At 64.0% G+C, this 55,461-nt stretch carries 51 protein-coding genes, 2 tRNA genes and 1 riboswitch (1 of these 54 only partly in view); of the genes, 19 read left to right on the plus strand and 34 right to left on the minus strand.

The genetic code is table 11. The features are described 5' to 3' along the window. Positions 1 to 205: 205 nt before the first annotated feature. The 4 genes from ACFO3E_RS13310 to ACFO3E_RS13325 all read right to left on the minus strand — a co-directional run bounded on the left by ACFO3E_RS13310 (position 206) and on the right by ACFO3E_RS13325 (position 3,983). Positions 206 to 1,390: a BaiN/RdsA family NAD(P)/FAD-dependent oxidoreductase gene (locus ACFO3E_RS13310; protein WP_066526277.1), complete on the minus strand. Its 1,185-nt coding sequence runs from the start codon at positions 1,388 to 1,390 to the stop codon at positions 206 to 208. Beyond that, positions 1,390 to 1,818 (minus strand): protein tyrosine phosphatase family protein, encoded by a 429-nt coding sequence (locus ACFO3E_RS13315; RefSeq protein WP_066526275.1) that lies wholly within the window; start codon positions 1,816 to 1,818, stop codon positions 1,390 to 1,392. Before ACFO3E_RS13315 ends, ACFO3E_RS13310 begins: the two co-directional genes overlap by 1 nt. A gap of 70 nt (positions 1,819 to 1,888) precedes the next feature. Then, positions 1,889 to 3,661: a DNA helicase RecQ gene (recQ, locus tag ACFO3E_RS13320; RefSeq protein ID WP_066526273.1), complete on the minus strand. Its 1,773-nt coding sequence runs from the start codon at positions 3,659 to 3,661 to the stop codon at positions 1,889 to 1,891. A 1-nt stretch (position 3,662) separates the two neighbouring features. Next, positions 3,663 to 3,983 carry a hypothetical protein gene (locus ACFO3E_RS13325; RefSeq protein WP_066526272.1) on the minus strand — a complete coding sequence of 107 codons (321 nt, stop codon included), beginning with the start codon at positions 3,981 to 3,983 and terminating at the stop codon, positions 3,663 to 3,665. Positions 3,984 to 4,021: 38 nt separating this feature from the next. Between ACFO3E_RS13325 and ACFO3E_RS13330 the strand changes: the two genes are divergently transcribed. After that, positions 4,022 to 5,146 (plus strand): serine hydrolase domain-containing protein, encoded by a 1,125-nt coding sequence (locus ACFO3E_RS13330; RefSeq protein ID WP_066526268.1) that lies wholly within the window; start codon positions 4,022 to 4,024, stop codon positions 5,144 to 5,146. On the opposite strand, the gene ACFO3E_RS13335 is transcribed toward ACFO3E_RS13330, so the two are convergent. The 7 genes from ACFO3E_RS13335 to ACFO3E_RS13365 all read right to left on the minus strand — a co-directional run bounded on the left by ACFO3E_RS13335 (position 5,143) and on the right by ACFO3E_RS13365 (position 10,792). Continuing rightward, positions 5,143 to 5,931, minus strand: coding sequence for a PhzF family phenazine biosynthesis protein (locus tag ACFO3E_RS13335; RefSeq protein ID WP_066526265.1), 789 nt, complete (start codon positions 5,929 to 5,931; stop codon positions 5,143 to 5,145). The genes ACFO3E_RS13330 and ACFO3E_RS13335 overlap by 4 nt on opposite strands. A gap of 393 nt (positions 5,932 to 6,324) precedes the next feature. After that, entirely contained in the window at positions 6,325 to 7,401 is a 1,077-nt protein-coding gene (gene aroC / locus ACFO3E_RS13340; RefSeq protein ID WP_066526264.1) for a chorismate synthase, read from the minus strand. Further along, on the minus strand, positions 7,398 to 7,805 hold the full coding sequence (locus ACFO3E_RS13345) for a DUF2442 domain-containing protein (protein WP_066526263.1): 408 nt from the start codon (positions 7,803 to 7,805) through the stop codon (positions 7,398 to 7,400). Before ACFO3E_RS13345 ends, aroC begins: the two co-directional genes overlap by 4 nt. Then, a complete protein-coding gene (locus ACFO3E_RS13350) occupies positions 7,798 to 8,031 on the minus strand; it encodes a DUF4160 domain-containing protein (RefSeq protein ID WP_066526260.1) in 234 nt (77 codons plus the stop codon). Before ACFO3E_RS13350 ends, ACFO3E_RS13345 begins: the two co-directional genes overlap by 8 nt. A gap of 27 nt (positions 8,032 to 8,058) precedes the next feature. Continuing rightward, positions 8,059 to 8,868 (minus strand): enoyl-ACP reductase FabI, encoded by an 810-nt coding sequence (fabI, locus tag ACFO3E_RS13355; RefSeq protein WP_066526254.1) that lies wholly within the window; start codon positions 8,866 to 8,868, stop codon positions 8,059 to 8,061. Continuing rightward, positions 8,865 to 9,836, minus strand: a complete 972-nt coding sequence (locus ACFO3E_RS13360; RefSeq protein WP_066526251.1) for a YihY/virulence factor BrkB family protein — start codon at positions 9,834 to 9,836, stop codon at positions 8,865 to 8,867. Before ACFO3E_RS13360 ends, fabI begins: the two co-directional genes overlap by 4 nt. 26 nt (positions 9,837 to 9,862) lie before the next feature. Then, a complete protein-coding gene (locus tag ACFO3E_RS13365) occupies positions 9,863 to 10,792 on the minus strand; it encodes a DnaJ C-terminal domain-containing protein (protein ID WP_066528984.1) in 930 nt (309 codons plus the stop codon). A gap of 119 nt (positions 10,793 to 10,911) precedes the next feature. Between ACFO3E_RS13365 and pdxH the strand changes: the two genes are divergently transcribed. The 3 genes from pdxH (at position 10,912) to ACFO3E_RS13380 (ending at position 14,361) form a co-directional block, all read left to right on the plus strand. Beyond that, entirely contained in the window at positions 10,912 to 11,487 is a 576-nt protein-coding gene (gene pdxH, locus ACFO3E_RS13370) for a pyridoxamine 5'-phosphate oxidase (RefSeq protein WP_066526247.1), read from the plus strand. 102 nt (positions 11,488 to 11,589) lie between these two features. Beyond that, entirely contained in the window at positions 11,590 to 12,921 is a 1,332-nt protein-coding gene (locus tag ACFO3E_RS13375; RefSeq protein WP_066526244.1) for a dicarboxylate/amino acid:cation symporter, read from the plus strand. A 144-nt stretch (positions 12,922 to 13,065) separates the two neighbouring features. Beyond that, complete coding sequence (locus ACFO3E_RS13380; protein ID WP_066526242.1) at positions 13,066 to 14,361, plus strand: dicarboxylate/amino acid:cation symporter; 1,296 nt, start codon at positions 13,066 to 13,068, stop codon at positions 14,359 to 14,361. 100 nt (positions 14,362 to 14,461) lie between these two features. Here ACFO3E_RS13380 and ACFO3E_RS13385 read toward each other — a convergent pair whose 3' ends face one another. From ACFO3E_RS13385 to ACFO3E_RS13410, 6 genes are all read right to left on the minus strand, one after another. Continuing rightward, a complete protein-coding gene (locus ACFO3E_RS13385; RefSeq protein ID WP_066526240.1) occupies positions 14,462 to 15,031 on the minus strand; it encodes an NADPH-dependent FMN reductase in 570 nt (189 codons plus the stop codon). A 195-nt stretch (positions 15,032 to 15,226) separates the two neighbouring features. Then, the gene (locus ACFO3E_RS13390) at positions 15,227 to 15,409 is read right to left on the minus strand and encodes a hypothetical protein (RefSeq protein WP_066526237.1); all 183 of its coding nucleotides are present in this window, start codon (positions 15,407 to 15,409) and stop codon (positions 15,227 to 15,229) included. A 5-nt stretch (positions 15,410 to 15,414) separates the two neighbouring features. Continuing rightward, positions 15,415 to 16,704: an adenylosuccinate synthase gene (locus tag ACFO3E_RS13395; RefSeq protein WP_066526233.1), complete on the minus strand. Its 1,290-nt coding sequence runs from the start codon at positions 16,702 to 16,704 to the stop codon at positions 15,415 to 15,417. A gap of 133 nt (positions 16,705 to 16,837) precedes the next feature. Beyond that, positions 16,838 to 17,968, minus strand: a complete 1,131-nt coding sequence (locus ACFO3E_RS13400) for an ATP phosphoribosyltransferase regulatory subunit (RefSeq protein ID WP_066528982.1) — start codon at positions 17,966 to 17,968, stop codon at positions 16,838 to 16,840. Positions 17,969 to 18,117: 149 nt separating this feature from the next. After that, positions 18,118 to 19,698: a phosphoglycerate dehydrogenase gene (serA, locus tag ACFO3E_RS13405; protein WP_066526225.1), complete on the minus strand. Its 1,581-nt coding sequence runs from the start codon at positions 19,696 to 19,698 to the stop codon at positions 18,118 to 18,120. A 119-nt stretch (positions 19,699 to 19,817) separates the two neighbouring features. Beyond that, on the minus strand, positions 19,818 to 20,981 hold the full coding sequence (locus tag ACFO3E_RS13410; RefSeq protein WP_066526224.1) for a phosphoserine transaminase: 1,164 nt from the start codon (positions 20,979 to 20,981) through the stop codon (positions 19,818 to 19,820). Positions 20,982 to 21,157: 176 nt separating this feature from the next. Here ACFO3E_RS13410 and ACFO3E_RS13415 point away from each other — a divergent pair, with 176 nt between their 5' ends. From ACFO3E_RS13415 to ACFO3E_RS13440, 6 genes are all read left to right on the plus strand, one after another. Further along, entirely contained in the window at positions 21,158 to 21,853 is a 696-nt protein-coding gene (locus ACFO3E_RS13415) for an extensin family protein (protein WP_066526222.1), read from the plus strand. A gap of 85 nt (positions 21,854 to 21,938) precedes the next feature. Beyond that, positions 21,939 to 22,814 carry an LOG family protein gene (locus ACFO3E_RS13420; RefSeq protein ID WP_066526217.1) on the plus strand — a complete coding sequence of 292 codons (876 nt, stop codon included), beginning with the start codon at positions 21,939 to 21,941 and terminating at the stop codon, positions 22,812 to 22,814. A 67-nt stretch (positions 22,815 to 22,881) separates the two neighbouring features. After that, positions 22,882 to 23,553 (plus strand): pyrimidine 5'-nucleotidase, encoded by a 672-nt coding sequence (locus tag ACFO3E_RS13425; protein ID WP_066526215.1) that lies wholly within the window; start codon positions 22,882 to 22,884, stop codon positions 23,551 to 23,553. Then, positions 23,550 to 24,389: a 2,3,4,5-tetrahydropyridine-2,6-dicarboxylate N-succinyltransferase gene (dapD, locus tag ACFO3E_RS13430; RefSeq protein ID WP_066526213.1), complete on the plus strand. Its 840-nt coding sequence runs from the start codon at positions 23,550 to 23,552 to the stop codon at positions 24,387 to 24,389. Before ACFO3E_RS13425 ends, dapD begins: the two co-directional genes overlap by 4 nt. A 193-nt stretch (positions 24,390 to 24,582) precedes the next feature. Beyond that, the gene (locus ACFO3E_RS13435; RefSeq protein WP_066526207.1) at positions 24,583 to 26,433 is read left to right on the plus strand and encodes an ABCB family ABC transporter ATP-binding protein/permease; all 1,851 of its coding nucleotides are present in this window, start codon (positions 24,583 to 24,585) and stop codon (positions 26,431 to 26,433) included. A 32-nt stretch (positions 26,434 to 26,465) separates the two neighbouring features. Continuing rightward, the gene (locus ACFO3E_RS13440; RefSeq protein WP_380805395.1) at positions 26,466 to 26,723 is read left to right on the plus strand and encodes a hypothetical protein; all 258 of its coding nucleotides are present in this window, start codon (positions 26,466 to 26,468) and stop codon (positions 26,721 to 26,723) included. A 51-nt stretch (positions 26,724 to 26,774) separates the two neighbouring features. Here ACFO3E_RS13440 and ACFO3E_RS13445 read toward each other — a convergent pair whose 3' ends face one another. The 3 genes from ACFO3E_RS13445 to ACFO3E_RS13455 form a co-directional block, all read right to left on the minus strand. Continuing rightward, the gene (locus ACFO3E_RS13445; RefSeq protein ID WP_380805396.1) at positions 26,775 to 27,398 is read right to left on the minus strand and encodes a hypothetical protein; all 624 of its coding nucleotides are present in this window, start codon (positions 27,396 to 27,398) and stop codon (positions 26,775 to 26,777) included. Positions 27,399 to 27,479: 81 nt separating this feature from the next. After that, positions 27,480 to 27,878 (minus strand): acyl-CoA thioesterase, encoded by a 399-nt coding sequence (locus ACFO3E_RS13450; protein ID WP_066526197.1) that lies wholly within the window; start codon positions 27,876 to 27,878, stop codon positions 27,480 to 27,482. Positions 27,879 to 27,987: 109 nt separating this feature from the next. Then, positions 27,988 to 30,048, minus strand: coding sequence for a S9 family peptidase (locus ACFO3E_RS13455; protein WP_066526194.1), 2,061 nt, complete (start codon positions 30,046 to 30,048; stop codon positions 27,988 to 27,990). 106 nt (positions 30,049 to 30,154) lie between these two features. Here ACFO3E_RS13455 and ACFO3E_RS13460 point away from each other — a divergent pair, with 106 nt between their 5' ends. Beyond that, on the plus strand, positions 30,155 to 31,936 hold the full coding sequence (locus tag ACFO3E_RS13460) for an aminopeptidase P family protein (RefSeq protein WP_066528977.1): 1,782 nt from the start codon (positions 30,155 to 30,157) through the stop codon (positions 31,934 to 31,936). A 16-nt stretch (positions 31,937 to 31,952) separates the two neighbouring features. Here ACFO3E_RS13460 and ACFO3E_RS13465 read toward each other — a convergent pair whose 3' ends face one another. After that, positions 31,953 to 32,102 (minus strand): hypothetical protein, encoded by a 150-nt coding sequence (locus tag ACFO3E_RS13465; RefSeq protein WP_197486250.1) that lies wholly within the window; start codon positions 32,100 to 32,102, stop codon positions 31,953 to 31,955. 112 nt (positions 32,103 to 32,214) lie between these two features. Here ACFO3E_RS13465 and ACFO3E_RS13470 point away from each other — a divergent pair. After that, positions 32,215 to 32,289, plus strand: a tRNA-Thr gene (locus ACFO3E_RS13470). Between the two features lie 43 nt (positions 32,290 to 32,332). On the opposite strand, the gene ACFO3E_RS13475 is transcribed toward ACFO3E_RS13470, so the two are convergent. The 5 genes from ACFO3E_RS13475 to paoA all read right to left on the minus strand — a co-directional run bounded on the left by ACFO3E_RS13475 (position 32,333) and on the right by paoA (position 39,090). Then, on the minus strand, positions 32,333 to 33,043 hold the full coding sequence (locus ACFO3E_RS13475) for a Crp/Fnr family transcriptional regulator (protein ID WP_197486249.1): 711 nt from the start codon (positions 33,041 to 33,043) through the stop codon (positions 32,333 to 32,335). A 132-nt stretch (positions 33,044 to 33,175) separates the two neighbouring features. Then, positions 33,176 to 35,185 (minus strand): TonB-dependent receptor, encoded by a 2,010-nt coding sequence (locus tag ACFO3E_RS13480; RefSeq protein ID WP_225870516.1) that lies wholly within the window; start codon positions 35,183 to 35,185, stop codon positions 33,176 to 33,178. A 100-nt stretch (positions 35,186 to 35,285) separates the two neighbouring features. Beyond that, entirely contained in the window at positions 35,286 to 37,502 is a 2,217-nt protein-coding gene (gene paoC / locus ACFO3E_RS13485; RefSeq protein ID WP_066526189.1) for an aldehyde oxidoreductase molybdenum-binding subunit PaoC, read from the minus strand. After that, the gene (locus tag ACFO3E_RS13490) at positions 37,499 to 38,455 is read right to left on the minus strand and encodes an FAD binding domain-containing protein (protein WP_066526187.1); all 957 of its coding nucleotides are present in this window, start codon (positions 38,453 to 38,455) and stop codon (positions 37,499 to 37,501) included. Before ACFO3E_RS13490 ends, paoC begins: the two co-directional genes overlap by 4 nt. After that, the gene (gene paoA / locus ACFO3E_RS13495) at positions 38,452 to 39,090 is read right to left on the minus strand and encodes an aldehyde dehydrogenase iron-sulfur subunit PaoA (protein ID WP_066526185.1); all 639 of its coding nucleotides are present in this window, start codon (positions 39,088 to 39,090) and stop codon (positions 38,452 to 38,454) included. Before paoA ends, ACFO3E_RS13490 begins: the two co-directional genes overlap by 4 nt. 253 nt (positions 39,091 to 39,343) lie before the next feature. Here paoA and ACFO3E_RS13500 point away from each other — a divergent pair. Continuing rightward, a tRNA-Gly gene (locus ACFO3E_RS13500) sits at positions 39,344 to 39,418 on the plus strand. A gap of 166 nt (positions 39,419 to 39,584) precedes the next feature. On the opposite strand, the gene thiC is transcribed toward ACFO3E_RS13500, so the two are convergent. Together thiC and ACFO3E_RS13510 are read right to left on the minus strand one after the other, a co-directional pair. Beyond that, complete coding sequence (gene thiC / locus ACFO3E_RS13505; protein ID WP_066526183.1) at positions 39,585 to 41,444, minus strand: phosphomethylpyrimidine synthase ThiC; 1,860 nt, start codon at positions 41,442 to 41,444, stop codon at positions 39,585 to 39,587. 11 nt (positions 41,445 to 41,455) lie between these two features. Then, the gene (locus ACFO3E_RS13510) at positions 41,456 to 41,863 is read right to left on the minus strand and encodes a DUF2065 family protein (protein WP_066528972.1); all 408 of its coding nucleotides are present in this window, start codon (positions 41,861 to 41,863) and stop codon (positions 41,456 to 41,458) included. A gap of 50 nt (positions 41,864 to 41,913) precedes the next feature. Further along, a riboswitch (TPP riboswitch) is annotated at positions 41,914 to 42,024 on the minus strand. An 84-nt stretch (positions 42,025 to 42,108) separates the two neighbouring features. On the opposite strand from ACFO3E_RS13510, the gene ACFO3E_RS13515 reads away from it, so the two are divergent. Next, a complete protein-coding gene (locus ACFO3E_RS13515; RefSeq protein ID WP_066526178.1) occupies positions 42,109 to 42,405 on the plus strand; it encodes a hypothetical protein in 297 nt (98 codons plus the stop codon). 18 nt (positions 42,406 to 42,423) lie between these two features. Here ACFO3E_RS13515 and ACFO3E_RS13520 read toward each other — a convergent pair whose 3' ends face one another. Both ACFO3E_RS13520 and ACFO3E_RS13525 read right to left on the minus strand, forming a co-directional pair. Then, on the minus strand, positions 42,424 to 43,797 hold the full coding sequence (locus tag ACFO3E_RS13520; protein ID WP_156518430.1) for a cytochrome P450: 1,374 nt from the start codon (positions 43,795 to 43,797) through the stop codon (positions 42,424 to 42,426). Continuing rightward, positions 43,794 to 44,921 (minus strand): hypothetical protein, encoded by a 1,128-nt coding sequence (locus ACFO3E_RS13525; RefSeq protein WP_380805402.1) that lies wholly within the window; start codon positions 44,919 to 44,921, stop codon positions 43,794 to 43,796. Before ACFO3E_RS13525 ends, ACFO3E_RS13520 begins: the two co-directional genes overlap by 4 nt. A 22-nt stretch (positions 44,922 to 44,943) precedes the next feature. Here ACFO3E_RS13525 and ACFO3E_RS13530 point away from each other — a divergent pair, with 22 nt between their 5' ends. Together ACFO3E_RS13530 and kdsA are read left to right on the plus strand one after the other, a co-directional pair. Continuing rightward, positions 44,944 to 45,237, plus strand: coding sequence for a hypothetical protein (locus tag ACFO3E_RS13530; RefSeq protein ID WP_066526174.1), 294 nt, complete (start codon positions 44,944 to 44,946; stop codon positions 45,235 to 45,237). Positions 45,238 to 45,242: 5 nt separating this feature from the next. Then, a complete protein-coding gene (kdsA, locus tag ACFO3E_RS13535) occupies positions 45,243 to 46,064 on the plus strand; it encodes a 3-deoxy-8-phosphooctulonate synthase (protein WP_066526171.1) in 822 nt (273 codons plus the stop codon). Between the two features lie 59 nt (positions 46,065 to 46,123). On the opposite strand, the gene ACFO3E_RS13540 is transcribed toward kdsA, so the two are convergent. From ACFO3E_RS13540 to ACFO3E_RS13550, 3 genes are all read right to left on the minus strand, one after another. Further along, positions 46,124 to 47,389, minus strand: coding sequence for a glutamate-5-semialdehyde dehydrogenase (locus ACFO3E_RS13540; RefSeq protein WP_066528965.1), 1,266 nt, complete (start codon positions 47,387 to 47,389; stop codon positions 46,124 to 46,126). Positions 47,390 to 47,518: 129 nt separating this feature from the next. Next, complete coding sequence (locus ACFO3E_RS13545; RefSeq protein ID WP_066526169.1) at positions 47,519 to 48,145, minus strand: class I SAM-dependent methyltransferase; 627 nt, start codon at positions 48,143 to 48,145, stop codon at positions 47,519 to 47,521. A 149-nt stretch (positions 48,146 to 48,294) separates the two neighbouring features. Further along, the gene (locus ACFO3E_RS13550; protein WP_197486248.1) at positions 48,295 to 50,589 is read right to left on the minus strand and encodes a CDC48 family AAA ATPase; all 2,295 of its coding nucleotides are present in this window, start codon (positions 50,587 to 50,589) and stop codon (positions 48,295 to 48,297) included. 337 nt (positions 50,590 to 50,926) lie between these two features. Here ACFO3E_RS13550 and ACFO3E_RS13555 point away from each other — a divergent pair, with 337 nt between their 5' ends. After that, a complete protein-coding gene (locus ACFO3E_RS13555; RefSeq protein WP_066526166.1) occupies positions 50,927 to 51,808 on the plus strand; it encodes a LysR substrate-binding domain-containing protein in 882 nt (293 codons plus the stop codon). A 92-nt stretch (positions 51,809 to 51,900) separates the two neighbouring features. Next, positions 51,901 to 53,064, plus strand: coding sequence for a GGDEF domain-containing protein (locus ACFO3E_RS13560; protein ID WP_066526159.1), 1,164 nt, complete (start codon positions 51,901 to 51,903; stop codon positions 53,062 to 53,064). A 37-nt stretch (positions 53,065 to 53,101) separates the two neighbouring features. Here the strand turns inward: ACFO3E_RS13560 and ACFO3E_RS13565 are convergent, their stop codons facing one another. Beyond that, positions 53,102 to 53,773, minus strand: coding sequence for a glutathione S-transferase family protein (locus ACFO3E_RS13565; RefSeq protein ID WP_066526157.1), 672 nt, complete (start codon positions 53,771 to 53,773; stop codon positions 53,102 to 53,104). Positions 53,774 to 53,945: 172 nt separating this feature from the next. Here ACFO3E_RS13565 and acs point away from each other — a divergent pair, with 172 nt between their 5' ends. After that, positions 53,946 to 55,461, plus strand: the 5' portion of a protein-coding gene (gene acs, locus ACFO3E_RS13570) for an acetate--CoA ligase (protein WP_066526156.1). Its footprint extends 428 nt past the window's final position; only the first 1,516 of its 1,944 coding nucleotides appear in the window; it begins with the start codon at positions 53,946 to 53,948; its stop codon lies off the right edge, out of view.

Raw genomic sequence — 55,461 nt, forward strand, 5'->3', positions numbered from 1 at the left:
GTGCCATCGCCGGCTAAGACAACGCCGTCCAAACTCGGCTCGGACCATCTATCAACCAGAGCAACGAAGACGTTTCCACACAGCCTGGGTCGTTAGCCGACAACTAAACCGTCATGCCGGCCTTGAGCCGGCATCCCGCTTCTTCTGATTGCAATGTTAAGCGGGACCCCGGGTCGAGCCCGGGGTGACGATAGAGATGATGAGGTTAGAGCGCCTGCGCCGCCGCCCAGCCGCTGGCCCAGGCCCATTGGAAATTATAGCCGCCTAGCCAGCCGGTGACATCCGCGGCTTCGCCGATGGCGTAGAGGCCGGGGACGCGGCGGGCTTCCATCGTCTGGGAGGAGAGTTCGGTGGTGGATATGCCGCCGATGGTGACTTCGGCCTTGGCGAAACCTTCGGTGCCGTTGGGGGTGAATGACCAGGCGGCGAGGCGGCGCTGGGCGTCTTCGAGCTTTCGGTCAGGGAGATTGCCGAGGTCGCCGGATAGGGCCAGCCGTTCGGCCAAGGCGTCCGCCAGCCGGTCGGGAAGATGGGCGCGCAGGGTCGCCGATATCGAGGCGCGGGGCTTGGCGCGCTTCGCTTCCGTCAGCCAACCGCTGGGGGCGTCCGGCAGGAAGTCGATGTTGATGCTGTCGCCATGACGCCAATAGGACGAGATTTGCAGAATCGCCGGGCCGGAAAGGCCGCGATGGGTGAGGAGCGCGGCTTCGCGGAAGCTGGTCTTGCCATGGCGCGCTATGACGGGCGTCGAGACGCCGGAGAGGGAGCGGAAGAGAAGGTCTTCGCCGCCGAGGGTCAGCGGGACAAGCGCGGGGCGCGGCTCGACGACCTTGAGGCCGAACTGGCGGGCGAGGTCGTAGGCGAAGCCCGTCGCACCGATCTTTGGAATGGCGGGGCCGCCAGTGGCGATTATCAACGCGGGCGCGGCGGCGGTTTTGTCGCCATGGGCCACGGTGAATTGGCCGTCCGAATGGGTGACGGCGGTGATGCCGTGGTTGAGGCGAATGGTGACGCCGCCAGCGTCGCACTCGGCGAGCAGCATGGCGACGATCTGGCGCGCGGATTGATCGCAGAAGAGCTGACCCAATGTCTTTTCATGCCAGGCGATGCCGTGCCGTTCGACGAGGGTCAGGAAATCCAGCGGCGTGTAGCGGCCGAGGGCGGACTTGGCGAAATGAGGATTGGCCGACAGGTAACGGTCTGGCGCGGTGTGGATGTTGGTGAAGTTGCAACGGCCACCGCCGGAGATGAGGATCTTCTTCCCCGCCGCTTCGGCATGATCGATGACGAGGACGCGCTTGCCGCGCTGGCCAGCGGTTGCGGCACACATGAGGCCAGCGCCGCCAGCGCCCAGGACGATGGCGTCATAAGGATCGGACGCGGCGGGCATCAGCCTGCGGAGAGCGCGTCCATGATCTGCCGAACGGGGGTAAGGTCATAGCCCGCTGCCTCCGCCTTTTCAGACAGGGCGGCGGGATGATCGCCTGCGCGGGCGCGGGTGAGCGCCCATAGCAGGGTGCTGCGCGTGCCGGAGCGGCAATAGGCGAGGACCTTCCCCTCCCCCGCCTGCGCCAATGCGGCGGCCATGCCGTCGAGCTGCCAAGGGGCAAAGCCGCCATGGGCGACCGGCACGGCGGCGTAGGCGATGCCTGCCGCCTCAGCAGCGGCCTCGATCTGGGCGCCGTTAGTCTGGCCGGGCTCTTCGTCATCAGGTCGGTTGTTGATGATGACGGTCACGCCCAGCGCCTTGGCTTCCTGCACCTGATCGACGCTGATCTGGGGGGAGACATAAAGGGTGGGGGTGAGCTGGCGGAACATGGGTAGGACTCCTTTGCCGGTGCCATGCGCCTAGAGACGGGGCGATTCAACCCCCTCCTCCTCTCCCCGATCAGAGATAAGGGCGAATGGCGGCGAGGAAGGCGTCGCCATAAGCGTCGAGCTTACGCTGGCCGATACCGCTGATGTGACCGAGTTCAGCGAGGCTTGCCGGGCGCTGCTCGGCCATTTCGCGCAAGGTGGAATCGTGGAAAATCACATAGGGCGGCACGCCCTGCTCCTGCGCCAGTTCGCGGCGGCAGGCGCGCAGGGCGTCAAACAGGGGATCGCCGACGGGGTTTTCCGCGCTGCCATTGCGGGCGTTGCGGCGGCGCCGTTGCTTGCGCGGGGGCAAGACCAGGCTGACATCTTCCTCACCGCGCAGGATCGGACGGGCGTTGAGGCCGAGTTCCAGGCCGCCATGTTCGTTAGTTTGCAAAGCATCTTTTACGATGAGCGCCCTGGAGACGGGGCGGAGCAGACTGATCTCCTCTCCGCGAACGATGCCGTACACGGAGATTTTGTCATGGCCCCGCTCGCGGATGCGGTCGGTGACCGCGCCGGTCAACACCTGCTCGATATGACCGACGCCGAAGCTTTGGCCGGTGCGATATACGGCGGAGAGGAATTTTCGCGCGGTTTCGGTCGCGTCGATGCTGGCGGGCGGATTGAGGCAATTGTCGCAATTGCCGCAGCTGGCTGGCGGATCTTCGCCGAAATGGCGGAGCAGGATGGCGCGGCGGCAGCTACCCGTTTCGACGAGGCCGCCAAGCGCGGTGATGCGGGTGCGCTCGCCCTGCTGGCGGCTGGGGTCGAGTTCGCCGATGCGCTGGCGGGCGCGGGCGAAATCGTCGGCGCCCCAGAAGAGATGGGCTTCGGCGGGTTCGCCGTCGCGGCCTGCGCGGCCGGATTCCTGATAATAGCCCTCGATCGATTTGGGGAGTGCGGCGTGGGCGACAAAGCGGACGTCGGGCTTGTCGATGCCCATGCCGAAGGCGATGGTGGCGACCATCACCATATCCTCGCTGGAGATGAAGGCGGCCTGGTTTGCGGCGCGGACGGCAGGGTCGAGCCCGGCATGATAGGCGCGCGTGGGGCGGCCGGTGCGCGTGAGGGTTTCGGCCAGCCTCTCGGTGGCGGCGCGGGTGGGCGCATAGACGATGCCCGGGCCTTCGCGCGCGGCGATCAGGTCGGAGAGCTGGCGCGGCAGGCCGTCGCGGGGGTGGACGGCGTAGCGGATATTGGGTCGGTCGAAGCCCGCGATGATCATGCCATCATGCGGGATCCCGAGCTGGACGAGAATGTCCTCGCGCGTGTGATGATCCGCGGTGGCGGTAAGCGCGAGGCGGGGGACGTCGGGAAACTCGTCCAGCAGAGGTCGAAGCAGGCGGTAGTCGGGGCGGAAATCATGGCCCCATTCGGACACGCAATGGGCTTCGTCTATCGCGAAAAGGGCAAGTTTGGTGGCGCGCAGCAGGCTGCGGAAGCCTTCGCCGCTGGCGCGTTCGGGGGCGACATAGAGGAGGTCGAGATCGCCGTTGCGCAGCCGATCCTGCGTCTCGCGCCAGTCGCTATCCACGCTGGTGAGGCTGGCGGCGCGGATGCCGACAGCTTGTGCCGCGCGGAGCTGGTCGTGCATCAGGGCGATGAGCGGCGAAATGACGACGCAGCAGCCTTCCAGCGCAACGGCAGGGAGTTGGTAGCAGAGCGATTTGCCCGCGCCTGTCGGCATGATGGCGAGGGTCGGCTGCCCCGCCATGATGCGGCTGACGACCTGCTGCTGGACGCCCCGGAATGCCGGGAAGCCGAAGACGTCATGGAGGAGGGCCGGGACGTCGGAGCGCATCTCAGTCCATCGGATCAAGCAGGCAGCCCCAGCCCTTGCGGTAGCGGGCGGTGCGGGAGGCGAGGAGGGGGACGGCGGCCTCAACGGCACGTGATTCGGGATCGTCGGAGAGCGTCACCAGCGCCATGCCCGGTTCCTTGTCTCGCCTGCAGCTGTCGATGGAGCGGCCCTCCACATAGCGGCAGGAACAAGTGACGCGCGCGCCGAATCCCGCGCCCACGGCGGCGCGGGCACGCAGCGCGGTCCAGTTCCAGGCGAGCAGCAGGACCAGCAAGGCCGCGATGGCTGCGAGCGCATAAATCCATTTCGGGCGGCTGGACATGCTCCCCTTTCCGATGAGCCGTGCTAAGGGCGCGGCTTATGAAGCTCGAGCGGAAAAGGGTAAAGCAGATTGGCGCGGCGGCCGCCATTTTGTCATTGATGGGAGCCGGAGCGCTTGCCGTGCGCGCGGCCGATCCGGAACCGCGCTATCATGTGGCGGCGGACGCGGGCGTCAATGAGGAAGATTTGCGCGCGGCGATCGATCCGCTGTTCGATGGCGACGAGGATGTGGGCGAAACGCGGGCGCTGGTCGTCATGCACCGGGGCGAGATCGTGGCGGAGCGGTACGCGCCGGGATTTGGGCCGGAGACGAAGCTGCTCGGCTGGTCGATGGGCAAGAGCGTGACGGCGGTGCTAGTGGGGCTGATGGTCGCGGACGGTCGGCTGGCGCTCGATTCGCCGGTGCCGGTTGCGGCCTGGAGCCAGCAAGGCGATCCGCGCGGGCGGATCACGCTGCGGCAGTTACTCGCCATGACGTCAGGGCTCGACCATGTCGAGGATGAGGAGCCGTTGGCGCAGGCCGATACGGTGCGGATGCTGTTCACTGACGGCGCGCAGGATATGAGCGCCTTTGCCGAAGCCAAGCCGCTGGCCCATGCGCCGGGGTCGCATTTTTCCTATTCGACCGGCAGCACGCTCATCCTGACCGACCTGATGGCGCGGATGCTGACCAACAACGCCGATCCCGATGCGCGGCGGCAGGCGATGCAGACCTTCATTGACGGACGGCTGAAGATTCCGGCGGGGCTGAAGAGCCTGACGGCTGAATATGACGCGGCAGGCACGATGATCGGCGGCAGCTTCCTGCATATGACGGCGCGGGATTATGCGCAGTTCGGCGAATTGCTACGCAATCATGGGCGCGGGCCCAACGGGCATCAGATCGTGCCGGAAAAATGGGTCGATTTCATGCGCACGCCTTCCCGGCGCAATCCTGCCTATGGCGCGCATCTCTGGCTCAACCGGGAGAGCGAAGAGAGCGTGCTGATGCCGGGCGACGCCCCGCAGAGCCTGTTCGGCTGCGCGGGGCATGGCGGGCAATATATACTTATCTCGCCCGGGCAGGCGCTGACGGTAGTGCGGATCGGTATGTCGCCGGACAAGGAACAGCGCGCGGCGCTGAAACGCAGGCTGGCAAAGCTGATGCGGCTTTTTGCCGCCTAGAGCAGGAACTGCCCCTCTATCACCGTGCGGCAGGCGCCGGTGAGGATCACCCGGTCGCCTTCGAGACGGCAACCCAAGCGGCCGCCGCGCCGGGACGCCTGAACCGCGCTGAGCTTTGTCTTATCAAGGCGGCTCGCCCAGAAGGGCGTGAGCAGGCAATGGGCCGAGCCGGTGACGGGATCTTCATCCACTCCGCCGCCCGGAACGAAGACGCGGCTGATGATGTCGCTGTCCTCCCCCGGCGCGGTGGCGATCAGCATGATGTCACCGAGCGCCTTGAGTGCGGCGAAGTCGGGCGTGAGCGCGCGCACGGCCGCGGCGTTGGGGAAGAGGAAAAGACTGTAGCCGCCCTCGCGCCAATGCGATTCAAGGGGTGTGCCGCCTAGCCCTGCCGCAAGGTCGGGCAACGGGCGCGGCTCCACGTCCCAGGCGGGCAGCGAGAGGGCATAGCCGTCGCGGTCGCGTGTGACAGTAAGGACGCCCGCATGACGGGTCCGGAAGCGGATGGCGGTGCGTCCTCCCATCAGCACGTGGCCGCTCGCCAGTGTGGCGTGGCCGCAGAGCTTCACCTCCACAGCCGGGGTGAACCAACGCAGCGCATAGTCCGCGTCCGGATCATCAGGCGTGGGTACGGTGAAGGCTGTTTCCGACAGGTTGTTTTCCTGTGCGATCGCCTGGAGCGTGGCGTCATCGAGCCAGCGGCCGAGCGGCATCACGGCAGCGGGATTGCCGGTGAAGGGTGTGTCGGTGAAGGCGTCAACCTGGGTGAAGGGGAGACTGGTCATGAGCGTTCCTTAGGAATGACGTCATGATGGCGTTTCATTGTGCAACTGAATAGGGCCGGTTGAACGGGATTGGTCTTGAGCAGCAGCCAAGCTCCGTTGGCGGAGGCGTGACATGGCTCAAGGTCCGAGCGTCCGCTGGGACGACGAGTAAGCGAACTGCAAACGAAATGGGCCAGCCACATTATATGGCTGGCCCGTGTTCGCGGCTCAAGGGGACGTTTTGACCGTCAATCCATTCTTGGCCCAAAGGCCGTTCAGGAATGACGCTCCCCAGGCTTACGCACTGCCGCTCGCCCTCCCGCGGGCGATCGATGGGGAGGATGTTAACGTAGATTGGGTGAGTCGTCTCGCTAGAATCGCGCGCTTACCCGGTAATCGGCTCGTTTCAGCCCGTTAGTCGCCACCGCATTGGGCACGGTGGAGCAATTTCTGGTCTGCCAGGACAAGCGCCATCATCGCTTCAACAACTGGGACGCCGCGAATGCCGACGCAGGGGTCGTGCCGGCCCTTGGTGATGATGTCGGAGGCATCGCCCTCCCGCGTGATGGTTTCGACCGGGATCAGGATCGAGCTGGTCGGTTTGAAGGCGACGCGCAGCTTGACGGGCTGGCCGGTGGAAATGCCCCCTGCAATGCCGCCTGCATGATTGGCGAGGAAGACGGGATTGCCGTCATTGCCGGGGCGCATCGGGTCGGCATTATCCTCACCCCGCAGCCGTGCTGCGGCAAAGCCGTCGCCGATTTCCACGCCCTTGACCGCATTGATGCTCATCATCGCGGCGGCGAGTTCGCTGTCGAGCTTGGCATAGAGGGGGGCGCCCCAGCCTGCGGGCACGCCACTGGCGACGCATTCGACGACCGCACCGAGCGAGGAGCCATCCTTGCGCGCGCTGTCCACCAACTGTTCCCAGCGCTTTGCGGCTTCCGGATCGGGGCAAAAGAAAGGATTATTGTCGATCTCGCCCGCGTCGAAACGGGCATAGTCGATCGCGTCGCCGCCAATCTCGCTGACATAGGCGAAGATATCGACATCCGGGATGACGAGCCGGGCGACCGCGCCCGCGGCAACCCGGCTGGCGGTCTCCCGCGCGGAGGAGCGGCCGCCGCCGCGATAGTCACGAAAGCCGTATTTCGCGTCATAGGCATAGTCGGCATGGCCGGGGCGATAGGCTTTGGCGACGTCCGAATAATCCTTTGAGCGCTGATCGGTATTCTCGATCATCAGGCTGATCGGCGTGCCGGTGGTGCGGCCTTCGAACAGGCCCGAAAGGATGCGGACCTCATCGGGCTCACGGCGCTGGGTGGTGAATTTGGAGGTGCCGGGCTTGCGCTTGTCGAGGAAGGGCTGAATGTCCGCCTCGCTCAGGGGCAGTCCGGGAGGGCAGCCATCGACGACAGCGCCAATGGCGGGACCATGGCTTTCGCCCCAGGTGGAGAAGCGGAGTACGCGGCCGAATGTGTTGAAGCTCATATGCCTGCCTGCTTGCGGGGTCTGCCGCCTTTCGCACCATTTGCTCGCGCAGCCGCAGCCTTTGCCGGGGAACGTCCGCGCCCGGCAAGGCGGGCCATATGCGCACGCGTGCCGAACAGGCCAGCCATCAGACCCGGGATGGAAAGATCGGTATCCAGTTCCGCCCAATGCAGCCCGTAACCGGACGGGCTGACTTCCACTGCAGCAATCTGATCGGCGGTGGCATTTTCCAGCCCCTGCCCCAGCCGCGGTGGAAAAGCGAAGGTGCAGCCGTTGGTAAGGTCCACGACCACGCGTTCGGAGGTGGCGTCATAATGCGCCGCAGCTGCGCGCGGCTCCAACTCACGGGCGAGCATACCGCGCTCCAAGGCCGCATCGATGGCAGCGTCGCTGATTTCAGCCATGAATGTTCCTCCACCGCGACAAGAGCATTGCCTGCTGTTCCACGACGATCGTCATCGCGCGGCGAACCTCTGCCCTTGTCAGGCCATGGGTCCATACAAGCCGAGGCTTATCGCCAGAGATGTCGATCTTCGCTTCACCCGAACCTACCGCGTGGATGTGGGCGGGCGCATGATCATCGACATAGATGACGAAGCGGAACCCAGCCGCGCGGTGTACCGTGACCATATAACCTAACCGGCTGGGTTTTTCAACTCAGCCCTTGTCGAGCGCGATATCGGGCGCGTCTTCGGCTTTCATGCCGATGACATTATAGCCCGCATCGACATGATGGATCTCGCCGGTCACACCTGCCGCAAGGTCGGACAGAAGATAGAGGCCAGCGCCGCCGACATCCTCGATCGTCACGTTGCGGCGGAGCGGGCTGTTCAGTTCGTTCCACTTCATGATGTAGCGGAAATCGCCGATGCCGCTGGCGGCCAGCGTCTTGATGGGGCCGGCCGAAATCGCGTTGACGCGGATATTTTCGGGGCCAAGATCCATCGCCAGATATTTGACGCTGGTTTCCAGCGCAGCCTTGGCGACGCCCATCACGTTATAGTGCGGGATGACCTTTTCCGCGCCATAATAGCTCAGCGTCAGCAGGCTGCCGCCTTCCGCCATGAGTTCGCGCGCGCGCCGGGCGACGGCGACGAAGCTGTAGGCCGAGATGTTCATGGTCATCAGGAAATTGTCGAGGCTGGTATCGACATATTTGCCGCGCAGCTCATTCTTGTCGGAAAAGCCGATGGCATGGACGACGAAGTCGAGCTTGCCCCAGCGCGCCTTTACCTCAGCAAAGGCGGCGTCGAGCTTTTCCATGTCCGACACATCGCAATCGATCAGGAAATCCGAGCCAAGCTCCTCCGCCAGCGGCCGCACGCGCCGCGCCAGCGCATCGCCCTGATAGGAAAAGGCAAGCTCCGCCCCCTGCGCCCGCAGCGCCTTGGAAATGCCCCATGCCAAAGACTTGTCATTCGCAAGGCCCATGATGAGCCCCCGCTTCCCCGCCATCAAGCCCGTCATTCTACTGTCCCGTTCCCTTTGCTATCCGCCGCGACCCGCTCCAGTTCCTCTTCGGGAAATTCAGCAAGGGCTGCATTGAGTTCCGCGCCAATTACCACGCCAAGCCCGACGAGAAAGAAAAAAATAAGCGTAATCATCACGCCCGCCAGACTGCCATAGGTCAGGTTATAGTCGCCGAGCAGCGATAAGGTCGGTGGCAGCAGCATGGTGGCGCCGTACCACCAGAGCGCCGTGGCGACCGCGCCGGGCAATTTGGGGAAGCGCTTGTCCTTGTAGGCGCTGGGGGTGAGCGAGAGATAGAGATAATAAAGCGCGAAACACAGGATCAGCATGGGCACAGCGCGCGTCAGCGTGACGATCTGCATCGCTTCGTCGGCGAAGGGCAGAATCTGATGCAGGAACTGGTCGATGCCGGTGATGGCGACTTGGAGCGAGAAGGCGAACATGACGGCGAAGACGCTGACCAGCGTGATGCCGATCGCGGTCAGGCGATAGTGCCAGAACGACCGGGTGCTTTTCGTCCCATAGGCGCGTCGAAGAATGTCGCGGATGGTTTCGATAAGGCTTCCGACTGTCCACAGGCCGACGAGACCGCCAAGCCAGAGCAGCGGTCCCGTACGGGCGGTCAGTACGTCGATGATCGGCTGCTTCACGACGGAGGCGACGCTGGGCGGGACGGTCTCCAGAAAAGCGCCGACCGCCGCCAGGCCGTCCTGCGACCGGCCAAAGATGCTCGCCACTGCCGCTGCGACGATGAAGAAGGGGAAGAGCGTCATCAGCGACAGATAGGCAAGATTGCCCGCATGGATGAAGCCGTCATTATAGGTGCCGACTGCCACCCGCTTCATGATTTCAAAGGTCTGGCTGCCGGGGCGCACCTTGGCGATGTGGCGGTTGATATGGGCTCGGGCGTCTTGCGCGATCCGCTTGCGGCGGGATTCGGGCGAATAGGGTGAAGGGCTCGGCATGCAGTCTCCTCGCCCCCGTTAACGCCCTAGACGCCCAGATGGGCGCGGACGGCGCGGCTGTCCTGCCAGCCTTCGACCAGTGACTTGATCGCCGGATCGTCGCCCGGCACGTCGATCATCAGCCGGACGAGCTGATCGCCGCGCTCCCCGCCCTTGTGGGTGAAGCCCTTGCCGCGCAGCCGGAGCGTCTTGCCTGAGGTCGCGCCTGCGGGCACGCCGAGCATGACCGGGCCATCGACCGTGGGCACTTTGACCTTGCCGCCCTTCACCGCCTCATCGAGGGTGATGGGCAGGTCCAGCAGCACATTGTCGCCGTCGCGGATGAAGAAGGGGTGCGGCTTTACCTCTATGGTGACGATCGCGTCCCCTGCCCCGGCCTGTCCGGCCTGCCCCTTGCCGGTCAGGCGCATCTGCGTGCCCGTTTCGACGCCTGCGGGGAGTTTCAGGTCGATGGTCTTGCCGTCCTGCAAGGTGATGCGCTGCGGGGCCAGCGTGGCGGCATCGACGAAGGAGACGGCCAGGCGGTAAGAGACGTTCGCGCCCTTCTGCGGCGGGGCGCCACGCCCGAAGCCGCCGCCAAAGCCGCCGCCCCCCCGCCGGGCGCCACCGCCGCCGAACAGTCCTTCGAAAATATCGCCGAAATCCGCGCCTTCGTTGAATTCGAAGCCGCCGCCCGCGCCGGGACGGCCGCGAAAGCCGCCGCCATTGCCGCCATAGCCGAAGGGCGCGGTGGGATTGCCGTCGCCGTCAATCTCGCCACGGTCGAAGCGGGCGCGCTTGTCCTTGTCCGACAGCAGGTCATAGGCGCTGGAAACGGCGGAAAACCGCTCCGCCGCCTTGGGATTGTCCTGGTTCCGGTCGGGATGCAGCTCCTTGGCGAGCTTGCGGTAGGCCGACTTGATCTCTGCCTCGCTCGCGCCGCGCGCGACGCCCAGAGTGGAGTAGGGATCCGCCATTGCCGAATGTCTATCCTTGTTCGTGAGAAGCGTGTTTGCGCCATATGTGGCGAAAGCGTCACGATCCTTCAAGCGGCGTGACCATCGACACAGGCGAATGAGCGGCTTAGATCAAGGGCATGACCGACCCCTTCACCCTGTTCGACCAATGGTATGGCGAAGCGCGCGACAGCGAGATCAACGACAGCAACGCCATGGCGGTGGCGACCGCCGATGCGCGCGGGCGGCCGTCTGTGCGTATGGTGCTGCTGAAGGGGCATGGACCCGAAGGCTTTGTCTTCTACACCAATTTCGAAGGGCGCAAGGCCGAGGAGCTGCTGGCCAATCCGCATGCGGCGCTGCTGTTTCACTGGAAATCGCTGCGGCGGCAGATCCGCATCGAAGGGCCGGTGGAGACCGTGGACGAGGCCACCGCCGATGCCTATTTCGCGACGCGCAGCCGGGATAGCCAGCTGGGCGCCTGGGCTTCCGACCAGTCACGCCCCCTGCCCTCCCGCGCTGCGTTCATGACGCGCTATGCCGATGCGGTAAGCCGGTTTGAGGGAGGAGCCGTCCCGCGTCCGCCGCACTGGTCGGGATTTCGCGTGGTGCCGGACCGGATCGAATTTTGGCAGGACCGCGAGCATCGGCTGCATGAGCGACGGCTGTTCCTGCGCGAAGGGGATGGATGGCACGAGGGGCTGCTTTATCCCTGAGCTTTCCAAAGCGCGGAATCCGGACGCTCGTTCGTTCAAGAGGATAGGCGGGCGGCCGGGCGCCTGTTAGATGTGCGGGCCAGCACGGCTTAGAGGGGTTGCATGCGGAATCGACTGACGGCCTTCATCCTGACGGGCATGGTGCTGGGGGTAATCACAGGTTTTGCAGCCAATCTGTGGGTCGGCGGCGACAAGGTCCTGGCCAAGGATGTGGCGGGTTATTTCCACCTGCTCGCCGACATATTCCTCCACCTCATCAAGATGATCATCGCGCCGCTGGTCTTTTCCACGCTGGTCGCGGGCATCGCCCATATGGGCGACAGCGCGGCGCTGGGGCGGATCGGCGGAAGGGCGCTCGCCTGGTTCATCATCGCCAGCCTGATTTCGCTGACGCTGGGCCTCATCTTCGTCAATTTCTTCGCGCCCGGCGAAGGGTTGAACCTGGTGCGGAGCGGCGCGGAGTCGGGGGTCAATACCGAGGCGCTGAACTTCAAGGATTTCGTCCTCCATGTCTTCCCCACCTCGATGGTCGGGGCGATGGCGGAAAATTCGATCCTGCAGATCGTGGTGTTCTCGCTCTTCGTGGGCGTGGCGCTGACGGCGATCGGCGAGAGGGGCAAGCCCATCGTCACCGTGATCGAGGCGATGGTCGAGCTGATGCTGCAGGTGACGAGCTATGTCATGCGCGTCGCCCCCTTCGCCGTGTTCGGGGCGCTGGCGTCGGCGATCACGACTGAAGGCTTGGGCGTACTCAAGACCTTCGGCGAACTGGTGGGTGAATTCTACCTGTCGCTCTTTGCTCTCTGGATCCTGCTGTGCTGCGCGGGCGCGCTGTTCCTGGGGCGGCGGATGGGCAAGCTGCTCAAATATGTGCGCGAACCGCTGCTGATCGCCTTTTCCACCGCCTCGTCGGAAGCGGCCTATCCCAAGATGCTGGAGCAGCTGGACCGGTTCGGCGTGCCACGGCGCATCTACAGCTTCGTGCTGCCGCTGGGCTATTCGTTCAATCTCGACGGGTCGATGATGTATTCGACCTTCGCGACCATCTTCATCGCGCAGGCTTATGGCATCGACCTGCCCATCGCGACGCAGATCACCATACTTCTCGTCCTGATGGTGACGAGCAAGGGCATCGCCGCCGTCCCGCGCGCGAGCCTGGTGGTGGTTGCGGCGACGCTGGGGCAGTTCGACCTGCCGGTGGAGGGCGTCGCCTTCATCCTGGCGGTCGATCATTTCATGGATATGGGCCGCACCGCCACCAACGTGCTGGGCAATGCCATCGCCACCTCCGTCATCACCAAATGGGAAGGAATGCTGGAGGTCGAGGAGTCCGACTATGTGCCCCATCCCAAAGCGCCCACACATACGGCCGCCCATGGCCGCGCCGGGCTGGAACTGGCGACGGACATGGTGGAGGAAGAGCGTCGGGGCTGAGGACGCGCTGCCTGTGTGTTGCTGGGCGCGCTCCCCGAAAAGAGTGCCGTGCCTCGATTGACCTGAAGCGGAAAGGCTAACCCGCCCAACCGAAACATTACGCGCGCTTAACGGTTTCCTCCGCGGAGGGAGCGAAGCTAGCCGATGAAGACGCCGGACAAAGCCGCCTTTTCGTTGCAATGGCAAATGCTGGCCGGGTTCCTCACCGGCATGACCCTCGGCCTTATCGTCCACGCTACCGCGCGGGACGCGCGCTGGGTCGATCTTGCCACCAACTATGTCACGGGGCCGATCGGGCAGATATTCCTGCGGCTGCTGTTCATGCTGGTCATCCCCCTGTTGGTATCGGCGCTGATCGTGGGCATCGCGGAGATGGGCGAAATGCGCTCGCTGCGGCGGGTGGGGTTCAAGACCTTGCTCTACACGCTGGTGGTGTCAGGGATAGCGGTGGCGATCAGCCTGGCGGCGGTCAACCTGCTGCGGCCGGGCGACGGGATCGATCCGGCACAGGCACACGCCATGCTGGACAATGCCGGGGAAGGCGCGCGCGCTATCCTGGCGCGTGGCGGGGAGGCTCCCAAGGGCGTGGACGCGCTGCTTGCCATGGTGCCGGACAATATCGTCAAGGCCATGGCGAATAACGACATATTGGCCGTCATGGTATTCGCCCTGTTCTTCGGCATCGGATTGATGCTGGTGCGCACGGAACAGACGAAGCTGCTGCTGTCGGCGATGGAGGGGCTGTTCGAAGTGACGATGCGGCTGATGAGCCTGGTCATCCGCATCGCGCCAATCGCCATCGCCTGTTTCATGTTCAACCTCGCCGCGCAGTTCGGATGGGAACTGTTGGAACGGCTGTCGGCCTATGTCGGCGTGGTGCTGCTTGCGCTCGGCCTGCAGATGTTCGGCGTCTATTCATTGCTGCTCGCCCTAGGCGCGCGGCGGTCGCCGTTACGCTTCTTCACGGATGTGCAGGATGCGATGTTGATGGCCTTCGCGACGGCCTCATCCAACGCCACGCTGCCGACGGCGATCCGGGTGGCCGAAGAGCGGCTGCACCTGCCGCGGCGGATCGCCCGGTTCGTGTTGACGATCGGAGCGACCGCCAACCAGAATGGAACGGCGATGTTCGAGGGGATCACCGTCCTCTTCCTCGCGCAGTTTTTCGGCATCGAACTGGATTGGGCGCAGCAGCTGACAGTGATGCTGGTGTGCATATTGGGCGGCGTCGGCACGGCCGGGGTCCCGGCGGGATCGCTGCCCGTGGTGGCCATGATCCTGGGCATGGTTGGCGTGCCGCCGGAGGGGATCGGGCTGGTGCTGGGCGTCGATCGCTTCCTAGACATGTGTCGGACGACGCTGAATGTCACCGGCGATCTGGTGGCGGCCACGGTGATTGCGGCGGGAGAGGAGAAGGAGCAGGCGAAGGGGCCGGCGTGATCCTGTTTCCCTGCTGGTAGCGTCGAGCAAAGCCTTGAGCTTGGCGAAGGGGCGAAAAGCCTCGCATTCTCGGTTTCGCGCGAGACGAACGGGGTTCAGGTCAGCCTGCAGCCTTCGCCGCTTCCGCCCACCAAATGAGGCTACGGGCGAAGCTGGCGAAGCTGCGTTCGAGCGCCGCGCCGCCGTCGCCCTGCGGCTGTCCCTGCTCGTCGAGTGTCTGGCCGATCTGGCCGACGCTGAGGCGCTCGGGGATGACGGTCATGCCCATGGCGGAGAGGGTCACCGTCCAGGCCGCGTGGCTGTTGACCCCGGCATAGCGGCCCGCCGAATAGCTGGCGATCCCGGCAGGGCGGCGATCGAATTCCTTGAGAAAATGGTCGGTGAGATTCTTGAGGCCGGGCTGCACGCCCCGATTATATTCGCCCGCGACGAAGACGAAGGCGTCGGCGGCAGTCAGGCGCTCGGCGAGCGCGGTCATGGCTTCGGGGGCTTGGCCAGGGGGATAGTCGCTATAGCGTTGGTCGAGCATGGGAAGACTGACCTGCATCGCGTCTATGAGTTCGGCCTGATGGCCGAGTTGCTGGAAGCCGTTGATGAGATAGTCGGCAAGGCGGATGCCCATGCGGCCGGTGCGGTAGGAGCCGTAGAGGATGAGGATGTCGAGTGCCATGCGGCTGTTCTCGCATTGCTGGACGGTGGCGTCCAGTGCGACGCGCTGGCCTTAGGTGGAACCGGCTCCTCGACGGCGGCTTTCGGCCTGAACGGACATATTAATGCCATTCGTTTCGAGCGAAGGTTCGAGCCTACTCAAACGGAACGGCTCTAGGAGGAATGGCAACAACCACCCGAACAGCCCCTCGGCGCCCTAACGTAATTTTGCAATCGAAAGCCCGTCCTGCTTGGCGCGGGCTTTCACCGATTCCTCGCTGCGGGTCAGCGCCTTGGCGATCGCCTTGAGCGCCATGCCCTTCTTCGCCAGCGTGTGGAGCTTTTGCAGCTCATCCGCCGTCCATGGCTGCTTGTGGCGCTCGAAGCGTTCGCCGGCCATCGCGCTTAATCCGCGAAGGGATCGCGCACGAGGATGGTGTCCTCGCGCTCGGGACTGGTGGAGACGAGCGTGACCGGGCAGCCGATCAGTTCTTCGATGCGGCGGATATATTTGATCGCCTGCGCGGGCAGCTCGGCCCAGCTGCGGGCACCGGCGGTGGTGTCCTGCCAGCCTTCGATATCCTCGTAGATCGGCTCGGCCTTCGCTTGGTCCTGCGCATGGGCGGGGAGATAGTCGAAGGTCTGATCGCCGATCTTGTAGCCGACGCAGATTTTGAGCGTATCGAAGCCGTCCAGCACGTCGAGCTTGGTGAGCGCGATGCCGGTGACGCCCGAGACGGCGACCGACTGGCGCACCAGCACGGCGTCGAACCAGCCGCAGCGGCGCTTGCGCCCCGTCACCGTGCCGAATTCATGGCCGCGTTCGCCCAGGCGCTGGCCAGTTTCGTCCTCCAGTTCGGTCGGGAACGGGCCCGAGCCGACGCGGGTCGTGTACGCCTTGACGATGCCCAGCACGAAGCCCGCGCCCGATGGGCCAAGGCCGGTGCCGCTTGCCGCGGTGCCCGCCACCGTGTTGGACGAGGTGACGAAGGGATAGGTGCCGTGGTCGATGTCGAGCAGGGTCCCCTGGGCGCCTTCGAACAGGATGCGCTTGCCTTCGGCCTTCGCCTTGTTGAGCGTCAGCCAGACGGGCTTGACGAAGGGCAGGATGAAGTCGGCGATGTCACGCAATTCGGCCATCAATGCGTCGCGGTCGATCGGGGCTTCGTTGAAGCCGACGCGCAGCGCGTCGTGATGGGCGGTCAGGCGGTCGAGTTGCGGGCCGAGATCGTCGAGATGCGCTAGGTCGCAGACGCGGATGGCGCGGCGGCCGACCTTGTCCTCATAGGCCGGGCCAATGCCGCGACGGGTGGTGCCGATCTTGCCGGCACCCGACGCATCCTCGCGCAGGCCGTCGAGGTCACGGTGGAAAGGCAGGATCAGCGGGCAGGTTTCCGCGATCTGCAAGTTGTCGGGGGTGATGGCGACGCCCTGCCCCTTGAGCTTGGCGACCTCGTCGCGGAAGTGCCAGGGGTCCAGCACCACGCCATTGCCGATCACCGACAGCGTGCCGCGCACAATGCCTGAGGGGAGCAGTGAGAGCTTATAGACCTTTTCGCCGACAACCAGCGTGTGGCCGGCATTGTGGCCGCCCTGGAAGCGCGCGACGACGTCGGCGCGCTCCGACAACCAGTCGACGATCTTGCCCTTGCCTTCGTCGCCCCACTGGGCGCCGATCACCGTAACATTTGCCATGGATACAGACCTCCGCCCGCCGCGCGGACCGGCCATGCCCTTCGACGGGACTCGGCATGCCGGTAGGATCGAGTGGGCGCGTGCCGCCCTGTTGCGGGGCGCGCGTTAGCCGCGCTGCCCCCTCTGCGTCAAGTCAGTAGGGGCGCGGCTCGTCGCCGTCCAGCCAATGCGTGCAGCGCAGCGCCTCACCGTTTTCTTGAGCGGTGAGCGCGGCGATGGTTTGCCAGCCTTCCCCGCGAAGTTGCGCGGCGCGACTTTCGTCATGGTGGAGCGGCAGAAACAGGCGCTTGGGACTTTCCGCACCGAAGCCCGCATCGATCAGCGGGTCGGGATAGAGGGAGAAGCCCATGGCGGGCTCTTCCGAACCATTGGCGCGAGTGATGGCATAGCTGCCGCCGCGGCCGATCTCTCCAATGAAGCCTTCCGCGAAGATCGAGAAGCCGAACCAGTTTTGATATTCGAAACCATGGCGCTCGGTGGGATCGAGCGTCAGCGTGATGTCCCACCCGATCGGCTTGGCGATAGCGCGCAGACCCGCGATTCGGCTGTCGATCGCGCCATTGAGCCGGGCGTTGAGGGCTTCGAGCTTTTCCATCGCGGGATGGAAAGGGCCGGTCGCCTCCATCAGCGGAAGATAAGCAGCGGCGGCCGGGCTGATCGCGGCGAGCGCGCCTGCATCCTTTGCATCGAGTTCGGCGCGTACGGCTTCGATCTCTTCGGGCGCGAGCGGGAGCGGACCGGCGGCGAGGCTGTCGATCAAGTCCGGTAAGGTGAAGTCGATGGTGATGCCGGTGACGCCTGCGGCCTGCAGCGCCTCGATCGCGACATTCACGATTTCAACGGCGGCGGCGGTGCTGTCGCTGCCGATCAGTTCAGCGCCGACTTGCAGCCGCTCGCGCTCGGGGCGGAGTTGATTCGCGCGCAGGCGGATGACCGGACCGCCATAGGAGAGGCGCAGCGGGCGCGGGGCGCTGGCGAGGCGGGTGGCGGCGATGCGGCCCACCTGCGCGGTCATGTCGGGACGGAGGGCAAGGCTGCGCTGTGAAACGGGGTCCACGGCACGGACGAGATCCTGCGCGCGCATCGACTTCAAGCGGCCGACAAGCGTATCCTCAAACTCGGCGAGCGGGGGCATGACGCGCTCATAGCCATGCGCGGCGACCGTATCGAGCACGCGCCGCGCGAGGCGCGCGGAGGCTTCGGCCTGCGGCGGCAGACGGTCGGAGAGCCCTTCGGGAAGGAGGCCGGGGGGGATGCTGGTCATGGGCTGGCCCTTTAGCAACATCGGCCAGATTATCCAGCCTCCGTTCGTGCTGAGTAGCCGTTGAGCTTATCGAAATGGCGTATCGAAGGATGCTTCGATACGGGTCTTCGACAGGCTCAGACCCTACTCAGCACGAACGGAGTGGAAATTTAAGCGAAGCGCAGCAGCTTCACCGTCTTGACGCCCGCAAGCTTGCAGATGTCGTTCAGCACCTCCTGGCTTACCGCCCCATCGACCGAGAGCAGCAGCACCGCTTCACCGCCCTGGTTGCGGCGGCCAAGGTGGAAGGTGCCGATATTGACGCCCGCCTCGCCCAGCGTTGAGCCAAGGCGGCCGATGAAGCCCGGCGCGTCCTGGTTGACGATGTAGAGCATGTGCCCTTCCAGATCGGCTTCGACCTTGATGCCGAACAGTTCCACCAGACGCGGGCTGCCGTGGCCGAACAGGGTGCCCGCGACCGACTTGTCGCCGCTTTCCGTCTTTACGGTGACGCGGACGAGGGTCTGATAGTCGCCCTCGCGGTCATGGCGCACTTCGCGCACATCGAGGCCGCGTTCCTTCGCCAGGAAGGGCGCGTTGACCATGTTCACTGTGTCCGAATAGACGCGCATCAGGCCCGCGAGCACGGCGGCGGTGATCGGCTTCTGGTTGAGTTCGGCGGCATGGCCTTCGACCTCGACCGACACGCCCTGCACATGGTCACCCTCAAGCTGACCCACAAGGCTGCCCAGTTCTTCCGCCAGCGCCATATAGGGCTTGAGCTTCGGCGCTTCCTCAGCCGACAGGCTCGGCACGTTCAGCGCATTGGTGATGCCGCCATCGAGCAGATAGTCGCTGAGCTGTTCGGCGACCTGAAGCGCGACGTTCACCTGCGCTTCGTCGGTCGATGCGCCGAGGTGCGGGGTACAGATGAAGTTGGGGGTGCCGAACAGCGGCGATTCCTTCGCCGGTTCCTGCACGAACACGTCGAGCGCGGCGCCCGCGACATGGCCCGCATCCATCGCTTCCTTGAGCGCGGCTTCATCGACCAGACCGCCACGGGCGCAGTTGATGATGCGCACGCCCTTCTTGGTCTTGGCGAGATTTTCCTTCGAAAGGATGTTACGGGTCTGGTCGGTCAGCGGCGTGTGCAGCGTGATGAAGTCCGCCTTCGCCAGCAGCGTGTCGAGATCGGCCTTTTCCACGCCCATCTCAACGGCGCGTTCCGGAGTGAGGAAGGGGTCGAAGGCGACGACCTTCATCTTGAGGCCGAGCGCGCGGCTGGCGACGATCGAGCCGATGTTGCCTGCACCGATCAGGCCCAGCGTCTTGCCGGTCACTTCCACGCCCATGAAGCCATTCTTCGGCCACAGGCCCTGCTGGGTCTGAGCGTTGGCTTCGGGGAGCTGGCGGGCCAGCGCGAACATCAGCGCGATGGCATGTTCGGCGGTCGTGATCGAGTTGCCGAACGGGGTGTTCATGACAACCACGCCCTTGGCCGAAGCGGCAGGAATATCGACGTTATCGACGCCGATGCCCGCGCGGCCGATGACCTTGAGATTGGGCGCGGCGTCGAGGATTTCCTTGGTGACCTTGGTCGCGCTGCGGATCGCGAGGCCGTCATATTGACCAATGATCGCCTTCAGTTCGTCCGGGGTCTTCCCGGTGATCTCGTCAACTTCCACGCCACGTTCACGGAAGATCGCGGCGGCGCGGGGGTCCATCTTGTCGGAAATAAGTACCTTGGGCATGTAGAATTCCTATGTTTCCTCGTCACCCCGGACTTGATCCGGGGTCCCGCTTATCTGCGGGCGGACATGAAGAAGAAGCGCGACCCCGGCTCAAGGCCGGGGTGACGCGGTGAAGCTAATCAGGCAGCCTTGGCCGTCGCGTAGGCCCAGTCGAGCCACGGACCCAGCGCTTCGATATCGGCGGTTTCGACGGTCGCGCCGCACCAGATGCGCAGGCCCGCCGGGGCGTCGCGATAGCCCGCGACGTCATAGGCGGCGCCTTCCTTCTCCAGCAGAGCCGCGAAGGACTTGATGAAGGCTTCGTCCGCACCCTCGACGGTCAGGCAGACACTGGTGGTCGAACGGGCGGCTTCGTCGGCGGCGAGATGGCCGAGCCAGTCGCGTTCTTCCACCAACTTGTTGAGCGCCGCCGCATTGGCGTTGCTGCGCGCGATCAGGCCGTTGAGGCCCCCCAGCGACTTGCCCCATTCCAGCGCGAAGATCGCATCCTCGACGGCAAGCATCGAAGGCGTGTTGATCGTTTCGCCCTTGAAGATGCCTTCGGCCAGCTTGCCCTTCGCCATCAGGCGGAAGACCTTGGGCAGCGGCCAGGCAGGGGTGTGGGTTTCGAGGCGCTCGACGGCGCGAGGACCGAGGATCAGCACGCCATGGCCGCCCTCGCCGCCCAGCACCTTCTGCCAGGAGAAGGTGGCGACGTCGATCTTGGTCCAGTCGATCTCATAGGCGAAGACCGCGCTGGTGGCGTCGGCGAAGGTCAGACCCTGCCGGTCGGCCGGAATCCAGTCGGCATTGGGCACGCGCACGCCCGAGGTGGTGCCGTTCCAGGTGAACAGGACGTCATTGCTGAAATCGACCGTGCCGAGGTCCGGCAGCTGGCCATAATCGGCGCGGACGATCGTCGGATCGAGCTTGAGCTGCTTGGCGGCGTCCGTCACCCAGCCTTCGCCGAAGCTTTCCCAGGCAAGCGTGGTGACCGGGCGGGCGCCCAGCATGGTCCACATCGCCATTTCAAAGGCGCCGGTGTCCGAACCAGGCACGATGCCGATGCGGTGGGTTTCGGGCAGGTTCAGCAGCTCGCGCATCAGGTCGATGCAGTAGGCGAGGCGCGTCTTGCCGATCTTGGCGCGGTGCGAGCGGCCGAGAGATTCAGCGCTCAGCTTGTCGGCGCTCCAGCCCGGAGGCTTGGCGCAGGGACCGGAAGAGAAATAGGGACGAGCCGGCTTGGTGGCGGGCTTGGCCGCGGCGGGCGCAAGAGTGGCGTCGGCGGCAGTAATATCAGTCATGTAATGCGTCTCCTTGCAGAGAGCACGCGCGGCGTTGGGACCGCGTGGCCCGGCGGCCGCTCTAAAGATCGCGGGGGAAGAGTCAAGCGGCCAAAGAGTCCAGTCGACTGTCTGGATGCGACGAACCGTTCCGCTCGTTAACCCACAGGGCAGATTGTCATGATAAATGATTGACCATGAAAGAGCGGGCTTGGGGGACGATGGCTATGCGCCGCATGGGTCAGGCGGCCTTGCTGGCGGTGAGTTTCGCGCTGGCGTCGTGCGGGGGAGACATCGTGCCGCGCGGCCGGGTGGAACGCGCGTCCAAGGCGCCCCGGGACGCACGGCCTGCCGCGCCGCCGCCGCTGGAACTGCGGCAATGTATGGTGAAGCTGCAGTCGCAATCCGTGCTGTTCACCCCCTTGCCCGACCAGAATTTCGGCGGCGGCTGCACGGCGATGGGCAGCGTCAAGCTGCTCGACATCGGAGTTCCGGCGACCAATTTGGGCGCAATGACCTGCAATCTGGCGGCCAATTTCGCGGCCTGGGCGCGTTATGGCGTACAGCCCGCCGCACGGTTGATCCTGGGCGCGGAAATCGAGCGCATCGAGACGTTCGGCACTTATAATTGCCGGCCGATCGCGGGGAGTGGGAAGCTGTCCGAACATGCGCACAGCAATGCCGTCGATGTGTCGGCCTTTGTCCTGTCCGACGGGCGGCGGATCACCATCGAACAGGGGTGGAATGGCGACCGGCAGACGCGGCAGTTTCTGGAGATCGTCCGCGCCAGCGCCTGCAAACGGTTCCGGACAGTGTTGAGCCCCGATTACAATGTCGCGCATCGCGATCATTTTCATTTCGACATGGGCGGCCGCGGCGGCTTTTGCCGCTAAGCGGATTTAAAAACATGGATATTTTTGCCGCTGATCACAAGAAAAGCTGGTGAATTCTGCCGCTGACGTTCCTAAGTTGGTCTGAATGACAAGAAAAGAAATCGAAGAACGCAAATTCCGTCCCGCCCGGCAGGAAGCCGCCGATGCCCGCAAGGCGGTTGGCACTCCCCAAACAACCAGTTCCGCCTATCGCCTGGCTTTTCAAGACGCCGAATTTCTGCTGCGCGAGGATCTGCGGCCGGTGCGGTTTCAGCTGGAGTTGCTGAAGCCCCAACTGCTGATGGACGAGGCGGGGATCGAATCCACTTTTGTCTTTTATGGATCGGCGCGCATTCCCGAGCCCGAACAGGTGCAAGCGCGGATCGACGCCGCGACGACGCCCGAACAGCGGCGGATTGCCGAGAATCTTGGGAAAAAAGCGCGCTATTATGAGGAAGCGCGCAAGCTGGCGCGCACGGCGGCGCAATATCCTGTGACGGAAGCCGGTTGCCGCCATTTCGTGGTGTGCTCCGGCGGAGGGCCTTCGATCATGGAGGCGGCCAATCGCGGTGCGGCGGACGTCGGCGCGCAGACGATCGGCATGAATATCGTGCTGCCGCATGAACAGGCGCCCAATCGGTTCGTGACGCCGGAACTGAGTTTCCAGTTCCACTATTTCGCCCTACGCAAGATGCACTTCCTGCTGCGCGCGCGAGCTTTGGCAGTGTTTCCGGGCGGCTTTGGCACGTTCGACGAGATGTTCGAATTGCTGACGCTGATCCAGACGGGGAAGATGAAGCCGATTCCCATATTGCTGTTCGGGCGCGAATTCTGGACGCGAGTGGTGGATTTCGATGCGCTGGCTGACGAAGGCGTGATTTCGCCGTCGGACCTCAACCTGCTGACCTGGGTTGAAACGGCGGAGGAAGCCTGGGCGGCGGTGCAGACCTTCTATGAGGATAGCGACGCGCCAAACTGCTAGCTCCCAACGCCGCGCGCAGGAGGGTTAGTCACTTGCCCTCCCTGCCGCACAGGATTAGGGCGCGGCCATGCGCGCAGAACTTGCCCATGTCGATTGCTGGATCTTCGATCTGGACAATACGCTGTATCCGGCGAAGGCGGACCTGTTCGCGCTGATCGACGTCAAGATGGGCGAGTTCATCCAGGGGCTACTCGGCTGCGACCCTGATGTCGCGAAGGCCACGCAGAAGCGCTATTTCATGGAGCATGGGACGACGCTGTCGGGCCTGATGCACCATCACGGCATCGAGCCGCGTGCTTTCCTCGACTATGTCCATGACATTTCGATGGATCGGCTTGAGGTGGACGAGGCGCTGAACGCCTATATCACCGCCCTGACCGGCCGCCGCCTGATCTTCACCAATGGCGATGCGGCTTATGCGGGGCGCGTGCTGGACAAGCTGGGCCTTTCCGGCGCGTTCGAGCTGATCCACGACATCCATGCCTGCCAATATGTGCCCAAGCCCGATCCGTCGGGCTATGCCGAACTGTGCCGCGTGCATGGCGTCAACCCGACGCGCGCCGCCTTTTTCGAGGATATGGCGCGCAACCTGAAGCCCGCCAAGGCGATCGGCATGACAACCATCTGGGTGAATAATGGCTCCGAAGCGGGCAATCACGAGCATCATCCGGACTTCATCGATTTTGAAACCGACCATCTGACGCCATTCCTGGCCGACATCATTGGGGAAAGACCATGAGCCAAGATCTGATCGCCACCATCGACGCCGCCTGGGAGGACCGGGCCAATGTGAGCGTTTCCACGCAGGGTGCGGTGCGCCAGGCCGTGGACAAGGCGCTGGCGATGCTGGACAGCGGCGCGGCGCGCGTAGCGGAGCCCACGGGCGACGGTTGGCAGGTCAATCAGTGGCTGAAGAAGGCGGTGCTGCTCTCCTTCCGCCTCAACGACAATGTCATGATCGATAATGGCCCGGGTGCGGGCCATTGGTGGGACAAGGTGCCTAGCAAGTTCGCAGGCTGGGACGAAGCCGCTTTTCGCGCTGCCGGTTTCCGCGCGGTGCCGGGTTCGTTCGCTCGCGCGGGCGCGCATATCGCGAAGAACGTCATCCTGATGCCGAGCTTCGTGAACATCGGCGCGTTCGTCGATGAAGGGACGATGGTCGATACCTGGGTGACGGTCGGCAGCTGCGCGCAGATCGGTAAGAATGTGCACCTTTCGGGCGGCGTCGGCATCGGTGGCGTACTGGAACCGCTGCAGGCAGACCCGGTCATCATCGAAGATAACTGCTTCATCGGCGCGCGTTCCGAAGTGGTCGAAGGCGTGCGCATCGGCAAGGGCTCGGTGCTGTCGATGGGCGTGTTCATCGGCCAGTCCACCAAGATCATCGACCGCACCACCGGCGAGGTCTTCATGGGCGAAGTGCCGCCTTATTCGGTGGTCGTGCCAGGCAACCTGCCGGGCAAGCCGCTGCCTGACGGCACGCCTGGGCCGAGCCTCTACTGCGCGGTCATCGTGAAGCGGGTGGACGCGCAGACGCGGTCGAAAACGGGGATCAACGAATTGCTGCGGGATTGATCCGCACCCCTCCCTTTCAAGTTCAAACGAGGCGCGTGACTCGTTTGAAGGGTTGGGTGGGTCGGCGAGCGAAGCGACCGCTGGATTGGTAGAGACGTTGCTGGCGATTGCTGCGCAATCGCACCCTCCCCTTCCGCTCCACCAGCGGGAGGGGCTTATTGTGGGGTAGGCACTTCGGACCTACATAGCCCCCATGCCGCCATCCACCCCTGACAACACACCACTCCCCCCCGTCTGGGCGACGCTGCGGCGTTTTCTACCCTATCTCTGGCCAGCCGATGCGCCGGCGCTGCGACGGCGTGTCACCATCGCCATGCTGCTGGTCCTGCTGGCGAAGGTCGTCAGCCTTGCCATGCCCTTTGCCTATAAGGGCGCGGTGGACCGGATGGCGCCGGGGATGGAGCCCGCCGCCGGGCTCGCGGTCGCGCTGGTGGTCGCCTATGCGGGCGCGCGTTTTGGCAGCGTGCTGTTCGACAATCTGCGTAATGCGGTGTTCGAACGCGTCGGGCAGGAAGCCGGGCGGCGGCTGTCGGACGATGTGTTCGTCCATCTCCACCGCCTGTCGCTGCGCTTCCACCTCGACCGGCGGACCGGCGCGGTCACCAAGATCGTCGAGCGTGGGACGAAGAGCATCGACACGATGCTCTACTTCCTGCTGTTCAACATCGCGCCCACGGTGCTGGAACTGGCGGCGGTCTGCATCATCTTCTTCGTGAAATTCGGCCCCGGCCTGGTCGCGGCGACGCTGGCGATGGTCGCGCTCTACATCTGGTTCACCCGCACGATCACCGAATGGCGCAACCAGCTTCGGCGCGACATGGTGGACATGGACACCAATGCGGTCGCGCATGCAGTCGATAGCCTGCTGAATTTCGAGACGGTCAAATATTTCGGCGCAGAGGAGCGGGAGGCGGCGCGTTACGGCACGGCGATGCGGCGCTATGCCGAAGCGGCGGTGAAGTCGGAGAATAGCCTCGCCTGGCTGAACATCGGCCAGTCGCTGATCACCAACCTCATGATGGCCGGGGCGATGGGCTATACGGTGTGGGGATGGAGCCGGGGCAGCTTCACCACTGGCGACGTGGTGCTGGTGAATACGCTGCTGGCCCAGCTGTTCCGGCCGCTCGATCTGCTGGGCATGGTCTATCGCACCATCCGGCAGGGCGTCATCGACATGGAGGCGATGTACAAGCTGATCGACACACCGGCGGAGATTGGCGACGCGCCGGATGCGCCCATGCTGCACACACATGGCGGTGAAGTGCGGTTTGAGCATGTGCGCTTTGGCTATGACGCCGATCGCGAGATATTGCATGATGTGAGCTTCACGGTGCCCGCCGGCAAGACATTGGCGATCGTCGGACCGTCGGGCGCGGGAAAGTCCACGATCGCGCGGACGCTCTTCCGTTTCTACGACATCCAGGCTGGGCGCATCCTGATCGACGGGCAGGATATTTCACGCGTGACGCAGGCATCGCTGCGCGCCGCGATCGGGATCGTGCCGCAGGACATGGTGCTGTTCAACGACACGGTCGGCTATAATATCGGCTATGGCCGCGCCGACGCCACGCAGGCCGAGATCGAGAAAGCAGCCAAGGCGGCGTCCATCCATGATTTCATCATGCGCTTGCCGCAGGGCTATGCCACGCGGGTGGGTGAGCGGGGCCTGAAGCTGTCGGGCGGCGAAAAGCAGCGCGTGGCGATCGCGCGGACGCTGCTGAAGGACCCGCCGGTGCTGGTGCTGGACGAGGCGACGAGCGCGCTCGACAGCCGCACCGAGACCGAGATCCAGGCCGTGCTGCGCAATATATCGCGCAAAAGAACGACGCTGGTCGTGGCGCATCGGCTTTCGACGGTAGTGGACGCGGACGAGATCATCGTGCTGGATCAAGGCCGGGTCGTCGAGCGCGGACGGCATGCGGATCTGGTGCGGGCCGATGGGCTCTATGCCGCCATGTGGGCGCGCCAGGCGTCGGAGCGCAGCGAAGGCGATGCGGAGCCCGCCGTTGTGGGTTACGCCGCAGAAACAGCAGCGCCGGTGTAGTGAGGGGACGGATGATGGAGCGCGGGATCAGATTGAACTGGCGGTATCTGTCCTGGGCGGTGATCGCCCTGATCCTGCTGGCTCCGCTGGTGGCGATGCAGTTCACCGACGAGGTGCGCTGGACCAGCTTCGACTTTGCGGTAGCGGCAGCCCTGCTTGTCGGCGCGGCGGGCAGTTATGAGCTGGCGGCGCACTTCATTCAGGATCGGCGGCGGCGCGTCCTGCTGGCTAGCGGATTGCTGCTGCTGGTCGCGCTTCTGTGGGCGCAAGGCGCAGTAGGAATTTTCTGATCTTGCGAACCGGACGGCTCCCGCACGAAGCAGGAGCCGTCCCGTTTCCTGTCAGCGGTTGGTGACGGTGGTCGTCGTCTTTTCCACCACCGTGGCGCGTGCGGGCGCGCGGGTCGTCTTGCGCACCACCTTGCGCTTGGCGGGAGCCGCCTTGCGGACGGTGGTGCCAGGCGCAGTCTTGACGGTTTCCGTGGTCACAGTGGTGCTGGCGGGTACGGGAGCCGTCGCAGCCGCAGCGCGGGCTGCCTGCGCGTCGGCCGCGGCGGAGGCGGCGGCGCGTTCGGCGGCGTCCGCACGCGCATTGGCGGCAGCGGCGTCCTGCTGCGCGGCCGCAGCGGTCGATGCCTGAACCTGCGCGTCCGTCTGGGCGCTGGCCTGGCTCTGCCCGATCGCCGTGTCCGCAAAGCCCTGCGCTTCAACCGCAGCCTTGATGGCGTCCTGCTCCTTGCCGCTCTTCAGCCTTTCCTGAGCGAGGCGCAGCGATGCCTGAGCCCTGGCCAGGACGGCGGGATCATATTGACCCGTCTTCAGCTTGGCGGCGGCGTCAATCTTGCCTTGCGCCTGCGCAATGGCCTTCAGCGCCTGTTCCTCGTCCCCTGCGAGTGCGGGACCGGCGGCGAGGAAAAGCGCCGAGGCAGCGGCAAAGGCGCGCAGAGAATAACCGATCTTACGCATAGTCTCTCCTGTCACTGTTGGTGGGGCGGAGAACGACCCATCCCTGAACGGAGTTCCGGGAGAAAGCGGCAAGCGTAACAGTCAGGCGTCCAGGAACGGGGCCGCGACTTCCGTGGGCACACGCAGGATGCGGCCGCTTTCCCTGTCGATGATCGCCCAGGTGGACTTGGCCGCGACCCTGACCTTGCCGTCCGGGCCGATGAATTCCATGTGCCGGTCGAAGCGCGCGCCACGCGGCCCCTGGGGAATCCAGGTGCGTACAGTGACCGTCTCGCCTTCCTTCACATTGCCGCGATAGTCGATCTCATGCCGGGTCACGACCCAGACATAGGCGTCGAGATGCTCGGGCACGGCGTCGCGGGTCCAATGTTCGGTCGCGACCTGCTCCATCCACTGCACCCAGACGGCATTGTTCACATGGCCGAGAACATCGATATGCTCGGGGCCTGCGGTGATCTGGGTGGTGTAGGTGGAGGCCATTAAATCTCCCGTCAGTTCGAACTGAGCTTGTCGAAGCCCTTCCTCTGTCTTCCTAGAAGAAGAAGGCCCTTCGACAGGCTCAGGGCGAACGAGAAAGAACTGGATATGTTCACTCCGCCACGCCCATCTGCCACAGGATGAAGGCAAATTCCTCCGCCGTCTCATGAAGGCTTTCGAAACGCCCCGACTTGCCGCCATGGCCCGCGCCCATATTGGTCTTGAGCAGCAGGATATTGTCGTCCGTCTTGGTGGCGCGCAGCTTCGCCACCCATTTGGCGGGCTCCCAATAGGTGACGCGCGGATCGTTGAGACCAGCCGTCACCATCAGCGGTGGGTAGGATTGCGCCTTCACATTATTATAGGGATCATAGGAAAGAATGGTCTCGAACGCGTCCTTGTCCTCGATCGGGTTGCCCCATTCGGGCCATTCTCCGGGCGTAAGCGGCAGGCTTTCGTCGAGCATGGTGTTGAGCACATCGACGAAAGGCACATGCGCCACCACCGCGCCCCATAGATCGGGATCGCTGTTGACGACCGCACCCATCAGCTCGCCGCCCGCAGATCCGCCGGAAATGCTGATCCGGCCCTTCGACGTATAGCCCAGATCGATCAGGCCCTTCGCCACATCGACGAAATCGTTGAAGGTGTTGATCCGCTTGTCCAGCTTGCCGTCGAGATACCATTGCTGGCCAAGGTCATCGCCGCCGCGGATATGGGCGAGCGCGAAGGCGAAGCCGCGATCGAGCAGCGACAGGCGGCTGGTGGAGAAGCCCGGCTCCATGGCGATGCCATAGGCGCCATAGCCATAAAGGTGCAACGGCGCGCTGCCGTCGCGAGGCAGGTCCTTGGGATAGACGATCGACACCGGGATCGGCGTGCCGTCGCGCGCGGGGATCGTCAGCCTTTCGGTCGCATAGCGGCTGGCATCGTAACCGGACGGAATTTCCTGGACCTTCAGGACCTCCAGCTCACCCGAACCAAGATGATAGTCATAAATCGTGTCCGGGGTGACCATCGATTCATAACCGATGCGCAGCTCCGTCACGTCATATTCGGGATTGTCGTCGAGGCTGGCCGAATAGCTGGCTTCCGGAAAAGGAATGCGCTTGGCCGAATGGGTCGCGTAATCGCGCAGTTCGATCTGGTCGAGCCCGTCCTGCCGCCCTTCGGTGACGTAGAAGCCTTTGAACAGGGTGAAGTCGGTGAGGTAAAAATGCTGGTCCGCCGGGATCACTTCCGCCCATTCCCCAGGGGCCGCCAGCGACGCCTTCACCAGCCGGAAATTGGGATGGCTATCATTGGTGCGGATGTAGAGCGTGCCTTCATGCTCATCGACATCATATTCGCGGCCCGGCTTGCGCGCGGAAACCAACAGCGGCTCCGCCAGCGGATTGTCGGCGGGCAGCAGCCAGCTTTCGGTCGTCACATGGTCGCCGGTCGCGATGACGATCCATTTCTCCGAGGAGGTAAGGCCGACCGAGACGCGGAAGCCGTCATCATCCTCATGGAACAGTTCGACATCGCTCTCCACCGGCTGGCCCAGCCAATGAAGCCGCGCATTGTCGGTGCGCCACTGGTCGTTGGCGATGCCGTAGAGCAGACCCTTGCTGTCGCTGGTCCACACAAGCGATGACAGGGTGTCGGGAATGACCTCCGGCAGGATTTCGCCAGTGAACAGATCCTTTATCCGCGCCTCGAACCGCTCCGACCCATTATTGTCGATGGCATAAGCGAGGTAGCGGCCGTCCGGGCTCACCGAAAGCGCGCCCAGGCGGAAATATTCATGGCCTTCCGCGAGCGCGGGTTCGTCAAGGATCAACTGGTCCTCGCCCCCAGCGACGGGGCGGCGATACCATTTGCGATATTGCGCGCCGATTTCGAAGGCGCGCCAATAGACATAGTCGCCATCCTTCTGCGGGACGGAGCTGTCATCTTCCTTGATGCGGCCCTTCATCTCGGCAAACAGGCCGTCGGTCAGCGCCTTGTGCGGCTGCATCGCGCTTTCGAAGAAGCCGTTCTCCTCGTCCAGATAAGCAAGGACATCCTTGTCCTTCACATCCGGATAGCCCGGATCGCGAAGCCACGCCCAGCTATCCTCCACCGTGATGCCGTGGCGGGTGAAGCTGTGCGGACGGCGGGCTGCGGAGGGGGGCGTGCTGTTGACGGTCATTCAGGGTCCAAGTTCTCGATCGGTGACATGCTGGCATAAGCCTATATGCCTGCTTATGTTGGCTATGAAGCGCCTTGCGCAAGGGCTCTGGATCAAGGGAATTGCGATGTCCACCTATGAAGACCGTCTGAAGGCCCTGCGTACGCAGCTGGTGCGCGTGCATCTGGATGGCTTCGTCGTGCCGCTGACCGATGAGCATATGAGCGAATATGTCGGCGCTTACGCCCAGCGGCTTGCCTGGCTGACGGGGTTTCACGGATCGGCGGGCAGCGCGGTGGTGTTGCCGGAAGAAGCGGCGATCTTTGTCGATGGACGCTATACGCTGCAGGTGCGCGAGCAGGTCGATGCCGCGCATTGGCATTATGAGAGCGTGCCGCAGACTTCGGTGGCGGCCTGGCTGGGCGTCCATGCGCCCGAGGGCGGCCGGATCGGCTATGATCCCTGGCTCCACACGCGCGCCTGGGCGAAAGCGGCGAGCGAAGCGCTCGCGGAGCGCGGGGCGGCGCTGGTGGCGGTCGATAGCAATCCGATCGATGCGGTTTGGCCCGATCGGCCTGCCCCCAGCGAGGCAAGGCTCGTTGTTCACGATGATCGCTACGCCGGGCAGAACGCTGCGGAAAAGCGGCAGGCGATGGCGGACTGGCTGACGGCGCGGAAGGCCGATGCGGTGGTTCTGTCCGCGCTCGATTCGATCGCCTGGACTTTCAACATTCGGGGCAAGGACGTCGCGCGCACGCCGGTCGCGTTGGCCTATGCGGTCGTGCATGCCGATGCGACGGCGGACCTGTATGTCGCGCCGGAAAAGATAGACGAGGCGCTGGTGCAGCATCTGGGCAATGCCGTGCGGGTGCATCCACGCGCCGATTTCGGCGACGCGCTGAAAGCATTTTCGGGCAAGGCCGTGGCAGCCGATCCGGAGCGGGCCGTGGCCGCGATCTTCGACGCGTTGGAAGCGGGCGGCGCGAAAGTGCTGCCGCTGCGCGACCCCGCCGTCCTACCCAAGGCGGTCAAGAACAGCGTTGAAATCGCGGGGCACAAGGCGGCGCAGGCGCGTGACGGCGCAGCCCTGACCCGCTTCCTGCACTGGATAGCTACAGAGGCGCCCGGCGGCGGAATTGACGAGCTATCGGCGGCTGCTCGGCTGGAGGCGTTCCGCAAGGATACGGGGCTGTTGGAGGACCTGTCGTTCGACACGATCAGCGGCGCAGGCCCCAATGGCGCGGTCGTGCATTACCGCGTCGAGGAAAAGACGAACCGTCGGATCGAGCCGGGTAGCTTCTACCTGGTCGATTCGGGCGGCCAATATCGCGACGGCACGACCGATGTGACCCGGACAATCGCCGTTGGCAGACCCAGCGAAGAGATGAAGCACCGTTTCACCCTGGTGCTGAAAGGGCATATCGCGCTTGGCCGGGCGCAGTTCCCTGCCGGCACGCGGGGCAGCCAGCTCGATGTGCTGGCGCGGCAGTTCCTTTGGGCAGAGGGGCTGGATTACGCCCATGGCACGGGCCATGGCGTCGGCAGCTTCCTGTCGGTGCATGAGGGACCACAACGGATCGCGACCTTTGGCGGCGGCGATGAACCGCTGCAGCCCGGCATGATCCTGTCCAACGAGCCCGGCTATTACAAGACCGGCGAATATGGCATCCGCATCGAAAATCTGGTGCTGGTGGAACGGCGCAAAGTGCCCGGCGCGGAACGTGAGATGCTGGGCTTTGAAACACTGACCTTCGCACCGATCGATCGCAACGCCATCGCCGTCGAGTTGCTCACGGCCGAGGAACGGCAGTGGATCGACGCCTATCATGCGAAGGTGATCGAGATTGTGGGACCGCAATTGGAGGGCGATGCGCTGGCTTGGCTGCAGGCGGCCTGCGCACCCTTGTGATCGAGGGGCGCGGAACTTAGCTCCCCCGCTCGTCCTCATCCTTCGGCGTGGAGACAGGCGGTGGAGATTCGCTCGTCCCCTCGCGCGCCTGCGCCTTGCGACGGCGCAGATTGTCGCGCAGAGCCTGCGCCAGCCGTGCCTTGCGATCGTCCTGCCCGCTTGTCATGGCCGCGCCATAAGCAAATTGCGCTGCCCGCCGCAACCCGCCTTGACAAGCGGGACGCGCGCGGCCATAGGCCCGGCTCCGCAGCCCGAAAGGCTCTGCGGATGGTGAAAGTGCTGCCGTAGCTCAGTGGTAGAGCGCATCCTTGGTAAGGCTGAGGTCGCGAGTTCAATCCTCGCCGGCAGCACCATTTCCCCCCTCCTCCTGATCGACAGCGAGAAAAAATGTCTGGCTCAGTGTAAGGGCTTGGGCAGCCAGCTGAGATCCTGCGCCAGCGTCCTTGCGGACACACCGCTGAGCCTGCGCAGCGCGGCGATGTCGAGCAATTCGATGCTGTGACCGTCGCGCAGGATGAGCTTCTTTTCCTCCAGCCCACGAAACACCCGATTCACATGGACGGCGGTGAGACCGATAGTGTCGCCAATCTGTTCCTGGGTCAGCGGATGCTCAAAGCGCGGGCCCATGTCCGGCCGGATACGTTTCAGGCGATCGTGAAGATGCACCAGAAAGGCGGCAAGGCGGCATTCGGCCGAGGTGCGGCCGATCGAGCAGAGCCGGTCCATGAGGATCACCCGTTCCTGCTGCGCGCTGAGGAATAGCAGCGCCGCCATGTGCGGGGTGCGCATGAACAGGCTTCCCAGCGCCGAAAGGCTGATCGGCCGCAGCTTGACGGGCGTGAGCGCGGTCAGCGTCTCAGCCGCGCGGTCGAGCGCGACGCTGGGCGATCCCAACATATCGCCCGGCAGGTGGACTTTCACGATCTGGCGGCTGCCATCCGCGAGCGTCATGCTGCTCAGGACCCAGCCATCCACCAGCATATAGACGGATTGCGGCCTATCCCCCTCACGCCGGATCGTGCGATTGCGGGCCACGCTTTGCACAGGGCCTGCCAGGCTGGCAAAGATTTCCAGTTCCGCCGGGCTGGGCGAACGGAATTCGGTCAATCGTGCTTGGGGGAAGGGAACCCCAGTGGGGTCATCTGAAAACGCGCGCACACAGCCTCAAGTCGGATCGTTCCGGCCGCTGTAGCAAAGGGTGCGCCTGCCCTCACTAAAGTGGAGCAAGAAGCACGCAGTTCAGCGGGCTAGCGCCAATCCGACCCACAAGGTGCGCGGCGTGCCGAGATCGATCGAGCCCCCCGCATTGCGCGTGACCACCTCTTCATCGAAGAGATTCTCGCCGCGCGCAACAACCGTCAGCCCGCGCGCGAGGGGCACTCGAGCGACGGCATCGACCGTGAGCGCACTAGGGAGAATGTCGGTCTGAAGGTCGTCTTCAAATTGCCGGGACACATAGCGCAAGGTCGTGGAAAGCTGCGGCCCCCTAGCAGCTTGCCACGACAGCGTGGCGCTGGCGGCGTGCCGAGGGCTCTGCGCGGGCGTGAGGCCGTCGAAATCCTCGCCCGGCGCGCGGACGCTGCTGTGGCTGTAGGCATAGGATGCCGCCAGCTGAAAATCGCCCGCGCGGGCCGACGCGGTCAGTTCGATGCCCTTGGCCAGGATACGATCGATATTCTGCCGTTCCCGCACGACGATGGTTCGGCCGTTCACGACCGAGGAGCTGAGCGTGACATTGCCGATCGCATTGTCCAGGCGATTGTAAAAGGCGGTGGCCGCGAGCGTGACCCCGGCGACGGGCATGAGATCGACCCCCGCCTCCATCCCTTTCAGCTTTTCGTTGGCGAGCGCGGGATTGGCCTGCGTCGTCACCATGGATGCGGCAGACGCCACCACGAACGGCCGGTATAGTTCATTGAGGGTCGGCAGGCGGAAGCCGGTATAGGCGGCCCCTCGCAGGGTGAAAGCTTCATTTATCCGATAGAGCAGACCCGCGCGGCCGGAATATTCCCACCCGCTGCGGTCAGGAAATTCGTTGGCGACAGGCACCGCCGCAGTGGCGCGGAAGAAGCCATCGCTGATCGACCAGCGATCCGCCCGGGCGCCTGCGGTCAGCACCAGACGGCCGATCGTCCAGTCATCCTCGGCGAAGAAGCCGGTGGTCAGCTGCTTGCCCCCGGCGTGGCGGCGCGCCGTGACGGGATTGCTGGGCAAGCTCGCATTATAGGCATTTTCGAACATATCGCCGCTCGCGAACCGGCTATCGGCGCCGATCCGGAGCAGGTGAGCATTGCCTACGGGGGGACGCAGTTCGATCTTTCCTCCAATGCCGGTCGACGGCGTGGCGCGCTGATCGAGCGATTTGCGGAAGGGCGGCGTGGCCGAAATCACGATGTTCGTGAAGTTGCGCGCCTGCAGATAGGCGAGCGTATCAACCTGCCAGCGCCCGCGAGAGACATAGCGGATGCTCGCATCCTGCCCTTCACTCATACTGTCCGCGCCACGAAAGCGCAGCGTGCGCTGGTCACGGAACAGCGTCGTACGAAACTGCAGTTCCGACGTGGCCGACAGGGGGGCGACCGCCCGGAGATTGGCCGACCAGCCGTCATAGGCAGCGGGAACCGTGGCGGCGACGCGCTGACCGGCGGGCGTCGTCTGAAAGCCGTCGCCCCGGTCCCAACGGCCCGAAAGGGTCACATAACCGCTGCCCAGATCGGGTGAAACGCTGGCCGACAGCTCGGACGAATCGCGGCTGCCATAAAGCGCGCTTGCGGCGATGAGCGGCAGCTGATCGCGCGTGGCGCTCGCCAGTTCGATGGTTCCCGCGACGGCGCCCGCGCCGAAGGGCCCCACCCCACCGCCCCGCGTGACCCGGATGCCGGAAAGACGCTCAGGCGTCAGCGCGCTAAACGGGATGTAGCCAAAGAAGGGATCAGCCATCGGCACGCCGTCGAGCAGCAGCAGCGTGCGACTGGACGCATTGCCGCCCAGCGCCCGCAATGTCGCGCCCTGGGCGGACGGATTGGCGGAACGGCTGTCGGAGCGGCGGAACTGCTGAAAGCCTGCGACATCGCTCAGGACATTTTCCAGACGGCCCGACGCGCTGTTGAGAAGGCGCTCCCGCTCGATCACTACCGATCCATAAGCGGGCGTGCCCGGCGGCAGCGGTAGGCCCGCGCCGGTGATGACGATACGGGCCTCGGGCCTCTCTCCCACCCCCGGCTGGGCAGCGGCAAGCGAGGGCAGCATGGCACAAATTATATACGATAGTGCATATTTCATGCCGCAGCCTTAAGCCTCCCCTTTCCTCCTGGCAATGGGAAGGCTCAAGCGGAAAGGGGCTGCGCCGTCAAGTGAGCGCTGAGCCGTCCGCCCGCGCCAGCAGCTTGTCGATGGTAAGCGGATAGTCCCTGAGCCGGATGCCCGTCGCATTATAGATCGCGTTCGCGACGGCCGCTCCCGCGCCGCAAATGCCGAGTTCACCAACGCCCTTGGCCTTCATGGGCGAGCTTTTATCGTCCAGCTCATCCAGGAAGAAGACATCCTGCTCCGGAATGTCGGCATGCACCGGCACGAGATATTCGGCCATGTCGTGATTGACGAAGAAGCCGAAGCGGGTATCGACCGTCAGTTCCTCCATCAACGCGGCGCCAACGCCCATCGTCATCGCGCCAATGACCTGGCTGCGCGCCGATTTGGGATTGAGAATCCGTCCGGCAGCGAAGGCTCCGCCCATGCGGCGAACGCGCACCTCCGCCGTATCGATATCGACGCCCACTTCACAGAAATGCGCTCCGAACGTCGCCTGCGCATAGCGTTTGGCGAGATCGCCGAACTCGATGCGATCCTCCGCCCACAGCCCGTCGCGTCCCGCCAACGCGCCAAGTTTTTGCGACTTGTTGCCCAGTCGCACCAGACCATCCTCGAACAGCGCCTGATCGGCCGGAAAGCCCGCCGCCTCGGCCAGCTTGGCGCGCAACGCCACGCAGGCGGCATAGACGCCGGCGGTTGAACTGTTGGCCCCAAACTGTCCACCCGACCCCGATGAAACCGGATAGCGACTGTCGCCCAGCCGCACTGTCACGCCATCGAGTGGCACGCCCAGCATTTCCGCCGCAGTCTGGCCCAGGATCGTATAGCTGCCGGTGCCGATGTCCGTCATGTCGGTTTCCACGATCACATGACCACGCGCATCCACGCCCACCCGCGCCCCGGAGGGCGCGACCAGATTTCCGCGAAAGGCGGCCGCCATGCCCATGCCGACCAGCCAGCGGCCGTCGCGAATCTGTCCTGGCTTGGCGCTGCGCCGCTCCCAGCCGAAGCGTTGCGCTCCTTCACGCAGGCACTCGACGAACTTGCGGCTTGAAAAAGGCCGCTGCGGCCCCGCCTCCGGATCATATTGCACATCGTTGCGGATACGGAGTTCGACTGGATCGACGCCGCACGCTTCGGCCAGTTCGTCCATCGCAACTTCCAGCGCCAGCATGCCGACCGCTTCGCCCGGCGCGCGCATGGCATTGCCTTCGGGCAGGTCAAGCTTGGCCAGGCGATGGGACGTCAGGCGGTTCGCGCCGCGATACAGCTGCCGCGTCTGCTGCGCCGCCAGTTCCGGACTGCCGCCTGGCAGGTCGCCAGACCAGACCTCATGCGCGATCGCATCGATGACGCCGTCCCGGTTTGCGCCCAGACGGATGCGCTGAATCGTCGCCGGGCGATGCGTCGTATTGTTCGGGATTTGCGGGCGGGCGAGCGCGACCTTTACCGGCCGGCCCACCGACCGTGCGCCAAGCGCCGCCAGCAGCGCGTCGGCGCGCAGGAACAGCTTCGCGCCGAAACCGCCGCCTATATAGGGCGCGACAACCCGGACATTGGCCTTGGGAATTTTCAGCGTACGCGCCATTTCGTCAACCGCCCAACCGACCATCTGGTTGGCGGTCCAGAGCGTAAGCTTGTCGCCATTCCAGGCCGCCGTGGTCGCATGCGGCTCCATCATCGCATGGCTTTGATCGGGGGTCGTATAATGTTGATCGATCTTCACCGCCGCCTTGGCGAAGGCCCCTTCGAAATCGCCCGCCTTGCTGTCGGGATCGCCGCCAAAGCCCGGCTGTGGAACGCCCGCCTTGCCGCGTTCGGCGGCAAGATCGTAGCGGCCTCGTTCCGGCGCATAATCGATGCGTAGCAGCTCTGCGGCGTCGCGCGCATTTTCGAATGTATCGGCGATTACCAGAGCAACCGCTTGATCATAATGTTCGATCTGCGGCCCGCCCAGCAGATGCGCCGTGTTCATATTGCCCTTGCCGAGCTGCCCCGCATTCTGATGCGTGATGATCCCGAGCACGCCAGGCGCGGCCTCCGCCGCACGCAGATCGATAGATCTGATCTGCCCCTTGGCGATGGCCGATCCGACGATCCAGCCATAGGCTGCATTGGGCGCGACATCATGACGCTCATAGGCATAGGGCGCGGTGCCGGAAACTTTCGCCGGCCCGTCTATACGGTCATGAGGAAGCCCGACGACGCGGCCGCGATCTATGGGATTGTTGGTGGCAGGCGTGTCGAACTTCACGACCGGGCCTCCTTCTGCTGAAAGACGGATACAAGCGTGCGAGCGGTCAGCCCCTGCTTGAAAGCGTTCTGCGCGGTGGGCCGTGCTCCGGCCAGCGCCGCCTCCGCCACGGCAGCGGCTCCTCGTGGCGCGGCGGCTTCTGCGGCTTCGACCCGCCAGGGCTTGGGAGCAAGGCCGCCAAAGGCGAAGCGTGCGCCGCCATCCTTGCCGAAAACGGCCGCCACTGAGACGAGCGCAAAGGCATAGGAACTACGGTCCCGAACCTTGCGATAGACATGGGCGCCGCCCAGCGGCTGGGGCAACGTGACCGAAGTGATGAGTTCGCCGGGCTTCAGCACATGTTCGACATGCGGCGTATCGCCAGGCAGCAGGTGAAAATCCGCGATCGGAATGGACCGGCGCGCGCCATCTGCGGCCAGCGTATCGACATTGGCGTCGAGCAGCCGCATCGCCACCGCCATGTCGGACGGGTGCTGGGCAATGCAGGCGTCGCTCGTGCCGATGATCGCCAGGCTGCGGCTGATCCCCTTCAACGCGCCGCAGCCACTGCCGGGCTTGCGTTTGTTGCAGGGCATGCGCGTGTCATAGAAATAGGGGCAACGGGTGCGCTGGAGCAGGTTTCCAGCCGTCGTCGCCTTGTTGCGCAGCTGGCCCGATGCCCCGGCGAGCAGGGCGCGGCTCAACACCGCATAGTCACGGCGCACCGTCTTGTCGGCAGCCAAATCGGTATTGCGCACGAGCGCACCGATCCTGAGGCCGCCGTCTTGCGTCCTTTCGATCCGGTCCAGGCCAAGGCGATTGACATCGATCAGATGGGCAGGCGTTTCGATCTGCAGCTTCATGAGGTCGAGCAGGTTGGTGCCCCCCGCGATGAAGCGGGCGCCCGGCATGCTGGCGGCGGCCTTCGCCGCTTCCTCGGGACTCGCGGCGCGGCTGTAGCTGAAGGGTCTCACGCGTTGTCCTCCCCTGCTGCATCGCGGATGGCGGCGATGATGTTGGGATAGGCGGCGCAGCGGCAGATATTGCCGCTCATCCGCTCGCGCAGTTCCGCGTCGCTAAAGGCGACCTTCTCAAGATTCGCCGTTGCATGACTGGGGATGCCAGCCTCCATCTCCTCCAGCATGGCGACCGCCGAGCAGATTTGCCCCGGCGTGCAGTAACCGCACTGATAACCGTCATGGGTGATGAAGGCGCGCTGCATCGGGTGCAGCTTTTCAGGCGATCCAAGGCCCTCGGTCGTGGTCACTGTCTCGCCTTCATGCATGACCGCCAGCGTCAGGCAACTGTTGATCCGCCGCCCTTCGACGATGACCGTGCAAGCGCCGCACTGGCCATGATCGCAGCCCTTTTTGGTGCCGGTGAGGTGCAGATGTTCCCGCAGTGCATCCAGCAACGTGGTGCGCGGGTCGAGTTGCAGATGCGCTTCCCGGCCATTTACGGTCAGTTCGACGGCAACCATGGGCTCTCCCTTGCTCGATTGGGGCTGGCGTCCCGGCGCAGCCTGCGCCTGACCCACGGCCGGAAACGCTGCAGCGGCCGCCGCGCTCCCTTGCAAAAGGCCGCGGCGCGTCAGATGGTCGGACGTCATAAGCCTCTCCTCCTGTTACCGGCTCGATCCCATGACGAAGCACGGCCGAAGATGATCCTGGATTATCCGAAAAGATGCAGGCCGCAGACTAACAGCGAGCCGCGTCACGCCAAGCCGAAAAAGACAGGATGCAGATGCAGACAGCGATTTGAAGAAATTTACGCTGCCCGCCATTTCTCCCTTGCCGAGGTGAATAAGCGCTGCTAGTTGCCCGCCTCACCCGCCGAGAGGGACATCTCCTCCGGCCGCCAGAGCGGGCGTAGCTCAGGGGTAGAGCACAACCTTGCCAAGGTTGGGGTCGAGGGTTCGAATCCCTTCGCCCGCTCCAGATTTCCCAGAAACTTTCATTCCATCATCGATGTTTCTGGGGCAGGACTACTCCTCATCGACATAGATAAGCCGCCGCGACCCGCCAGCCTTGGCGCCCGCGCGAATGCGATTTCATCACTGGTGAAGGTTGGTGAGCAGGCGCCGCGACCTGCTCACCCGTTCCGTCAATCGCGCTCGCGGTCGCCAGCGCCCATATAAAGTTCGCTGCCGGTCTGCCGGAAGATCTCGCTCATTTCGGCCATGCCTTTCTCCGCATCTTCCGCAGCGATGAAGGCGTCCGCGGGCTGATTCTGCTTCGCGGCGAAATCCCTTACCTCCTGCGTGATTTTCATCGAGCAGAATTTGGGGCCGCACATCGAGCAGAAGTGCGCACTCTTCGCGCCCTCGGCCGGCAGCGTCTGGTCGTGATATTTCTCCGCGGTGTCGGGGTCGAGCGACAGGTTGAACTGATCGCGCCAGCGGAATTCGAAGCGGGCGCGGCTCAGCGCATCGTCACGGACCTTGGCGGCCGGGTGGCCCTTTGCAAGGTCGGCGGCGTGGGCGGCGAGCTTGTAGGTAACCACACCCACCTTGACGTCGTCGCGATCGGGCAGGCCCAGATGCTCCTTGGGCGTGACGTAGCAGAGCATCGCCGTGCCGTACCAGCCGATCATGGCCGCGCCGATGCCGCTGGTGATATGGTCATAGCCCGGCGCAATGTCGGTGGTGAGCGGCCCGAGCGTGTAGAAGGGCGCCTCGCCGCAGGCTTCGAGCTGCTTGTCCATATTCTGCTTGATCTTGTGCATCGGCACATGGCCGGGGCCTTCGATCATCACCTGCACATCCTGTTCCCAGGCGCGCTTGGTGAGTTCGCCCAGCGTATAGAGTTCGGCGAACTGCGCCTCGTCATTGGCGTCGGCGATTGATCCGGGGCGCAGGCCATCACCCAGCGAATAGGCGATGTCATAAGCCTTCATGATTTCGGTGATCTCGTCGAAATGTTCGTAGAGGAAGCTTTCCTTGTGATGGGCCAAGCACCATTTCGCCATGATCGACCCGCCGCGCGAGACGATGCCGGTGACGCGCTTGGCGGTCATCGGAATATAGGGCAGGCGCACGCCCGCATGGATGGTGAAATAATCCACGCCCTGCTCGGCCTGCTCGATCAGCGTGTCGCGGAAGATGTCCCAGGTCAGTTCCTCGGCAATGCCGCCGACCTTCTCCAGCGCCTGATAGATCGGCACGGTGCCGATCGGGACCGGCGAGTTGCGCAGGATCCATTCACGGGTGTCGTGGATGTTGCGGCCGGTCGACAGGTCCATCACAGTATCCGCGCCCCAGCGGATCGACCACACTAGCTTGTCGACTTCGCTCGCCACATCGGAGGCGACGGCGCTGTTGCCGATGTTCGCGTTGATCTTCACCAGGAAATTTCGGCCGATCGCCATCGGCTCCGATTCCGGGTGGTTGATGTTGTTGGGGATGATGGCGCGGCCGCGCGCGACCTCGTCACGGACGAACTCGGGCGTCACATAATCGGGGATTTCCGCGCCCCAATCCTGGCCATCACGGACAAATTCGGCGAGGCGGGCGCGGCCGAGATTCTCGCGCTCGGCGACATATTCCATCTCCGGCGTGATGATGCCGCGGCGGGCATAATGCATCTGGGAGACGTTCATACCCGGCTTGGCGCGCAAGGGGCGTATGACGAGGTTGGGGAAGGGCTGGACGCCGCCGCTGCGGTCGGGACCTTTGAGGCCATTGTCCTCCGGCTTGATCACACGGGCGTCATATTCCTCGACATCGCCACGGCCGATGATCCAGTCACGGCGCAGTTGCGGCAGGCCCGCCATGATGTCTATGCGCGCATTCGGGTCGGTGTAAGGACCAGAGGTGTCATAGACCCGCACCGGTGGCTCGCCGCTGCCCGGCTCCAGATCGATCTCGCGCATGGCGACCTTGAGCGGGCCGACATGGATTTTGCGCGAGCCACGGATGGGGCCAGTGGTGACGCGCATTTCGGTGCGAGCTGGAATGTCGGCCATGGATTTTCCTTTCAGACGATTGCGGTGGCGCGGCCAGTGAGGCCGGCGAGGAAGAGGAGGGTGCCAAGGATGATGCTGGCGATCGCCCAGGCACGAGTGAATTTGACCGACCAGCGGCCGATCCTGATGAGCGGCCCCGGCACGGCAAGCAGCAGCGCGCCTTCGATCAGCGCCATATAGCCGATCAGCGACACGATGATGGCAAGCAGATCGGTCCAGATGCTGTGGATAAGAACGAGCGCAGCGCCCACCGTGAATACAGGAAAACCCAGAGCCATGACGAGACCGGGTGAGCGCTCCAATTCCTCCATCATCGCGCGCCAGCGCAGTGGCGCAACAAAGCCGCCAATGCCCACGACGATCATGTAAAGGCCGATCGCTTCGGCCAGGCGCAAGCTAAGGACGGAAGTCGTATCCATCGGCAGTCCGTCCTCCTCTTGTCGCGCGTGGCGGAGGTTGGGCGGATTGTTTTTGACAAGCCGTCCCTCCCTACGCCGGTTTTAACCGGATCAGGTTCAGCGGGTCGCAGCCACATCAGCCGCCTCTCAACCGCCTGTGAGCGGTCCCCCGGGGATCGCGACTGGATAGCCGAAACGGGCACCAAGCGAAAGTCCCCTTGGCGGGCGCTGGACAGGATCAGCGTTTTTCCGCTCTACTGTCGGGCATGAAGCATCATGATCTGTCCACCAAGGAAGGGCGCAAGGCGCACCGGCACGAACTGCGCATGGTCGCCGTCCGGCCGCGCCGTTGGGGATTGTGGCTGCTGACGGCGGGATTTCTGCTGCTGCTGACGCCATCGGCGCTCAATCTTCACAGCCTGTTCGGGCTGTGGCCGCCGATGCTGGGCGCGGTCTGCATCCTTGCAGGTACCCCTTTGCTGGTGGCGAGCGTGGTGCTGAAGCGGCGCTATAGGCGGCAACGCGCAGCGGGGCAGGCAATGGTGGGCAGGATCGCAGGCTGACAGCGGGTAGCGAGTTCGCTAGGCTTCGATTCCGCCGAACATCAGCTTCATCCCGCTCCTGGGCCGGATCGTCAGGCGGCTGATCGGCTCCGGCTTGAACCCCTGGGGCACCGACAGGCGATAGCGTCGCACTACGCTGGCGATCACCGTCATCACCTCCTGCTGGGCGAAGCCCGCACCTACGCAGACGCGTGGCCCCCGGCCGAAGGGGAACCAGGCTTGGCGCACCATCTCCGCATTGGCGGGATCATCGAAGCGGTCGGGGTCGAAACTGTGCGGACAGGCCCAATTGTCCTTGTTCCGCTGGGTCAGCCACGGCGCGACGACCAGCATCGCGCCCTCCTCCAGTTGCTTGTCCCGCATCGGCATGGGGCAGGTGACTTCGCGCGGAAAGAAAGCGACGGGCGGATAGAGGCGCAGCGTTTCGCGGAAGATGTTGCGGATCGCGCTCATGTCCTTGAGCATCGCGGCGGTGAGCGGGGCGTCGCCGGTAAGCTCGACAACCTCAGCGCGGGCAGCGGTTTGGATATGGACGCATTCGGCCAGCATGTAGAGCGCCCAGGTCATGGTGCTGGCCGAGGTTTCATGGCCCGCAAGGAAGACGGTGGATACCTGGTCCATCACTTGTTGAATGGTGAAAGGCTCGTCGGTTTCCGGGTGCCTCGCTTCGATCAGCGACTGCAGAATATCTCTATGAGGCGCTTCACCGCCCTGATGGAAGCCTTCATAACGGGCCTCGACAATGGGGCGGAAAACGTCGTGGATGGCCTTGGCGGGCTTCAAGGACCGCTTTTCGAACCAGCCGGCGGGGAAGCCATAGAGGCGCAGCATCGAGGCGCTATGGGCCAGCCTCTGGAACTTGCCGAAGGCGGTGTGAATGATGTTGGAGCGATGTTCGTCCAGCGCTTCCGAAAACAGCGTGCGGAAGATGATGTCTGCCGCCACATGGGTCATCATCGGGTCGATATCGACCGGCTTGGCTCTGTCGGCGGCGTCGAGACGGGCGAGCAGATCGTCAGCGGCCGCGACCATCAGCGGCATGGAACGATTGAGCGCGGTATGAGCAAAGGCCGGGTTCACCATGGCGCGCTGGCTTTCCCAATCCTCGCCATTGGCCGAGAAAACGCTGTTGCCGATCAAAGGAGAGAGGTTGCGGACCAGCTCGCGATGCTTGGGAAAGGTCGTGCCGCCGCGCAGGATCTTGTCCACCAGCGGCAGCTCGTTGGCGATGTACATGGTCTGGCCGGGCATGCGGATTTCGCCCAGCTTCATCGTGTAGCTCTTTTCGAAGAGCACATGGATCCAGCTGTGCCAGCCGCGCAGGAAGCGCTTCATCAGGCCGCGCTTGGTGCGGGGCGGCTCAGGATAGGGTGGAGTAAAAGCGTCCTTCACGGGATGGTCCTGAACTGTTCAATGGCCTCATCGACCGTGCGGCGGCCCGCGGTGAGGCTGACATAATCTACCGGTGACACGCGGTCGCCCACGCGCAGATAATCGAAATGCGCCTCATATTTGTTCGACCAGCCGCTGTGATAATTGTCCGGGTCGTAAAAAAGGTGGAAGCGTGGGGACAACAGGTCCACGCGGGCCGCGCAACGGTCCGACACAAGGCGGATCGGATGCACGTCATAATAGGCCGCGCCGTCCGGGGGGGCCGAGAAATCGACCAGGCGGAAATGCTTGTCGTCCAAGGTCTTCAGATCGTCATGATACCAGGCGGCATCCTTGCGCAGCGCGATGACGGGAACCACTTGGCCCAGTGTTAGAAGGATGAAATTGGGGGGCAGCGGCTTGTCCCTTCGCAGTTCGAGGATGCGGCGCAGCACGCTCATCGCATAGATGGTGCCGTTGCTGTGGGAAGCGAAGATGACCTCGTCATAAGGCCCATCCATTTCCTCCACGATGCGGGCGGCGAACTGATCAAGGCGCGCGTTCATCTCCTCGCCCGGACCACGGGCGGCGACGCTATGATTATAATACATGAAGCGCAGCAGCCAGGGCACGATCAGCTTGTTAAGGAGTCGGCCCGACAAGGCCATGCTGACGGCGACGCCGATCAAGGCCGCAGCCCAGAAGGGCATCAGCAGCGAAAGCAGCAGCGCAGGGATCAGCGCCAGCGCCAATGGAATCAGCACCCCGAGCAGCGGCGGGTAGAGGATGGTGATAACCGGCCCTGGCCGCAGCTTACGCATTCGCAGGAACTGCATGTGCCGCGCATGCGCACCGTAAGTGGCGATCGATCGCCACGCTAGCAACAGCGGGTTGCGGATCCACACCTTGCCGACCAGATCCTCCCAGCGGAGAAACTCATAATCGGTCTCCACCCCGGCGCTGTTGTTCGTGACGGTCCAGATGGCGGATGACGCAGGGCCGGAGCGGCGCGCGCTGACCTCCACCTCCTCGCCCGACAGGCGGGTGTAAGTGGCGGCCTGCTCGCGATACATCTGGTGATAGAACCGCACCCCGCGCGGATCGAAACCGCCAAGGTAGAAGACTTTACGCTTGAACTTTTCCATGGCCCCTGTTCCACATCGGGCCATGACGACACCCGAACGCGACTATTGCTATTTCATAGACCACCGCAAATACAACCGAAACATCGGCTGCCGGCGCCACGACAATGCCTATGGCATCAACGGTGGCGGCAGCGAGCGGGATCGGTGGCGGGCGGACTTCGCCTTCTACCGGCATATGCGGGACAATGGCGACCCGATGGCGCTGCCGTCGTTGGCCGCCTGCCTGGTCTTTGGCTGGTTCTGTTGGAATTATCATGATGGCAAGGGGCTGTGGCGGGGGCAACTCTTGCGCCGTTTCGTGAAAGCGCCGAAGTGAACGGCATGACCAAACATGTTTCCATCGGGCCGCTGACGATCGGCAACGACCTGCCCTTCGTCCTGATCTCCGGCCCCTGCCAGATCGAAAACCGCGATCATGCGTTGATGATGGCGGACAGACTGTCCGGCATCGCTGCGAAGGCAGGCGTGCCGTTCATCTTCAAATCCTCTTTCGACAAAGCGAACCGGACCTCCGTCTCCGGGCAGCGTGGTGTAGGCATAGACGCCGGGCTTTCGATCCTGGCCGAGGTGAAAGCGCGCTTCGGCTGCCCCGTGCTGACCGATGTGCATGACGCGGGCCAAGTAGAGGCAGCGGCAGAGGCGGTCGATATCCTTCAGATTCCGGCCTTCCTGTGCCGCCAGACCGACCTGCTCCTCGCAGCCGGACGGACGGGCGCAGTCGTCAATGTGAAGAAGGGTCAGTTCCTGGCGCCGTGGGACATGGCGGCGGTGGCGCAGAAGGTCGCCTCAACAGGCAACGAGCGCATCCTGCTTACCGAGCGCGGCGCGAGTTTCGGCTACAACGCATTGGTCAGTGACATGCGATCGCTGCCGGTCATGGCGCAAACCGGCTATCCGGTAGTGTTCGACGCCACTCATTCGGTGCAGCAGCCGGGCGGGCTTGGATCAGCCTCTGGCGGGCAGCGGGAATTTGCGCCCGTGCTGGCGCGTAGCGCGGTTGCAGCAGGGGTAGCAGCGATCTTCGCCGAGGCGCATGACGATCCGGACAATGCGCCTTCCGACGGCCCTGTCATGCTGCCACTGGAGTGGATTCAGCCGCTGCTCGGAAAGCTGAAGGCCATTGACGCGGCGATGAAGGGATAGTCCTACCACTGTTCGTTTCGAGCCCTTCTCCACAAGCCCGAACCGAACGGTAATAAGGGTTACGGTCGGGTCTGTCCGGTACCGCGCACCATCCATTTATAGGTCGTGAGCCCCTCAAGAGCCACGGGCCCGCGCGCATGAAGACGTCCGGTCGAAATCCCGATCTCCGCACCGAGGCCAAACTCCCCGCCATCGGCGAACTGAGTCGATGCGTTCCACATGACGATCGCGCTATCGACGGCGTTCAGGAAGCGCTCGGCCTTGGCCGCGTCCTCGCTAATGATCGCGTCGGTATGGTGGCTGGCATGGGCGGCGATATGGGCCAGCGCCTCGTCCAGCCCATCCACCACGCGAACCGAAACGATGGCGTCGAGATATTCGGTATCCCAATCCTCGTTGGACGCAGGGGTGACGCGGCTGTCGATCGCCTGCACGGCTTCGTCGCCGCGCACTTCGCATTTGGCATCGAGCAGCGCCTTCACGATGGCAGGCGCTCCCGCAAATGCCTTGTCGATCAGCACCGTCTCGGTCGCGCCGCAAATGCCGGTCCGGCGCATCTTGGCGTTCACCACCAGCTTGACCGCCATCTCGGGATCAGCTGCGCCATCGACATAGCTGTGGTTGATGCCGTCGAGATGCGCCAGCACAGGCACGCGCGCTTCTTCTTGGACACGCGCCACCAGGCTCTTGCCGCCGCGGGGCACGATCAGATCGATGAACTCGGCCGCCTTGAGCAGAGCGCCCACCGCCGCACGATCGGTGGTGGGGACCAGTTGCACAGCGTCAGCGGGCAATCCGGCAGCTGCGATCCCCTCGGCCATGGCGGCATGGATCGCGCGGTTGCTCTCCTTCGCCTCACTGCCGCCGCGCAAGATCACGGCGTTGCCAGCGCGCAGGCAGAGCGCGGCCGCATCGGCGGTCACATTGGGGCGGCTTTCATAGATGATGCCGATCACGCCCAGCGGCACGCGCACCCGGCTCAACTCCATGCCATTGGGGCGGACCTGCTTATCGATCACGCTGCCCAGCGGATTGACGAGCGTCGCCACCTGATCGACTCCCGCCGCCGTCGCGAGCACCCGATCCTCGTCCAGCCGCAGCCGGTCGAGCATGGCGGGCGACAGCCCGTTGGCAGCGGCGTTTTCCATGTCGCGCGCATTGGCCGCAATGATCTGCGGCGCCTGGTCGCGCAGCGCCTGAGCCGCACGGCGCAGCGCATCGATCTTCTGCGCGTCGCTCGCGCTGGCCAGCACTGCGGCGGCGGCGCGCGCGCGCGCGCCCATGGTCGCAATCAGCATTTCGGGGGTCTGGGTGAGGTCGTTCATCTTGGTCTGGCCTTTCGCCCGCGCCCTTAGCATGAAAGCGCGCCGAAGCGAACCCATATGGGCAGCCCACGGCCAAATCACGGGTCGCAAAATGGCTCAGCCGTTGGTGCGGCAGCATGCTGTCGGGGATTACGCCGCCTGGGCGAGACTCTCCGTCTTCATGGCCCGGAACATGCGGCAAGGGGGAATATTGCGCCACTCGACGCGCTCAGCGACCTCGTTGAACTGTCCCTGCAGTAACCCTCGCACGAAGGCCGAATATTGATAGACCAGGAATTCGCCACCTGGCCGGATCGCCCGCTGCGTCTCCGCGCAGATCAGTTCCCCCACTCCATCGGGCAGGGTCGAGAAGGGAATGCCCGACAGGATATAATCCGCCTGCCGAAGCCCTGCCTCCGCGATGAAGCGGCGCACGTCCGCCGCCGATCCATGCACGACGCGGAGCCGGGGATCATCGATCTGCGCCTCCAGCCAGGCGACGAAATCCAGATTGAGATCAATCGCCAACAGCGTGGCGTCGGGGTGCATCCGCTCCAGGATCGGTCGGGTGAACGTGCCCACGCCAGGGCCATATTCCACGAACAACCGGGTCCGTTGCCAATCGACGCGGTCCAGCATGCTGTTCACCAAGGCAGGCGAAGAGGGAATGACCGAGCCGATCATCCCCGGATGCTTCACGAACTGCCGGAAGAACATACTCCACTGGCCCAGGAACGACGCCGGATCTGCTTTTTTCTTCAGGGGAATGGAGGCCATCAATACTCGCCTGTTTGCCATCACATCAGGGCGTTGCAAATATCGGCATGTCTTGCAAGCCGCTTTGCACGCTGGCGGACTCACGTCCGGCCTGGGTTAGCGAACGCGCGGATTGCGGATGGGTTCAATCCGCAATCCGCTAGCCCTTGTTAAGATTGACGATCGCGCGATCGCAGCATGTCGGGAGACACAAAGCCGATCGGCTCGACGCGCATGGCGCTCTGTTTCAGCTGCGCCTGTATCTGCTCATATTCGCGCTCCATTTCCGGCGTGACCGAGGCGCGGGTTTCCTCAAGCGCTGCTTCGAAATGCGCATGCCCGACCTTATCGACCGACAAGGATTGGCGCAGCGCGACCAAGCCTGCCCGACGCACCAAGTCCTCCAGGTCCGCACCCGTAAACCGCTCGGTGCGGGCCGCCAGATCATCCAGATCGACATCCTCGGCCAGCGGCATCTTACCCGTGTGGATCGCCAGGATGCGCCTACGCCCGGCCTTGTCAGGCACAGGCACATAGATGAGTTCATCAAAGCGTCCCGGCCGCAGCAAGGCAGGGTCGATCAGCGTCGGCCGGTTGGTCGCGCCGATGACGACCACCGACTGCAACTCTTCAAGCCCGTCCATCTCGGCAAGGATGGTGTTCACCACCCGCTCCGTCACCGCCGGTTCGCCCAGGCCACCGCCACGCGCCGGGACCAGGCTATCCAGTTCGTCGATGAAGATGACGGTCGGCGCCACCTGCCGCGCGCGGGCGAACAGGCGGGCGATCTGCTGCTCGCTCTCGCCATACCATTTGGACAGGAGGTCGCTCGACTTAGTCGCAATGAAATTCGCCTGCGCCTCTCGCGCAACCGCCTTCGCCAGCAGGGTCTTGCCGGTGCCGGGCGGCCCATAGAGCAGGAACCCCTTCGCCGGACGAATACCGATGCGGCGGAACGCGTCGGGGTCTTTCAGCGGCAACTCCACGCCTTCCTTGAGGCGCATTTGCGCATCGTCCAGGCCGCCAATGTCGGCCCAGCCGATATTGGGCGCCTGCACCATTACCTCACGCATCGCGGAAGGCTGGACACGCTTGATCGCCGCCATGAAATCATCCCGCGTGACCGACAGCTCCTCCAGCACATCGGGCGGAATCGTGCCTTCCTCCAGATTGAGGCGCGGCATGAAGCGGCGCACCGCCTCGATCGCCGCCTCGCGGGTCAGCGCGGCTAGGTCGGCGCCCACAAAACCGTAGGTCATCCGCGCCAGTTCGCCGAGATCTACGCCCTCAGCGAGCGGCATGCCGCGCGTGTGAATACCCATAATCTCGCGCCGGCCGCGCTCGTCGGGAACACCGACGATGATTTCGCGGTCGAAACGGCCTGGCCGGCGCAGCGCCTCGTCGATCGCTTCGGGCCGGTTGGTGGCGGCGATGACGACCAGATTGGTGCGCGGCTCCAGGCCGTCCATCAGCGTTAGTAACTGCGCGACCAGCCGCTTTTCCGTTTCGCCGGTCACATTGCCACGCTTGGGCGCGATCGAATCAATCTCGTCGATGAACAGGATCGAGGGGGACGACTTCGCCGCCGCCTCGAATATCTCGCGCAGCTGCTTTTCGGACTCGCCATAGGCCGACCCCATGATTTCTGGACCGTTGATCAGGAAGAACTCGGCCTCCGATTCATTGGCGACCGCCCGCGCCAGGCGCGTCTTGCCCGTTCCCGGCGGGCCGTGCAGCAATACGCCCTTCGGTGGATCTACGCCTAAGCGTTCGAACAGTTCAGGATAGCGCAGCGGCAGTTCAACCATCTCGCGCAGTTGGTCGATAGCCTCGGCCATCCCGCCCACATCGTCATAGGTGACGTCCGCCCGCCGCAGTTCGCGCGGCTCTTCATATTCGGCGCGAAGTTCGATCTCCGTATCCGCATCGATCTGGACGACGCCCTTGGGCGTGGTGGACACGACGACAAGGCGGATTTCCTGCAGCGCATAGGCAGGTGCGGCCAGCATTTGGCGCAGCTGAGGCGGCATGTCGCCCGGCGGCACCTGTTGCTGCCCGGCTGTCGCAACGATATCGCCGGACGCCAAGGGCCGCTGAAAAAACACCCGCTTCAGCGCGTCAGGATTGCCCTGAAGTCGCAGGTTATTTTGTGCAGGTGCGAAGACCACACGCTGTGCCGCGCGGGGTTCGACCTTGCTGATCTGCACGAAATCGCCCGACCCGACACCGGCATTAGCGCGCTGCAGGCCGTCGAGGCGCAGCACATCCAGCCCTTCATCTTCCTTGTACGGCCGCACCACGCGAGCGGGCGTGGACCGCTTGCCAGCGATCTCGATCACGTCGCCTTCAGCGAGGTCGAGTTCCGCCATCACCGCCAATGGAATGCGCGCAAGCCCACGGCCTGCATCCTCCGGCCTCGCATTGGCCACCTGAATCCTGCGTTCCGGGCTGTCCTGTTCGGCCATTGCCATCCCCATTCTTGTCACCGCGTAACGAGATAGGAAACGTCAAACGCCAAGGAAAGAGCCCGAGGATGATAATAAGCCGAGACAAAAAAAGGGCCGGCCCAAAGGCCAGCCCGGAAAGTTTTAGGAGAGGATGCCTGAAAGGCCTTTTCTATGTGCGCTGCAGCATGTAATTTCGCAAGTGCGAAAAGAATCAGGGAGTTGCAAATTTTGCATCTTGCCAGTTGACGCATTTTCCTAGTGGGTAGAAAGAGGCTGGTCATGGCTGGACCTGACCTTCCCCATTCCGGGATGATGACGCGTCGCAGCAGATCAAATGCTAAGCTATTGACCGACTATGCGCAGATTGCCGCCCCTTACTGCCCTTGAGGCCTTTGTCCAGGTCGCCCGGCTCGGCTCGGTGAAGGCTGCCGCGGAGGAACTGGCTCTTTCAACGCCCGCGCTCAGCCGCCGCGTTCAGGCGCTGGAGCGTTTCATCGGGCGTCCGCTTTTCGACCGCAAGCATCAGGCGCTCGAAATCAATGCCGACGGGCAAAAGCTGCTCGACGACATCGCGCCAGCCCTCGATTCCCTCAGCCAAGCGCTGGAGAATATTCAGAGCGGCGGCAATCAGTTGCGCCTGCGCCTGGCGGTCATGCCCCTTTTCGCGACGCAGCGGCTCTTCCCCCATCTGGGGGCGTTGCGGCAGAAGCATCCGCAGCTCCATATCGATATCGAAACGACCCCCTATGCAGTCGCACGATTGGGCGAAGGACTGGATGCCGCGATCGTTCTCGCCAAGGATATAGACCCGGCGCTTTACGCCCATGAACTGGATCACGACGAGGTCTATCTGATCGGGCGCAAGGCGCTGCTGGAGCCGCCGAATCTGCTCGCCTCCCCTGCCGATCTGGCGCAGCACACCATCCTTCTGCACCGCGACATGGTGATGTCGTTCGACGCCTGGAAGGAAGCGGTCAAGCTGCCCGACCTGCAGCCGTTGGCGATCGACAATTATGATTCCGGCCAATTGATGCTGGAGGCCGCGGCGCAGGGGCTTGGCATCGCAGTCATGCACGCCAGCCATTATAATGAGGCCCAGGACCCGCGGCTGGTGCGGCTGTTCCCGGAGACCCGGGTGGAAAGCCCCTATCGCTATTATTTCGTCTGTCGCCCGCGCGCGCTGCAGACCCGCGCGGTACGCATTTTCCGTGACTGGCTGATCGGCGCCGACATCTGACGCACGGGAAAAATGGGCTGCCGATCAGGGATTTGTGATTTTTAGCCTTTTGCGCCCTTAACCTTGTTCGCTACGGTCCGTTATACCGGGGCATGACTGGGGCATCATCATCCGTAAATCCGCAGCACGGCCTGGCTGACCGCCTGACGCGATGGGCCCGTGGCCTATCGGGCAAGGGCGACGCCGAAGAGGACGTGGAGGACGCTGAACCGCAGCGTGGCCGTGCGGGCAGCAGCGCGCACCGCGAGGTCAATCGCCGCCGCAAGCTCTATGACGAGATCGGCCATTTCCTCTTCGCGCATGATCTGGACCTGACGCCGCTCAATTTCGGCGTGGCGCATGATTATCTGACCGGCGCGCAGATCGGCGTCGAAAAGGCGATCAGGGCCGTTCTCGCCGAGCGCGGCAAGATCAGCAACAGCTGGGTGGAGGAAATCGTCGCCGAGCAGCGCGCCGACGAAGTGACGCCCGAGGCGCTCTCCACCATGCTGGCGAAGGTCGAGGAAAATCTGTCCGAATTTACCGGCCTGATGACCGAATCGCGCAACTCCGCCAAGGATTATGGCGCAGCCCTGCAGGAAGAAGTGAAGGGCCTCGCCGCTGGCGGCGATAATGAACCCGTGCTCGCACGGCTGGTGGCGCTGACCCGGTCGATGGTGGAAAAGACCCGTCAGGTCGAAGGCCAGTTGCGCCAGAATGAGAAGCAGAACCACGCCCTGCGCTCAAGCCTCGCCAACGCCCGCCGCGCCGCCGAGCATGACCATCTGACCGGCCTGCCCAACCGCCGCGCCTTTGAAGGCACGCTTCGCGAGGAAGTCGCCACGGCCCAGAAGGAAGGCCAGCCGCTGGCCGTGGCCTTCTGCGACATCGATCATTTCAAGGTGATCAACGACACCCACGGCCATGACACGGGCGACCGGGTGCTGAAGTTCGTCGCGGGGTTGCTCGCCAAGATCAGCAACGACCAGTGCCATGTAGCACGCCACGGCGGCGAGGAATTCGTCATGCTGTTTCGCGGCAAGACTGCAGCCGAAGCCTGCGAGGCGGTGGACAGCGTGCGCCAGGACCTTGCGACCCGCAGCCTCGTCAACCGCACCAATGGCGAACGGATGGAACGGGTGAGCTTTTCAGCCGGCGTGTCCAACGTGCTGGCCTATGACGATCCGCGCGCGGCGCTCAAGGCCGCCGACCGCGCGCTGTACCTGGCAAAGGAACATGGCCGCAATCGCGTCTATCTGGCTGCGGAAATCGACTGACCATCCTTCCCCTCCTGCAAGCGGAGGGGAATGCCATTCAAAAATCCGGCTTCTCATAATGAGGCGGCGGCGTGATCACCTCCATCCGCTCCGACAGCAGCGGCCGGAAGGAAGGACGCGACTTGAAGCCTGCATACCAGCGCTTCACCGTCTCATGGCCCGCCCAGTCGATGCCGCCGAGATAATCCGCCACGGAAAGATGTGCGGCAGCGGCAATGTCCGCCAGGCTCATCGTCCCGCCTGCCATCCAGCTGCGGTGGTCGAGCAGATAATCCATATAATCCATGTGCACATTGGCGCGCTTCATCGCCTCGCGCAGCACCCGGGCGTCGGGGGGCGCACGTTCGATCAGGCGCTTTTTCATCCGTTCATGCAGCAACGGGCCGACGACATCGCCATAGAAATTCTGGTCGAAAAAGGCCACCAGCCGCCGCACCTCAGCCCGGCCCGCCGCCGTGCCGGAGATCAGCGGGAATTTCTCCACCGTCTCCTCAAAATATTCGCAGATCGCCTGGCTGTCGATCAGCGTAACGCCCTTTTCGACGTCCACCATCACCGGCGTCGTGCCTGCAGGATTGAGGTCGAGAAACTCGTCGCGCGCTTCCCAGGGCGACTCGCGCACCAGATCATAACCCACCCCCTTTTCACCGAGCAGCAGGCGAATCTTGCGCGAGAAGGGACAAAGCGGGAATTGGAAGAGCTGCCACATAGCTTTCCTGTTAGGCGGAGCTAGCCCTCTCGGAAAGCAGCAAAATCGCTCGCTCTTGCTTAATCCCGGCGCGATAACGGTGAAAACTTTGGCCATAGAGGCGCGATCCGGGCTTCCGATGATCGGATACAGTCTCTAGAGGGGCAGGCGACCGCAAAGGAAAGGATGCCTGATGTCTGACGATTTTTTCCCGGTACCTTCGGAATGGGCCGCTTCGGCGCTGCTCGACCGGGATGGACGTGCGGCAGATTATCAGCGATCGATCCAGGACCCGGACGCCTATTGGCTGGAACGGGTGAAGCGGCTCGACTGGCTGACCTTCCCTGCCAAGACCAATGAGAGCAGCTTCAACGAAGCTGATTTTGGCGTGAAGTGGTTTGCCGACGGCGTCCTCAACGTCAGCGCCAACTGCATCGACCGCCACCTTGCCGAACGTGGCGATCAAACCGCCATCATCTGGGAACCGGACTCCCCCGACGCTGAACCGCGCCGCTACACCTACAGGCAGGTTCATGAGGAAGTCTGCCGCTTCGCCAATGTGCTGAAGAGCGCGGGCGCGAAAAAGGGCGACCGCATCACCGTCTATCTACCGATGATCCCGGAGGCCGCCTTCGCCCTCCTCGCCTGCGCGCGGATCGGCGCGATTCACAGCGTCGTCTTCGGCGGCTTCTCGCCCGAGGCGCTGGCCGGACGCATCATCGACTGCGATTCAACCCTCGTCATCACCGCCGACGAAGGTTGTCGCGCGGGCAAGAAGGTGCCGCTCAAGGCCAATGTCGATGCGGCGCTGAAGGACTGCCCCGGCGTCAAGACGGTGGTGGTCGTCCAGGCAACCGGCGGCGCCGTCGCGATGCAGGATGGCCGCGACCTGTGGCTGCATGAGGAAGCGGCCAAAGCTTCCGCCGACTGCGCGCCCGAACCGATGAATGCGGAAGATCCGCTGTTCATCCTCTACACCTCTGGTTCGACCGGCAAGCCCAAGGGCGTCCTGCACACCACCGGCGGCTATTTGCTCTGGGCCAGCCTGACCCACGAACTCTGCTTTGATTACCGCCCCGGCGACATCTACTGGTGCGCGGCCGATATCGGCTGGGTCACCGGCCACAGCTATATCGTCTATGGCCCGCTGGCGAACGGCGCGACCACGCTGATGTATGAAGGCGTGCCCAACTATCCGACCGCCAGCCGTATTTGGGAAGTTGTTGACCGCCATCAGGTGCAGACCATCTTCACCGCTCCCACCGCCCTGCGCGCGCTGATGAAGGAAGGCGACGAGTTCGTGCGCTCGACCAGCCGCAAGTCGCTGCGCCTGCTCGGCACCGTGGGCGAGCCGATCAATCCCGAAGCCTGGCGCTGGTATCATCATGTCGTCGGCGAGGATCGCTGTCCGATCATCGACACGTGGTGGCAGACCGAAACGGGCGCCGCCATGATCGCGCCGATGCCCGGCGCCACGGACCTCAAGCCCGGCTCCGCTACCCTGCCGATGCCGGGCGTGGTGCCGCAGATCGTCGATGGCGAGGGCAAGGTGCTGGACGGCACGGCCGAGGGCAATCTGGTCATCGCGCAGAGCTGGCCCGGCCAGATGCGCACCGTCTGGGGCGACCATGAACGCTTTTTCCAGACCTATTTCACGACCTTCCCCGGCAAATATACGACCGGCGACGGCGCGCGGCGCGATGCGGACG

Origin of the sequence: Sphingobium tyrosinilyticum (assembly GCF_042654265.1) — a bacterium.
In the GTDB taxonomy this organism is placed as follows: domain Bacteria; phylum Pseudomonadota; class Alphaproteobacteria; order Sphingomonadales; family Sphingomonadaceae; genus Sphingobium; species Sphingobium tyrosinilyticum.

What these genes read in the sequence shown, in the direction of transcription:
- ACFO3E_RS13310 (WP_066526277.1), bottom strand. Translation starts at nt 1,390, where the DNA reads ATGCCCGCCGCGTCCGATCCTTATGACGCCATCGTCCTGGGCGCTGGC.
- ACFO3E_RS13315 (WP_066526275.1), bottom strand. Translation starts at nt 1,818, where the DNA reads ATGTTCCGCCAGCTCACCCCCACCCTTTATGTCTCCCCCCAGATCAGC.
- recQ (WP_066526273.1), bottom strand. Translation starts at nt 3,661, where the DNA reads ATGCGCTCCGACGTCCCGGCCCTCCTCCATGACGTCTTCGGCTTCCCG.
- ACFO3E_RS13325 (WP_066526272.1), bottom strand. Translation starts at nt 3,983, where the DNA reads ATGTCCAGCCGCCCGAAATGGATTTATGCGCTCGCAGCCATCGCGGCC.
- ACFO3E_RS13330 (WP_066526268.1), top strand. Translation starts at nt 4,022, where the DNA reads ATGAAGCTCGAGCGGAAAAGGGTAAAGCAGATTGGCGCGGCGGCCGCC.
- ACFO3E_RS13335 (WP_066526265.1), bottom strand. Translation starts at nt 5,931, where the DNA reads ATGACCAGTCTCCCCTTCACCCAGGTTGACGCCTTCACCGACACACCC.
- aroC (WP_066526264.1), bottom strand. Translation starts at nt 7,401, where the DNA reads ATGAGCTTCAACACATTCGGCCGCGTACTCCGCTTCTCCACCTGGGGC.
- ACFO3E_RS13345 (WP_066526263.1), bottom strand. Translation starts at nt 7,805, where the DNA reads ATGGCTGAAATCAGCGACGCTGCCATCGATGCGGCCTTGGAGCGCGGT.
- ACFO3E_RS13350 (WP_066526260.1), bottom strand. Translation starts at nt 8,031, where the DNA reads ATGGTCACGGTACACCGCGCGGCTGGGTTCCGCTTCGTCATCTATGTC.
- fabI (WP_066526254.1), bottom strand. Translation starts at nt 8,868, where the DNA reads ATGACGGGCTTGATGGCGGGGAAGCGGGGGCTCATCATGGGCCTTGCG.
- ACFO3E_RS13360 (WP_066526251.1), bottom strand. Translation starts at nt 9,836, where the DNA reads ATGCCGAGCCCTTCACCCTATTCGCCCGAATCCCGCCGCAAGCGGATC.
- ACFO3E_RS13365 (WP_066528984.1), bottom strand. Translation starts at nt 10,792, where the DNA reads ATGGCGGATCCCTACTCCACTCTGGGCGTCGCGCGCGGCGCGAGCGAG.
- pdxH (WP_066526247.1), top strand. Translation starts at nt 10,912, where the DNA reads ATGACCGACCCCTTCACCCTGTTCGACCAATGGTATGGCGAAGCGCGC.
- ACFO3E_RS13375 (WP_066526244.1), top strand. Translation starts at nt 11,590, where the DNA reads ATGCGGAATCGACTGACGGCCTTCATCCTGACGGGCATGGTGCTGGGG.
- ACFO3E_RS13380 (WP_066526242.1), top strand. Translation starts at nt 13,066, where the DNA reads ATGAAGACGCCGGACAAAGCCGCCTTTTCGTTGCAATGGCAAATGCTG.
- ACFO3E_RS13385 (WP_066526240.1), bottom strand. Translation starts at nt 15,031, where the DNA reads ATGGCACTCGACATCCTCATCCTCTACGGCTCCTACCGCACCGGCCGC.
- ACFO3E_RS13390 (WP_066526237.1), bottom strand. Translation starts at nt 15,409, where the DNA reads ATGGCCGGCGAACGCTTCGAGCGCCACAAGCAGCCATGGACGGCGGAT.
- ACFO3E_RS13395 (WP_066526233.1), bottom strand. Translation starts at nt 16,704, where the DNA reads ATGGCAAATGTTACGGTGATCGGCGCCCAGTGGGGCGACGAAGGCAAG.
- ACFO3E_RS13400 (WP_066528982.1), bottom strand. Translation starts at nt 17,968, where the DNA reads ATGACCAGCATCCCCCCCGGCCTCCTTCCCGAAGGGCTCTCCGACCGT.
- serA (WP_066526225.1), bottom strand. Translation starts at nt 19,698, where the DNA reads ATGCCCAAGGTACTTATTTCCGACAAGATGGACCCCCGCGCCGCCGCG.
- ACFO3E_RS13410 (WP_066526224.1), bottom strand. Translation starts at nt 20,981, where the DNA reads ATGACTGATATTACTGCCGCCGACGCCACTCTTGCGCCCGCCGCGGCC.
- ACFO3E_RS13415 (WP_066526222.1), top strand. Translation starts at nt 21,158, where the DNA reads ATGAAAGAGCGGGCTTGGGGGACGATGGCTATGCGCCGCATGGGTCAG.
- ACFO3E_RS13420 (WP_066526217.1), top strand. Translation starts at nt 21,939, where the DNA reads ATGACAAGAAAAGAAATCGAAGAACGCAAATTCCGTCCCGCCCGGCAG.
- ACFO3E_RS13425 (WP_066526215.1), top strand. Translation starts at nt 22,882, where the DNA reads ATGCGCGCAGAACTTGCCCATGTCGATTGCTGGATCTTCGATCTGGAC.
- dapD (WP_066526213.1), top strand. Translation starts at nt 23,550, where the DNA reads ATGAGCCAAGATCTGATCGCCACCATCGACGCCGCCTGGGAGGACCGG.
- ACFO3E_RS13435 (WP_066526207.1), top strand. Translation starts at nt 24,583, where the DNA reads ATGCCGCCATCCACCCCTGACAACACACCACTCCCCCCCGTCTGGGCG.
- ACFO3E_RS13445 (WP_380805396.1), bottom strand. Translation starts at nt 27,398, where the DNA reads ATGCGTAAGATCGGTTATTCTCTGCGCGCCTTTGCCGCTGCCTCGGCG.
- ACFO3E_RS13450 (WP_066526197.1), bottom strand. Translation starts at nt 27,878, where the DNA reads ATGGCCTCCACCTACACCACCCAGATCACCGCAGGCCCCGAGCATATC.
- ACFO3E_RS13455 (WP_066526194.1), bottom strand. Translation starts at nt 30,048, where the DNA reads ATGACCGTCAACAGCACGCCCCCCTCCGCAGCCCGCCGTCCGCACAGC.
- ACFO3E_RS13460 (WP_066528977.1), top strand. Translation starts at nt 30,155, where the DNA reads ATGTCCACCTATGAAGACCGTCTGAAGGCCCTGCGTACGCAGCTGGTG.
- ACFO3E_RS13465 (WP_197486250.1), bottom strand. Translation starts at nt 32,102, where the DNA reads ATGACAAGCGGGCAGGACGATCGCAAGGCACGGCTGGCGCAGGCTCTG.
- ACFO3E_RS13480 (WP_225870516.1), bottom strand. Translation starts at nt 35,185, where the DNA reads ATGCTGCCCTCGCTTGCCGCTGCCCAGCCGGGGGTGGGAGAGAGGCCC.
- paoA (WP_066526185.1), bottom strand. Translation starts at nt 39,090, where the DNA reads ATGACGTCCGACCATCTGACGCGCCGCGGCCTTTTGCAAGGGAGCGCG.
- thiC (WP_066526183.1), bottom strand. Translation starts at nt 41,444, where the DNA reads ATGGCCGACATTCCAGCTCGCACCGAAATGCGCGTCACCACTGGCCCC.
- ACFO3E_RS13510 (WP_066528972.1), bottom strand. Translation starts at nt 41,863, where the DNA reads ATGGATACGACTTCCGTCCTTAGCTTGCGCCTGGCCGAAGCGATCGGC.
- ACFO3E_RS13515 (WP_066526178.1), top strand. Translation starts at nt 42,109, where the DNA reads ATGAAGCATCATGATCTGTCCACCAAGGAAGGGCGCAAGGCGCACCGG.
- ACFO3E_RS13525 (WP_380805402.1), bottom strand. Translation starts at nt 44,921, where the DNA reads ATGGAAAAGTTCAAGCGTAAAGTCTTCTACCTTGGCGGTTTCGATCCG.
- ACFO3E_RS13530 (WP_066526174.1), top strand. Translation starts at nt 44,944, where the DNA reads ATGACGACACCCGAACGCGACTATTGCTATTTCATAGACCACCGCAAA.
- kdsA (WP_066526171.1), top strand. Translation starts at nt 45,243, where the DNA reads ATGACCAAACATGTTTCCATCGGGCCGCTGACGATCGGCAACGACCTG.
- ACFO3E_RS13540 (WP_066528965.1), bottom strand. Translation starts at nt 47,389, where the DNA reads ATGAACGACCTCACCCAGACCCCCGAAATGCTGATTGCGACCATGGGC.
- ACFO3E_RS13545 (WP_066526169.1), bottom strand. Translation starts at nt 48,145, where the DNA reads ATGGCCTCCATTCCCCTGAAGAAAAAAGCAGATCCGGCGTCGTTCCTG.
- ACFO3E_RS13550 (WP_197486248.1), bottom strand. Translation starts at nt 50,589, where the DNA reads ATGGCCGAACAGGACAGCCCGGAACGCAGGATTCAGGTGGCCAATGCG.
- ACFO3E_RS13555 (WP_066526166.1), top strand. Translation starts at nt 50,927, where the DNA reads ATGCGCAGATTGCCGCCCCTTACTGCCCTTGAGGCCTTTGTCCAGGTC.
- ACFO3E_RS13560 (WP_066526159.1), top strand. Translation starts at nt 51,901, where the DNA reads ATGACTGGGGCATCATCATCCGTAAATCCGCAGCACGGCCTGGCTGAC.
- ACFO3E_RS13565 (WP_066526157.1), bottom strand. Translation starts at nt 53,773, where the DNA reads ATGTGGCAGCTCTTCCAATTCCCGCTTTGTCCCTTCTCGCGCAAGATT.